Origin of the sequence: Comamonas terrae, assembly GCF_001544075.1 — a bacterium.
In the GTDB taxonomy this organism is placed as follows: domain Bacteria; phylum Pseudomonadota; class Gammaproteobacteria; order Burkholderiales; family Burkholderiaceae_C; genus Comamonas; species Comamonas terrae.
The window spans coordinates 166,819-220,237 of sequence record NZ_BCNT01000006.1 but is presented as its reverse complement, the minus strand read 5'-3'; the positions used below and the strand labels follow the sequence as shown (position 1 = coordinate 220,237).

The 53,419-nt window shown below is 67.0% G+C and carries 57 protein-coding genes and 1 riboswitch (2 of these 58 running past the window's edge); of the genes, 26 read left to right on the top strand and 31 right to left on the bottom strand.

Annotated features, from left to right (window positions below; all coding sequences use genetic code 11):
* Together feoB and Cte04_RS11305 are read left to right on the top strand one after the other, a co-directional pair.
* Positions 1-355: the 3' end of a ferrous iron transporter B gene (feoB, locus tag Cte04_RS11310; protein ID WP_066476861.1), read on the top strand. It extends 1,616 nt beyond the left edge of the window; the window shows 355 of its 1,971 coding nt (coding positions 1,617-1,971); its start codon lies beyond the left edge, outside the window; it ends in the stop codon at positions 353-355.
* A gap of 11 nt (positions 356-366) precedes the next feature.
* The gene (locus Cte04_RS11305) at positions 367-561 is read left to right on the top strand and encodes a hypothetical protein (protein ID WP_066476854.1); all 195 of its coding nucleotides are present in this window, start codon (positions 367-369) and stop codon (positions 559-561) included.
* 145 nt (positions 562-706) lie between these two features.
* On the opposite strand, the gene Cte04_RS11300 is transcribed toward Cte04_RS11305, so the two are convergent.
* The 4 genes from Cte04_RS11300 to Cte04_RS11285 all read right to left on the bottom strand — a co-directional run bounded on the left by Cte04_RS11300 (position 707) and on the right by Cte04_RS11285 (position 3,588).
* A complete protein-coding gene (locus Cte04_RS11300) occupies positions 707-1,066 on the bottom strand; it encodes a YkgJ family cysteine cluster protein (RefSeq protein ID WP_066476850.1) in 360 nt (119 codons plus the stop codon).
* A gap of 123 nt (positions 1,067-1,189) precedes the next feature.
* On the bottom strand, positions 1,190-1,408 hold the full coding sequence (locus Cte04_RS11295; RefSeq protein WP_066476846.1) for a hypothetical protein: 219 nt from the start codon (positions 1,406-1,408) through the stop codon (positions 1,190-1,192).
* Between the two features lie 39 nt (positions 1,409-1,447).
* Entirely contained in the window at positions 1,448-2,371 is a 924-nt protein-coding gene (argF, locus tag Cte04_RS11290) for an ornithine carbamoyltransferase (RefSeq protein ID WP_174522915.1), read from the bottom strand.
* A 20-nt stretch (positions 2,372-2,391) separates the two neighbouring features.
* Entirely contained in the window at positions 2,392-3,588 is a 1,197-nt protein-coding gene (locus tag Cte04_RS11285) for an aspartate aminotransferase family protein (protein WP_066476843.1), read from the bottom strand.
* A gap of 268 nt (positions 3,589-3,856) precedes the next feature.
* Here Cte04_RS11285 and Cte04_RS11280 point away from each other — a divergent pair, with 268 nt between their 5' ends.
* Entirely contained in the window at positions 3,857-4,171 is a 315-nt protein-coding gene (locus Cte04_RS11280) for a DUF3579 domain-containing protein (RefSeq protein ID WP_066476837.1), read from the top strand.
* Positions 4,172-4,496: 325 nt separating this feature from the next.
* Here Cte04_RS11280 and rpsT read toward each other — a convergent pair whose 3' ends face one another.
* A complete protein-coding gene (rpsT, locus tag Cte04_RS11275) occupies positions 4,497-4,790 on the bottom strand; it encodes a 30S ribosomal protein S20 (RefSeq protein WP_066476834.1) in 294 nt (97 codons plus the stop codon).
* Positions 4,791-5,035: 245 nt separating this feature from the next.
* Here rpsT and murJ point away from each other — a divergent pair, with 245 nt between their 5' ends.
* Together murJ and Cte04_RS11265 are read left to right on the top strand one after the other, a co-directional pair.
* Positions 5,036-6,601: a murein biosynthesis integral membrane protein MurJ gene (murJ, locus tag Cte04_RS11270; protein ID WP_066476830.1), complete on the top strand. Its 1,566-nt coding sequence runs from the start codon at positions 5,036-5,038 to the stop codon at positions 6,599-6,601.
* Positions 6,602-6,695: 94 nt separating this feature from the next.
* Positions 6,696-7,544 (top strand): SirB1 family protein, encoded by an 849-nt coding sequence (locus tag Cte04_RS11265; RefSeq protein ID WP_066476826.1) that lies wholly within the window; start codon positions 6,696-6,698, stop codon positions 7,542-7,544.
* Positions 7,545-7,556: 12 nt separating this feature from the next.
* Here the strand turns inward: Cte04_RS11265 and Cte04_RS11260 are convergent, their stop codons facing one another.
* Positions 7,557-8,636, bottom strand: coding sequence for an AI-2E family transporter (locus tag Cte04_RS11260; RefSeq protein WP_066476820.1), 1,080 nt, complete (start codon positions 8,634-8,636; stop codon positions 7,557-7,559).
* Between the two features lie 17 nt (positions 8,637-8,653).
* Positions 8,654-9,706, bottom strand: coding sequence for a phosphoribosylformylglycinamidine cyclo-ligase (purM, locus tag Cte04_RS11255; RefSeq protein WP_066476819.1), 1,053 nt, complete (start codon positions 9,704-9,706; stop codon positions 8,654-8,656).
* Between the two features lie 397 nt (positions 9,707-10,103).
* On the opposite strand from purM, the gene hda reads away from it, so the two are divergent.
* From hda to Cte04_RS11225, 6 genes are all read left to right on the top strand, one after another.
* Entirely contained in the window at positions 10,104-10,802 is a 699-nt protein-coding gene (gene hda, locus Cte04_RS11250) for a DnaA regulatory inactivator Hda (protein WP_281178773.1), read from the top strand.
* 144 nt (positions 10,803-10,946) lie between these two features.
* The gene (locus Cte04_RS11245) at positions 10,947-11,651 is read left to right on the top strand and encodes a histidinol-phosphatase (RefSeq protein ID WP_066476813.1); all 705 of its coding nucleotides are present in this window, start codon (positions 10,947-10,949) and stop codon (positions 11,649-11,651) included.
* Positions 11,648-13,273 (top strand): polynucleotide adenylyltransferase PcnB, encoded by a 1,626-nt coding sequence (gene pcnB, locus Cte04_RS11240; RefSeq protein ID WP_066476811.1) that lies wholly within the window; start codon positions 11,648-11,650, stop codon positions 13,271-13,273. Before Cte04_RS11245 ends, pcnB begins: the two co-directional genes overlap by 4 nt.
* A gap of 4 nt (positions 13,274-13,277) precedes the next feature.
* The gene (gene folK / locus Cte04_RS11235) at positions 13,278-13,784 is read left to right on the top strand and encodes a 2-amino-4-hydroxy-6-hydroxymethyldihydropteridine diphosphokinase (RefSeq protein WP_066476806.1); all 507 of its coding nucleotides are present in this window, start codon (positions 13,278-13,280) and stop codon (positions 13,782-13,784) included.
* A gap of 184 nt (positions 13,785-13,968) precedes the next feature.
* The gene (locus tag Cte04_RS11230) at positions 13,969-14,919 is read left to right on the top strand and encodes a glycosyltransferase family 2 protein (protein WP_245633352.1); all 951 of its coding nucleotides are present in this window, start codon (positions 13,969-13,971) and stop codon (positions 14,917-14,919) included.
* Positions 14,916-16,481 (top strand): glycosyltransferase family 39 protein, encoded by a 1,566-nt coding sequence (locus tag Cte04_RS11225; RefSeq protein ID WP_066476801.1) that lies wholly within the window; start codon positions 14,916-14,918, stop codon positions 16,479-16,481. Before Cte04_RS11230 ends, Cte04_RS11225 begins: the two co-directional genes overlap by 4 nt.
* Here Cte04_RS11225 and Cte04_RS11220 read toward each other — a convergent pair.
* The gene (locus tag Cte04_RS11220; RefSeq protein ID WP_066477135.1) at positions 16,438-16,854 is read right to left on the bottom strand and encodes a GtrA family protein; all 417 of its coding nucleotides are present in this window, start codon (positions 16,852-16,854) and stop codon (positions 16,438-16,440) included. The two genes, Cte04_RS11225 and Cte04_RS11220, sit on opposite strands and share 44 nt — an antisense overlap.
* On the opposite strand from Cte04_RS11220, the gene Cte04_RS11215 reads away from it, so the two are divergent.
* Positions 16,840-17,715 (top strand): ChbG/HpnK family deacetylase, encoded by an 876-nt coding sequence (locus Cte04_RS11215; RefSeq protein WP_066476796.1) that lies wholly within the window; start codon positions 16,840-16,842, stop codon positions 17,713-17,715. The two genes, Cte04_RS11220 and Cte04_RS11215, sit on opposite strands and share 15 nt — an antisense overlap.
* 27 nt (positions 17,716-17,742) lie before the next feature.
* Here the strand turns inward: Cte04_RS11215 and Cte04_RS11210 are convergent, their stop codons facing one another.
* Together Cte04_RS11210 and Cte04_RS11205 are read right to left on the bottom strand one after the other, a co-directional pair.
* Positions 17,743-18,711, bottom strand: coding sequence for a Bug family tripartite tricarboxylate transporter substrate binding protein (locus Cte04_RS11210; protein ID WP_066476791.1), 969 nt, complete (start codon positions 18,709-18,711; stop codon positions 17,743-17,745).
* Positions 18,712-18,869: 158 nt separating this feature from the next.
* Entirely contained in the window at positions 18,870-19,916 is a 1,047-nt protein-coding gene (locus tag Cte04_RS11205; protein ID WP_066476784.1) for a CDP-6-deoxy-delta-3,4-glucoseen reductase, read from the bottom strand.
* A 199-nt stretch (positions 19,917-20,115) separates the two neighbouring features.
* Here Cte04_RS11205 and Cte04_RS11200 point away from each other — a divergent pair, with 199 nt between their 5' ends.
* The gene (locus Cte04_RS11200; protein WP_066477133.1) at positions 20,116-21,054 is read left to right on the top strand and encodes an SDR family oxidoreductase; all 939 of its coding nucleotides are present in this window, start codon (positions 20,116-20,118) and stop codon (positions 21,052-21,054) included.
* Between the two features lie 140 nt (positions 21,055-21,194).
* Here Cte04_RS11200 and Cte04_RS11195 read toward each other — a convergent pair whose 3' ends face one another.
* Together Cte04_RS11195 and Cte04_RS11190 are read right to left on the bottom strand one after the other, a co-directional pair.
* Positions 21,195-21,866, bottom strand: coding sequence for a DUF4124 domain-containing protein (locus tag Cte04_RS11195; RefSeq protein WP_245633348.1), 672 nt, complete (start codon positions 21,864-21,866; stop codon positions 21,195-21,197).
* Positions 21,867-22,000: 134 nt separating this feature from the next.
* On the bottom strand, positions 22,001-22,564 hold the full coding sequence (locus tag Cte04_RS11190; RefSeq protein ID WP_066476774.1) for a hypothetical protein: 564 nt from the start codon (positions 22,562-22,564) through the stop codon (positions 22,001-22,003).
* A gap of 337 nt (positions 22,565-22,901) precedes the next feature.
* Positions 22,902-23,063: riboswitch (FMN riboswitch) on the top strand.
* A gap of 98 nt (positions 23,064-23,161) precedes the next feature.
* Here Cte04_RS11190 and Cte04_RS11185 point away from each other — a divergent pair.
* Together Cte04_RS11185 and Cte04_RS11180 are read left to right on the top strand one after the other, a co-directional pair.
* Entirely contained in the window at positions 23,162-23,704 is a 543-nt protein-coding gene (locus tag Cte04_RS11185) for a 6,7-dimethyl-8-ribityllumazine synthase (RefSeq protein ID WP_066476771.1), read from the top strand.
* A gap of 167 nt (positions 23,705-23,871) precedes the next feature.
* A complete protein-coding gene (locus tag Cte04_RS11180) occupies positions 23,872-25,008 on the top strand; it encodes a branched-chain amino acid ABC transporter substrate-binding protein (RefSeq protein ID WP_066476769.1) in 1,137 nt (378 codons plus the stop codon).
* 194 nt (positions 25,009-25,202) lie between these two features.
* Here Cte04_RS11180 and Cte04_RS11175 read toward each other — a convergent pair whose 3' ends face one another.
* Entirely contained in the window at positions 25,203-26,138 is a 936-nt protein-coding gene (locus tag Cte04_RS11175) for a LysR family transcriptional regulator (protein WP_066476767.1), read from the bottom strand.
* A 107-nt stretch (positions 26,139-26,245) separates the two neighbouring features.
* Between Cte04_RS11175 and Cte04_RS11170 the strand changes: the two genes are divergently transcribed.
* From Cte04_RS11170 to Cte04_RS11160, 3 genes are all read left to right on the top strand, one after another.
* On the top strand, positions 26,246-26,896 hold the full coding sequence (locus tag Cte04_RS11170) for an NAD(P)-dependent oxidoreductase (protein ID WP_066476763.1): 651 nt from the start codon (positions 26,246-26,248) through the stop codon (positions 26,894-26,896).
* 88 nt (positions 26,897-26,984) lie between these two features.
* Complete coding sequence (locus Cte04_RS11165; RefSeq protein ID WP_066476760.1) at positions 26,985-27,467, top strand: DUF2127 domain-containing protein; 483 nt, start codon at positions 26,985-26,987, stop codon at positions 27,465-27,467.
* Between the two features lie 135 nt (positions 27,468-27,602).
* Positions 27,603-28,829, top strand: coding sequence for a sugar transporter (locus Cte04_RS11160; protein WP_066476757.1), 1,227 nt, complete (start codon positions 27,603-27,605; stop codon positions 28,827-28,829).
* Positions 28,830-28,835: 6 nt separating this feature from the next.
* Here the strand turns inward: Cte04_RS11160 and Cte04_RS11155 are convergent, their stop codons facing one another.
* Together Cte04_RS11155 and Cte04_RS11150 are read right to left on the bottom strand one after the other, a co-directional pair.
* The gene (locus Cte04_RS11155) at positions 28,836-29,342 is read right to left on the bottom strand and encodes a nucleoside deaminase (RefSeq protein ID WP_066476749.1); all 507 of its coding nucleotides are present in this window, start codon (positions 29,340-29,342) and stop codon (positions 28,836-28,838) included.
* A gap of 44 nt (positions 29,343-29,386) precedes the next feature.
* Complete coding sequence (locus Cte04_RS11150) at positions 29,387-30,739, bottom strand: nucleobase:cation symporter-2 family protein (RefSeq protein WP_066476746.1); 1,353 nt, start codon at positions 30,737-30,739, stop codon at positions 29,387-29,389.
* A 116-nt stretch (positions 30,740-30,855) separates the two neighbouring features.
* On the opposite strand from Cte04_RS11150, the gene Cte04_RS11145 reads away from it, so the two are divergent.
* A complete protein-coding gene (locus Cte04_RS11145; RefSeq protein ID WP_066476744.1) occupies positions 30,856-31,770 on the top strand; it encodes a LysR family transcriptional regulator in 915 nt (304 codons plus the stop codon).
* 81 nt (positions 31,771-31,851) lie between these two features.
* Here the strand turns inward: Cte04_RS11145 and Cte04_RS11140 are convergent, their stop codons facing one another.
* From Cte04_RS11140 to Cte04_RS11130, 3 genes are all read right to left on the bottom strand, one after another.
* A complete protein-coding gene (locus tag Cte04_RS11140; protein ID WP_066476740.1) occupies positions 31,852-32,820 on the bottom strand; it encodes a tripartite tricarboxylate transporter substrate binding protein BugE in 969 nt (322 codons plus the stop codon).
* 89 nt (positions 32,821-32,909) lie between these two features.
* Positions 32,910-34,172 carry a CaiB/BaiF CoA transferase family protein gene (locus Cte04_RS11135; RefSeq protein ID WP_066476737.1) on the bottom strand — a complete coding sequence of 421 codons (1,263 nt, stop codon included), beginning with the start codon at positions 34,170-34,172 and terminating at the stop codon, positions 32,910-32,912.
* Between the two features lie 250 nt (positions 34,173-34,422).
* Complete coding sequence (locus tag Cte04_RS11130; protein ID WP_066476734.1) at positions 34,423-35,616, bottom strand: acyl-CoA dehydrogenase; 1,194 nt, start codon at positions 35,614-35,616, stop codon at positions 34,423-34,425.
* A gap of 188 nt (positions 35,617-35,804) precedes the next feature.
* Here Cte04_RS11130 and Cte04_RS11125 point away from each other — a divergent pair, with 188 nt between their 5' ends.
* Positions 35,805-36,773, top strand: coding sequence for a LysR substrate-binding domain-containing protein (locus tag Cte04_RS11125; RefSeq protein WP_066476732.1), 969 nt, complete (start codon positions 35,805-35,807; stop codon positions 36,771-36,773).
* Between the two features lie 182 nt (positions 36,774-36,955).
* Entirely contained in the window at positions 36,956-37,642 is a 687-nt protein-coding gene (tenA, locus tag Cte04_RS11120) for a thiaminase II (RefSeq protein ID WP_066476727.1), read from the top strand.
* A gap of 330 nt (positions 37,643-37,972) precedes the next feature.
* Here the strand turns inward: tenA and Cte04_RS11115 are convergent, their stop codons facing one another.
* Entirely contained in the window at positions 37,973-38,941 is a 969-nt protein-coding gene (locus Cte04_RS11115; protein WP_066476724.1) for a LysR family transcriptional regulator, read from the bottom strand.
* 88 nt (positions 38,942-39,029) lie between these two features.
* On the opposite strand from Cte04_RS11115, the gene Cte04_RS11110 reads away from it, so the two are divergent.
* Entirely contained in the window at positions 39,030-39,965 is a 936-nt protein-coding gene (locus tag Cte04_RS11110; RefSeq protein WP_066477131.1) for a DMT family transporter, read from the top strand.
* 80 nt (positions 39,966-40,045) lie between these two features.
* On the opposite strand, the gene Cte04_RS11105 is transcribed toward Cte04_RS11110, so the two are convergent.
* Together Cte04_RS11105 and Cte04_RS11100 are read right to left on the bottom strand one after the other, a co-directional pair.
* Positions 40,046-40,795, bottom strand: coding sequence for an LrgB family protein (locus Cte04_RS11105; RefSeq protein WP_066476721.1), 750 nt, complete (start codon positions 40,793-40,795; stop codon positions 40,046-40,048).
* The gene (locus tag Cte04_RS11100) at positions 40,792-41,190 is read right to left on the bottom strand and encodes a CidA/LrgA family protein (protein ID WP_066476718.1); all 399 of its coding nucleotides are present in this window, start codon (positions 41,188-41,190) and stop codon (positions 40,792-40,794) included. Before Cte04_RS11100 ends, Cte04_RS11105 begins: the two co-directional genes overlap by 4 nt.
* A 256-nt stretch (positions 41,191-41,446) precedes the next feature.
* Here Cte04_RS11100 and Cte04_RS11095 point away from each other — a divergent pair, with 256 nt between their 5' ends.
* The gene (locus Cte04_RS11095) at positions 41,447-41,665 is read left to right on the top strand and encodes a hypothetical protein (RefSeq protein WP_066476714.1); all 219 of its coding nucleotides are present in this window, start codon (positions 41,447-41,449) and stop codon (positions 41,663-41,665) included.
* Positions 41,666-42,360: 695 nt separating this feature from the next.
* On the opposite strand, the gene Cte04_RS11090 is transcribed toward Cte04_RS11095, so the two are convergent.
* From Cte04_RS11090 to Cte04_RS11045, 10 genes are all read right to left on the bottom strand, one after another.
* Positions 42,361-43,023, bottom strand: coding sequence for an FABP family protein (locus Cte04_RS11090; protein ID WP_066476700.1), 663 nt, complete (start codon positions 43,021-43,023; stop codon positions 42,361-42,363).
* A gap of 269 nt (positions 43,024-43,292) precedes the next feature.
* Positions 43,293-44,330, bottom strand: coding sequence for a porin (locus Cte04_RS11085; RefSeq protein ID WP_066476696.1), 1,038 nt, complete (start codon positions 44,328-44,330; stop codon positions 43,293-43,295).
* A gap of 213 nt (positions 44,331-44,543) precedes the next feature.
* Positions 44,544-45,209 carry an urease accessory protein UreG gene (ureG, locus tag Cte04_RS11080; protein ID WP_066476694.1) on the bottom strand — a complete coding sequence of 222 codons (666 nt, stop codon included), beginning with the start codon at positions 45,207-45,209 and terminating at the stop codon, positions 44,544-44,546.
* The gene (locus Cte04_RS11075) at positions 45,206-45,931 is read right to left on the bottom strand and encodes an urease accessory protein UreF (protein ID WP_066476691.1); all 726 of its coding nucleotides are present in this window, start codon (positions 45,929-45,931) and stop codon (positions 45,206-45,208) included. The genes ureG and Cte04_RS11075 overlap by 4 nt, the downstream gene beginning before the upstream one ends.
* Positions 45,915-46,436: an urease accessory protein UreE gene (gene ureE / locus Cte04_RS11070; RefSeq protein ID WP_066476688.1), complete on the bottom strand. Its 522-nt coding sequence runs from the start codon at positions 46,434-46,436 to the stop codon at positions 45,915-45,917. The genes Cte04_RS11075 and ureE overlap by 17 nt, the downstream gene beginning before the upstream one ends.
* Before the next feature lie 2 nt (positions 46,437-46,438).
* On the bottom strand, positions 46,439-46,912 hold the full coding sequence (locus Cte04_RS11065; RefSeq protein ID WP_066476685.1) for a GNAT family N-acetyltransferase: 474 nt from the start codon (positions 46,910-46,912) through the stop codon (positions 46,439-46,441).
* A gap of 15 nt (positions 46,913-46,927) precedes the next feature.
* Positions 46,928-48,646, bottom strand: coding sequence for an urease subunit alpha (gene ureC, locus Cte04_RS11060; RefSeq protein WP_066476682.1), 1,719 nt, complete (start codon positions 48,644-48,646; stop codon positions 46,928-46,930).
* Positions 48,646-48,951: an urease subunit beta gene (locus Cte04_RS11055; RefSeq protein ID WP_066476680.1), complete on the bottom strand. Its 306-nt coding sequence runs from the start codon at positions 48,949-48,951 to the stop codon at positions 48,646-48,648. The genes ureC and Cte04_RS11055 overlap by 1 nt, the downstream gene beginning before the upstream one ends.
* A gap of 13 nt (positions 48,952-48,964) precedes the next feature.
* Entirely contained in the window at positions 48,965-49,564 is a 600-nt protein-coding gene (locus Cte04_RS11050; RefSeq protein ID WP_066476678.1) for a HupE/UreJ family protein, read from the bottom strand.
* A gap of 43 nt (positions 49,565-49,607) precedes the next feature.
* Positions 49,608-49,910 (bottom strand): urease subunit gamma, encoded by a 303-nt coding sequence (locus Cte04_RS11045; RefSeq protein WP_066476673.1) that lies wholly within the window; start codon positions 49,908-49,910, stop codon positions 49,608-49,610.
* A 304-nt stretch (positions 49,911-50,214) separates the two neighbouring features.
* On the opposite strand from Cte04_RS11045, the gene Cte04_RS11040 reads away from it, so the two are divergent.
* The 3 genes from Cte04_RS11040 to urtA form a co-directional block, all read left to right on the top strand.
* Positions 50,215-52,233 carry a TonB-dependent receptor gene (locus Cte04_RS11040; RefSeq protein WP_066476670.1) on the top strand — a complete coding sequence of 673 codons (2,019 nt, stop codon included), beginning with the start codon at positions 50,215-50,217 and terminating at the stop codon, positions 52,231-52,233.
* A 19-nt stretch (positions 52,234-52,252) separates the two neighbouring features.
* Positions 52,253-52,972 (top strand): DUF4198 domain-containing protein, encoded by a 720-nt coding sequence (locus tag Cte04_RS11035; protein ID WP_066476667.1) that lies wholly within the window; start codon positions 52,253-52,255, stop codon positions 52,970-52,972.
* A gap of 192 nt (positions 52,973-53,164) precedes the next feature.
* Positions 53,165-53,419: the beginning of an urea ABC transporter substrate-binding protein gene (gene urtA, locus Cte04_RS11030; protein WP_066476664.1), read on the top strand. 1,008 nt of this gene lie beyond the right edge of the window; only the first 255 of its 1,263 coding nucleotides appear in the window; its start codon is at positions 53,165-53,167; its stop codon lies off the right edge, out of view.

The window sequence follows — 53,419 nt, the reverse complement described above, 5'->3', positions numbered from 1 at the left end:
GCTGGCGCCCATCGGCTTCAACTGGCAGATCGCCATCGCCCTGGTGCCCGGCATGGCCGCGCGCGAGGTGGCCGTGGGCGCCCTGGGCACGGTGTATGCGCTGTCCGCCTCGGGCGACGACGCCATGGCCCAGCAGCTGGGCCCGCTGATCGCGCACAGCTGGTCGCTGGCCACGGCGCTGTCGCTGCTGGTGTGGTTCGTGTTCGCACCCCAGTGCATTTCCACGCTGGCCATGGTCAAGCGCGAGACCAATGGCTGGCGCTATCCGCTGATCATGGCCGGCTACCTGTTCGCGCTGGCCTACCTGGCGGCCTTCGTCACCTATCGCGTGGCCCTGGCGCTGGGCTGGGGCTGAGGAGAATCACCATGTGGCAAAACATCATCGTCGCCCTGATCGTGGCCGTGGCTGCGGCTTCGCTGGTCTGGCGCTACCTGCCGGCCGGCTGGCGCCGCAAGGCCGGCCGATTGCATCCCTCGCTGGCGCCAGGCGAGGGCGGCGGCTCCTGCGGCGGCTGCAGCGCCTGCGGCGGCGACAGCTGCTCGGATACGCGCAAGCGCTGAAGAGAATCGAGGCGCTTCCAAATCCATAGCTTCCTGCGCTGGACGATTCTGCATTTCAAACCATCAATGTGTTGAAATGTAGAGCCGGACGGTGCAGGAAGCTTTTGTTTTTGTAGCGACTCGAGGAAGAAGCGGGCTGCCGGACTCAGGCCGCTTCCTGCCACTGCGCCACTTCCTCCTCCGACAGCTGGGGCAGCCCGAACTTGGCGCGCGTGTCATGGCAGCCGTAGGAGGCGAAGGGGAAGTCGCGGCAGGGGCGCGAGCGCTGCTCGTAGATGCCGCATCCCACGCAGCCTTCGCCCAGATGCGGCAGGTCGGTCAACGCCACGCAGCGCACGGGATGCTGCTGCGTGCCGTTCATGCGTGCGCGGTTGCCATTGACCTCATGGGCCATGGAGTCGGGCACGGTGCCGCCCATGGATTGCAGCTCGTAGATGGAAAACTCGACGCGGTAGTTCTGGCAGCAGACGCCGCAGCGCAGGCAGGGGTGTACGGATTCGGACATGGAAGTTTCTCGGATTCGGGGTCATCGACGACGGGCCGCCTTCCTCGGGAGAAGGCGGCCTGCTGGCAGGAGGTGATGAAGACGGCTTTGCGGCGGGCGGCAAAGCGGTCGCTGAACCGGGCGCTAGGTATGGCCCTGGAGAAACTTCAGATAGAAGGTGTGGATGCGCACATAAAGCGCGCGGACCCGGGCCGCGAAGCGCTTGCGTGGCCCGAAGGCGGACGGCACGCGCCAGTGGCGTGCGATATGGGGCTGGCGCAAGGCATGGGCCCCGAACGCAAACACCGCCTGCGGGCGCGCGGCCTGCAGGCGGTGTGTGGTCGTGGTGTGGCTCGGGTGCATGGTGCGGGTATGGATGCTTCCGAGCCTGTGCGTGGCCGATCAGCCGGGCTGGCGGCCCAGCAGCAGGTACTCCATGAGTGCCTTTTGCACATGCATCCTGTTTTCCGCCTCATCCCATACCACGGATTGTGGGCCGTCGATGACTTCGGCTTCCACTTCCTCGCCGCGGTGGGCGGGCAGGCAGTGCATGAACAGCGCGTCGCCCTGGGCGGCGGCCATCATCTCGGCATCCACGCACCAGTCGGCAAAGGCCTTGCGGCGCTCCTCGTTCTCGGCCTCGTAGCCCATGCTGGTCCACACGTCGGTGGTGACCAGGTCGGCGCCCTTGCAGGCTTCGAGCGGATCGGCGAAGACCTTGTAGCAGCCGGCGCGCGGCGTCTTGCCGCCGAAGGCCAGCTTCTCGTCCACTTCATAGCCGCTGGGCGTGGACAGGTGCACGGTGAAGCCCAGCAGGTCGGCAGCCTGCAGCCAGGTATTGGCCATGTTGTTGCCGTCGCCCACCCAGGCGACGACCTTGCCCGCGATCGAGCCGCGGTGCTCGATGAAGGTGAAGATGTCGGCCAGGATCTGGCAGGGGTGGAATTCGTTGGTCAGGCCGTTGATGACGGGCACGCGCGAATGGGCCGCGAAGCGCTCGATCTTTTCCTGGCCGAAGGTGCGGATCATCACCAGGTCGGTCATGCGGCTGATGACGCGCGCGCTGTCCTCGATGGGCTCGGCGCGGCCCAGCTGGCTGTCGCCCGTGGTCAGGTGCACCACCGAGCCGCCGAGCTGGTACATGCCGGCCTCGAAGCTCACGCGCGTGCGGGTGCTGGCCTTCTCGAAGATCATGGCCAGCGTGCGGTCAACCAGAGTGTGGTGCTTTTCGTAGCCCTTGAACTTCTTCTTGATCAGGGCTGCGCGCTCCAGCAGATAGGCGTACTCGTCGGCGGTGAAATCGGAAAACTGCAGGTAATGCTTGATGGAGGACATGGGCCCGCCTTTCATTCGGACAGGAATTGCTGGACCAGTGGCTTGAGTTTGGCAACGACTTCGTCGGCCTCGGCCTCGGTCATGACGAGCGGCGGCACCAGGCGCACCACGGTGTCGGCCGTCACGGAGAACAGCAGGCCGGCTTCGGCGCCGCGGGTGAGCAGCACGCCGCAGGGCTTGGCCAGCTCGATGCCGATGATCAGGCCCTCGCCGCGCACTTCCACGACGCCGGGGAGGGTGCCCAGTTCCTGCTGCAGCCTGGCCTTCAGGTGGGAGCCGACCTTGGTGGTGTGCGCCAGCAGGCCGTCTTCCTCCATGATGCGGATGGTTTCGATGCCGGCGCGCATGGACAGCGGGTTGCCGCCGAAGGTCGTGCCGTGGTTGCCGGGCTTGAACACCTCGGCCGCCTTGCCCTTGGCCAGCAGCGCGCCCACGGGCACGCCCGAGCCCAGGCCCTTGGCCAGGGACATGATGTCAGGCACGATGCCGGCCCACTGGTGGGCGAACCACTTGCCGGTGCGGCCCATGCCGGACTGCACCTCGTCGAGGATCATCAGCCAGCCCTTGGCGTCGCACAGCGCGCGCACCTGCTGCATGTATTCGGCGCGCATGGGGTGCAGGCCGCCTTCGCCCTGGATGGGCTCCATCATCACGCCCACGATGTTGGGATTGCCTTCGGTGGCCTGCTTCAGCGCCTCGATGTCGTTGGCCGGGATGCGCACAAAGCCCTCGAGCAACGGGCCGAAGCCTTCGCGCACCTTGGGGTTGGCCGTGGCGCTCATGGTGCCCAGCGAGCGGCCGTGGAAGGCGTGGTCATAGACCACGATCACGGGGTTGGCGATGCCCTTGTCCACGCCGTACTTGCGCGCCAGCTTGATGGCGGCCTCGTTGGCCTCCAGGCCGGTGCTGCAGAAGAAGGCCTTGTCCATCCGGGCGCGCTCGGTCAGCAGCCGGGCCAGTATTTCCTGGCCGGGCACATGGTAGTAGTTGGAGCAGTGGATGAGCTTGGCCACCTGTTCCTGGATGGCGGGCACGAACTTGGGATGGTTGTGGCCCAGCGTGTTGACCGCAATGCCGCCCAGCGCGTCGAGGTACTCCTTGCCGTTGATGTCCCACAGGCGGCAACCCTGGCCTCGCTCCAGAGCGATGGGAACGCGGCCGTAGGTGGTCATCACATGGGGTTCGGCAACCTCGATATGAGCGGTCATTGCAAAAATCTCCTCAGCAGGGCGGTCAGTGGTGCGGGTGGCACCGTAAAAATGCGAGGCCTGATTCTAGATGCCGCGGATAACCCCAACATTGCGCTTTGCGCATCGCAGCCATGCAATGAGCCTACGCCCGACTGGGATGCCGGCCGGACCCGGGCGCTGGCTCTTATACAAGAGCTAGAATGCTCCATGGGCATATCGGTGGAGACCCCACCCCAATTCACCCTCGTTTTCTGGTGGAGCCCCGGATCTTTTTGGCGCATATTTGATGGTTACCCCCTCCAGCAAAGAATTGTTCATTCTGGGCATGACCCATTCCGGCAAGACCTTCAGACCCAGCGACTGGGCCGAGCGACTGGCCGGCGTCATGAGCCAGTTCCGACCCGGAGGGGCTTGCCAGGGCAGCCACCTGAGTTATTCGCCCTGGTGCGTGCCTACGGTGATGAACGGCGTCAAGTGCGTGGTGGTCAACCGGGATCTGCGCGACTACGAGCCCATGGCCTGGGACTTCTGCCTGAACTTCGCCAAGGACAATGACCTGCAGGTCGCCGAAGCCTGCCTGCTGCCCGACGAAAAAGCCTGACCCCCAGGCTTTTTGCTTTTTTGAAGAGAACAAGAGCGCACAAGGGTGCGTTTTTTTGTGCCCCGATGGGTCGGGGTGCCGCCCGTGGACCCTGAACCGGTTCGCCCTCCAGGCCGGGAGGGGCCAGGCAAGAGCCGCCTTGGGCGAGGGTATCGTCCCCCGTTGTACATCATTCCCTTTGGTGCGGTGTGCAGCTCTTCAGGGATTTCCGTCCACAAAAAAACCGCCCGAAGGCGGCTTTGATGTTTGCTGGCAGCGCACCCGTTACAAACGGCAGATGGCTGTGATGGAAATCCCGGCCATCCGTGCTTGATGGTTGCCGGTATTAAGCGGCGAGAGCCAGGGCCTTGACCTTGGCGGACAGGCGGCTCTTGTCGCGAGCAGCCTTGTTCTTGTGGAAGATGCCCTTGTCGGCGATCGCGTCGATCACGGACTGAGCCTTGGCAAACAGCTCGGTAGCCTTTGCCTTGTCGCCGGCCACGACGGCCTTCTCGACGTTCTTGACAGCGGTGCGGTACTTGGAACGCAGCGAGGTGTTCGCAGCGTTCAGCTTGATGTTCTGGCGGGCGCGCTTGCGGCCCGATGCCAGGCGGGGGTTCTTCTTGGCTTTGGTTGCCATGGTATGTTTTCCTTTGTGTCTGAGGATGATGCCAGCAAACTGGAGATTATAGCACCCCCTGAGCCGCTGCGCGGCCTCCCCCTCTCTCGCTGCGCGGGAGGGGGACGACGCCTTTGCTGCGAGGCGGCTCTTGCTCGGCGTCCCTGGCCTGGGTCGCGCCCAGGTAGGGAGGCTGTGGTTGCTACAGAGTGCAAAGCCGGCGGATCGGCAAGCGGCCAGCCCGGCAAGCGCATACACTTCGCTGCGTGTCACTGTTCAAAGCCGCCTCCACCGTATCCCTGCTGACGCTGGCCTCCCGCATTTCGGGCCTGCTGCGCGATCTGCTCATGGCCTCCATCTTCGGGGCCAGCGCCCTGACCGACGCCTTCAATGTCGCGTTCCGGATTCCCAACCTGTTCCGGCGCCTGTTTGCCGAAGGCGCATTCAGCCAGGCTTTCGTGCCGGTGCTGGCGGCCAGCAAGACCCAGGATGGCGAGGAGGCCACGCGCCACCTCATCAGCCATGTGGCCACCATCCTGTTCTGGGCGCTGATCGTGGTTTGCGTGCTGGGCGTGATCGGTGCGCCGCTGCTGGTGTGGCTGCTGGCCAGCGGCCTGCGCCAGGCGCCCGAGGGCTACCAGGCCGCCGTGGTCATGACCCGCTGGATGTTCCCCTATATCGGCTTCATGTCGCTGGTGGCGCTGTCGGCCGGCATTCTCAATACCTGGAGGAGATTCGTGGTGCCAGCCGCCACGCCGGTGCTGCTGAACCTGAGCATGATTGCGGCGGCCGTCCTGGTGGCGCCCTGGTTCGGGCGCCAGGGCATCGAGCCCATCTATGCCATGGCCGGCGGCGTGATGCTGGGCGGCGTGCTGCAGCTGGCCGTGCAGGTGCCGGCATTGCTGCGCATGGGGCTGATGCCGCATATCGGCTTTTCGGCTGCGGCCATCCGCGAGGCCTGGAACGAAGCCGGGGTGCGCCGCATCCTGTCGCTCATGGCTCCGGCCCTGCTGGGCGTGGGCGTGGCCCAGGTGTCGCTGATGATCAACACGCAGATCGCCTCCTATCTGGCGACCGGCAGCGTGACCTGGCTGTTCTATGCCGACCGGCTGATGGAGTTCCCCACCTCGCTGCTGGGTGTGGCCCTGGGCGTGGTGCTCACGCCGCAGCTGGCATCGGCCCGGGCGGCCGGCGATGCCGAGCGCTACTCCAACATGCTGGACTGGGGATTGCGCCTGGTGTTCCTGATGGCCGTGCCCTGCGCCGTGGGGCTGCTGACCTTTGCCACGCCGCTGGTGGCCACGCTGTTCCACCGCGGCGCGCTGCATGACAGCGACGTGGGCCAGATCGCCCTGGCCCTGATCGGCTACGGTGTCGGCCTGGTCGGTCTCGTGGCCATCAAGGTGCTGGCACCCGGCTACTACGCGAGCCAGGATATCCGCACGCCGGTCAAGATCGCCATTGCCGTGCTGGCCATCACCCAGCTGCTCAACCTGGTGTTCGTGCCCTGGCTGGCCCATACCGGGCTGGCCTTGTCCATCGGGCTGGGCGCCCTGGTCAATGCGGGCTGGCTACTGCTGGGCCTGCTGCGCCGCGGCGTGTACCAGCCGCAGCCGGGCTGGGGCAAGCTCGCGCTGCAGGTGGTGGCGGCCAGCGCCTTGCTGGCCGTGCTGCTGCTGTGGGGCAGCCAGCACTTCGACTGGATCGGGCTGCGTGCCCACAGCCTGGAGCGGGCGGGCCTGCTGCTGGCGCTGATGGCCGCCGCGGCCGTGGTGTACTTTGGCGCGCTGCGCATCGGCGGCCTGAATCTGCGCCAGCTGCTGCGGCGCTGAGATTATGAAAAAGTGAGCATGTTGCACTGATAAACAGTGCATATTGGGGGTATTTCGCTTGCAGTTCAGTGCGCATGGGCTTACAAAGCGGCCTATGAGTTGGACCCTTGACGAGCACCCCACCGCGCTGCAGTATTTTGCCTCCCTGGTTCAAAGCGACAGCGATTTCGCGCTGATGGAGGCGGCCATCAGCATCGGCCAGGATGCCGAACCCGATCTGGACCTGCAGGCCGTGATGGCGGACATCGACCGCCTGCAGGTGCGCCTGGCCCAACGGCTGGCCGGTGAGACCGACCCGCTGCAGTGCCTGGGCGCACTCACCAAGTTCTTCTATGGCGAACTGGGCTTCGCCGGCAACCTCAACAACTACTACGATCCGGGCAACAGCTACATCCACCAGGTGCTGCGCACGCGCCGCGGCATTCCCATCAGCGTGGCCCTGTTGTGGCTGGAGCTGGCGCGCGGCCTGGAGCTGCCGGCCGACGGCATCAGCTTTCCGGGCCATTTCATGGTCAAGGTGCTGCTGCCCCAGGGGCAGGTGGTGATGGACCCGCTCACCGGCGAATCGCTTTCTGCCAACGGCCTGGCCGAGCGGCTCCAGCCTTTTCTGGACCAGGCCGGCGTCACGCCCGAGGAGGCTGCGCCACTGGGGCTGTACCTGCAGGCCGCGAAGCCGCGCGACATCATGGAACGCATGCTACGCAACCTGCAGGAAATCCATCTGGCCCAGCGCGACTGGCCCATGCTGGTGGCCGTGCTCAACCGCCTGCTGATCCTCAGGCCCGAGGTCCGCGAGAATTACCGCGACCGGGGCCTGGCCTATGCGGAATGGGGTGTCACGGAGCGAGCGCTAGCAGATCTTGAGCACTATCTGCAGGATTTGCAAGGATCTGAAGCTGCATATATCGAAAAGACCATAGCTCGCCTGCGCAAGGTGCTATGAAAACGGCTGCCCTCAGACCAGCTGAACGGCTTCCAGCTCTTTCTTGAGATAGGCGTAGAACAGCGGCGCGGCAACCAGGCCGGCCGGGCCGAACACCGATTCGGCCACGAACATGACGGTCAGCAGCTCCCAGACGCCCATATGGGTGCGCTGGCCCACGACCTTGGCGTTGATCACGTACTCGGCCTTGTGGATCAGGATCAGAAAGCCCAGGCAGGCCGCCGACGCCACGGGCGAGACCGACAGCCCCACCAGCGTGAGCACGGAATTGCACAGCAGGTTGCCGACGATGGGAATCAGGCCCGCGAAGAAGGTCAGCGTGATGAGCGCCGGCGTGTAGGGCAGCTCCAGATTCCAGATGGGCAGCACCAGCAGCAGGAAGACGGCCGTGAGCAGCGTGTTGAAGAGGGCAATCCAGAACTGCGCCGCGACGATCTGCCGGAAGGCCTCGCCGAAATGCGCGATGCGCTGGTTCAGCGCCGCAATCAGCGGCGGCCGGCGCCGGGCGATGGGGCGGACGGCTGCCAGTGCGCCCACGATCAGGCCCACATAGGCGTACAGCAGGCCGGTCAGCCAGGCGCGGCCTGCGTGGGCCAGCATGCCGGCCTTGGTGGCCAGGTAGTTGGCCAGCATGTGCTGGATCTCCTGGGCGCCGTCGGGCAGCTGGTCGGCAATGTCGGCGGGCAGCTTGTCGCGCAGCTCCAGAACCGTGCGGGCCAGGTAGTCCAGCAGCTCCTTGTATTGCTGCGGCGCCTCGGTGATGTAGGAGCGCGTATGGGTCAGGGCGCCGCTGAGCAGGGCCAGCGGCGCGAGGATGACGATGGTGGTGGCCACCACCTGCGCCCAGCGCGGCAGCGTGCCCCTGCTGCGTGCCTGGGGGCTGATGCGGGCCAGCAGCCGCGCCAGGGCTCGTGTGAGCAGAAAGCCCACGCACACGCACAGCAGCCCGGGCAGCAGGCCCTGCAGCATCACCAGCAGCAGCGCCGCCCCCATCAGCAGATAGCTGGCCAGAACGACCTTGGAGGACGGCTCCGGCAGCGGACTCGCCGCCGGGGCAGGATGGGGCAGGGGCGCGGGAAGGTGCTGCGGCATGCGCGGACGGGCCGGGTTTAACGGACTTCGACGCTCTGGCCGGCGCCGCGCTCGGCGATCTGGCCGATGGTGTAGACCGTCTCGCCCAGCTCGCGCAGCGTGGCGGCCGTGGCTTCGGCTTCTTCGGTGGCAACCACCACCACCATGCCGATGCCGTTGTTGAAGGTGCGGTTCATCTCGATGTCGTCGATGCCGGCGGTCTTCTGCAGCCAGGCGAACAGCTCGGTCTGGGGCCAGCTGCCGGCCTTCAGGTGGGCCGCCGTGCCTTCGGGCAGCACGCGGGGAATGTTCTCCAGCAGGCCGCCGCCGGTGATGTGGGCCAGCGCCTTGATCGGATGCTTGGCCAGGGCGGCCAGCACGTTCTTCACATACAGCCGCGTGGGCTCCATGATGGCGGCCTTGAAGGGCTTGCCGTCCAGCGTCTGGGGCACGGTGCCCTGGGCCTCGGCGCGCTCGATGCACTTGCGCACCAGCGAGAAGCCGTTGGAATGCACGCCGTGCGAGGCCAGGCCCAGCACCACGTCGCCGGGCTTGACGTTCTGGCCCGTCAGGATCTTGGACTTCTCGACCGCGCCCACGGCAAAGCCTGCCAGGTCATATTCGCCGTCGGGATACATGCCGGGCATTTCGGCGGTTTCGCCGCCGATCAGCGCGCAGCCGGACAGTTCGCAGCCCCTGGCAATGCCGCCCACCACGGCAGCGGCCGTATCCACATGCAGCTTGCCGCAGGCGAAGTAGTCCAGGAAGAACAGGGGTTCGGCGCCTTGCACCAGCACGTCGTTTACGCTCATGGCCACCAGGTCGATGCCCACGGTGTCGTGCATGTTCCACTCGAAGGCCAGCTTGAGCTTGGTGCCCACGCCGTCGGTACCGGAAACCAGCACGGGCTCCTGGTAGCGCTTGGGTACTTCGAACAGGGCGCCGAAACCGCCGATGCCTGCCATCACGCCTTCGCGCAGGGTTTTCTTGGCCAGAGGCTTGATGCGTTCGACCAGGGCGTCGCCGGCGTCGATGTCAACACCTGCGTCTTTGTAGGAAATGGGGGTAGAGGAGGAAGCGGAAGAGCTCATCGATGAATCCGGTGCGGGTGTGCCCGAGGGTGGGCGAGAACCCCGGGATTCTACGGCGAGCGCCCGCGGCCTGCGCGGGCGGCCATCTGGCTTGAAGGTTTTTTGCGGCGTTGCTGTCCCGTGGCTGCAGGCCCGTTTTTTTCCGTCAAAGGCTGTCGTTGCAGGCAAAACGGCGGCTTCCCTCCAGCACCGTGCGGCGCAGACTAAAATCAGGCGTTTGCTATCGTGCCGCCGCCGCGGCTGAGATTTCAGCACCAGCCTGCCTTCACCCGTTTCTCTCACCATTGATGCTGCTGACGACTCTTTTGCCAGACTCTGCTGCATGGGCCTTGGAGCGTGCTCACGACGCGGGCGCGCTCTTGGGGCCGGGAAAGGGGGCGCTGCGCGTATGTCGCAGATGAAGCAGCTGGCCCTGGATATCAGCATGGCGTCGAGTCCGACGCTGTCGCGTTTCTTCGTCGGTCCCAATGCCGCGGTGATAGACCACCTGCGCCACTGGGTGGGCGACGGCAGGCTGCAGCAGGCCCGCACGCCAGTGCCCACTTACCTGTGGGGGGAGTCGGGGTCGGGAAAGACCCATCTGCTCAAGGCCGTGCGCGAGGCGCTGCGCGAGCAGGGAGCGATGGTCGGATGGATGGATGCGAACACGCTGTTCCCGCCGCCGTTCGACGAGCGCTGGGCCGCCGTGCTCATGGACGATGTGGACATCTACACGCCCTTGCAGCAGGCGCGCGCCTTCAACTGGTTCGTCAACGCCACCAGCCCTGCGACCGGTTCGCCGCGCTGGGTGCTGGGCGCGGGCCAGTTGCCGGTGGCGGACCTGAAGCTGCGCGAAGACCTGCGGACCCGCCTGGGCTGGGGCCATGTGTATCAGCTGCAGCTGCTGGACGAGTCGGCGCGCCGTGCCGTGCTCAGGCAGGAGGCCGATGCCCGCGGCGTCTTCCTGAGCGATGAAGTGATGGATTACATGCTCAGGCGCTTTTCGCGCGACCTGGGCTCTTTGATGCAGCTGCTGGACATGCTGGACGGTTTTGCCTTGCGTAACAAGCGTGCCATCACCATCCCGCTGCTCAAGACCATGCTGGAGACCGAGTGAAGCCGTGCAGGCCTGGCCTGCGCGGGCGGCACCGGAGCCGGCTTTTGTTTGTAGGACTTACGCATAGGAGTGAACCGGAGGCTGGGATCCGCAGGCCATTGCCCTGCTTCAGCCTGTTGTGCGCAAGTCGTGTTTTGGAGCCACATGTCGACCCAATCCGTACCGCAGTCCAAGCTCAGGCTGGCACTGTTTGACCTGGACCATACCTTGCTGCCCCTGGACTCCGATTACGAGTGGGGGCAGTTCACCTCGCGCATCGGCTGGACGGACCCCGTGGAGTTCGGGCGCCGCAACGACGAATTCTTCGCCCACTACCAGGCCGGCACGCTGGATGTGCACGACTATGTGCGCTTTGCCACCGAAGCCTTCTGCCAGCGCGGCGCGAGCGAGGCCGATGCCGCCCACGAGCGCTTCATGCGCGAGGTGATCCTGCCGGCCATCACGCCCCAGGCCCGCGCGCTGCTCAAGGCCCACCAGGATGCCGGCGATACCATCGTCATCGTCACGGCCACCAATGAATTCGTGACACGCCCGATTGCCCGGGCGCTGGGCGTCGAGGAGCTGATTGCCGTGGAACTGGTGCGCAATGCCCAGGGCTGGTATACCGGCGAGATCAAGGGCCAGCCCAGCATGCGCGAAGGCAAGGTGGTGCGCGTGCTGCAATGGCTGGAGCACAGGGGCCTGGACTGGGCCGATGTCGAAGCCACTTTCTACAGTGACTCGTGGAACGATGTACCGCTGCTGGAGCGGGTCGATCATCCCGTGGCCACCAACCCCGATGCGCGCCTGCGCGCCCTGGCCCAGGAGCGCGGCTGGCGCATCGTGGATCTATTTACCGAAGCACCATGATCAAGACCATTATCGACAAGCTGCTGGGCAAGGCCCCGGCTGCACCCCGTTCGCGCAAGCCGCGCTTTGGCAAGCGCGAGGAGGTGCCGGTGCAGGTGCACGGCATCGATCCCCAGCTCGTGGACCGCCGCGCCGTGGACGTGGTGCAGACGCTCAAGAGCGCCGGCTACGAGGCCTACATCGTGGGTGGCGCCGTGCGCGACCTGCTGCTGGGCCTGCGTCCCAAGGACTTCGATGTGGCGACGAACGCCACGCCCGAGCAGGTCAAGAGCCTGTTCCGGCGCGCCTTCATCATCGGCAAGCGCTTCCGCATCGTGCACGTGGTCTATGGCCGCGGCCGCGAGAACGAAGTCATCGAGGTTTCCACCTTCCGCGCCTTTCTGGACAACAGCCAGGCCGAGGCCGTCAGCGGCAACGAGCGCACCAGCAAGGCGCAGCTGGCCAGCATGAAGCATGCGGTGGATGCCAGCGGCCGCGTGCTGCGCGACAACGTCTGGGGGCCGCAGGACCAGGACGCCACGCGCCGCGACTTCACCATCAACGCCATGTACTACGACCCCGAGACGCAGATCGTGGTCGACTACCACAACGGCATTGCCGACGCGCAAAAGCGCGTGCTGCGCATGATCGGGGATCCGGCCACGCGCTACCGCGAGGACCCGGTGCGCATCATCCGTGCCGTGCGCTTTGCCGCCAAGCTTTCGGGCAAGGGCTTCAAGCTCGAGCCCAAGTCGGCCAAGCCGCTGGTGGAATGCGAGCCGCTGCTGGCCGACGTTCCGCAAAGCCGCCTGTTCGACGAAATGCTCAAGCTGCTGCAGACCGGCCACGCGCTGGCATCGGTGGCGCAGCTGAAGGCGCTGGGCCTGTCGCGCGGCATCTATCCGTTGCTGGACGTGGTGATGGAGCGCGCCGGCCACCCGTTCGTACAGGCCGCGCTGACCGACACGGATCGCCGCGTGGGCGAAGGCAAGCCCGTGGCGCCCAGCTTCCTGCTGGCCTGCGTGCTGTGGCAGGATGTGAAGACCGGTTGGGAGAAAAAGCTGGCCCAGCGCATGCATCCCTTCCCGGCCCTGCAGGAAGCCATTGACGAGGTCTTCGATGCGCGCATCGGCGACGTGTCGGGCCGCGGCAAGCTCGCGGCCGACATGCGCGAGATCTGGGTCATGCAGCCGCGCTTCGACAAGCGCACGGGAGCCACGCCGTTTTCCATGGTGGCCCAGCCGCGCTTTCGTGCGGGCTTCGACTTCATGCGCCTGCGCGCCGACATCGGCGAGGTCGATGAAAGCCTGGCCAGCTGGTGGCAGGAGTTCCAGCAGGCCGACGACGGACGCCGCGAAGACCTGATTGCCCAGGCGCGCGACGAGCAGCGCGCGCGCCAGCGTGCCCAGCAGCAGTCCGAGCCCAAGGTGCACCGCGTGGCCAGGAGCCGTGCCGGCCGGGAAGGCGTGACGCCGCTGCAAAGCCCGCAGGAGGCCGAGGACGGCAGCCTGCTGGATCAGGCTGCCGCGGCCACCCATGACGGAACGATGTCCGATGGCGGCACTCCGAAGAAGCGGCGCCGCCGTCGTCGCAAGCCGGGCGGAGGCGGTGCGCAGGCTGATTCCTCCTCGTCCGTCTCCTGACGCCATGGCTGCCGATTTGCAGGAAGAAGCGCAGCTGGCCTGGATCGGGCTGGGTGCCAATCTCGGGGACGCGAGGAATGCGCTGTGCACCGCGGTGCGCAGCATCGCGGCCTTGCCGCAAACGCGTGTGCTGCAGCTTTCCTCGCTGTACCGCAGTGCGCCGGTGGATGCGGGCGGCCCCGACTATTTCAATGCCGTGGCCGTTGCCGCCACCCGGCTGGCGGCGCTGGAGCTGCTCGATGCGCTGCAGGCCATCGAGCTGGCGGCCGGCAGGGAGCGCCCTTACCGCAACGCGCCGCGCACGCTGGATCTGGATCTGCTGCGCTTTGGCGATCTGCAGATGCAGAGCGAGCGCCTGACGCTGCCGCACCCGCGGATGCTGGAGCGCGCCTTTGTGCTGCATCCCATGGCCGAGCTGCCGGGCGCCGGTGTGACGGCTGCGCAGCTGGCCTCGGTGGCGGACCAGCGCATCGAGGCGGTCGCGGCGCCCGGAGACTGGTACCGGCTCTGAGGCCTGCCGGGCTGCATGCAGCGGCCATCCATTAAGTTAACTTTCAGGTGGAAGCAGCAACATGGCGAAACATGTTGCTTTTTCATACTGAGGTTTGCCTGTGAGTGACCATTTGCTGATGCGGGAGGCATGGCTGCCGCCTCGCGAAATTGCGCTGGGCAGCTCCGGCCCAGTCGCCTCGGCCATGCGCAGCGCACACTCCATTTCCTGCGTGCTGCCCTGCTACAACGAGGCGGAGAACCTGGACCGCCTTCTGCCCCTGCTGTGCGCCAAGCTCGCTCACCTTGCTCCTTTGTGGGAAATTCTGGTGGTCGATGATGGCAGCACGGACGACACCGAAGCGCGGCTGCGGCACTGGACCCAGCGCCCCGGCGTGCGTGCGTTGCGGCTGTCGCGCAACTTCGGCAAGGAGGCGGCGCTGACGGCCGGACTGCAGGCCGCACGGGGCGAAATCACCATCATGATGGATGCCGACCTGCAGCATCCCCTGGCGCTGCTGGACACCTTTGTGCGGCACTGGAGTGCCGGCGCCGACGTGGTCTATGCGGTGCGTGCGCACCGCGATGCCGAAAGCCGCTTCAAGCGCGTAGGAACGCACTGGTTCTATAGCCTGCTCAACCACGGCGGTCGCTTCAAGGTGCCGGAAGATGCTGGCGACTTCCGCCTGATGGATCGCAAGGTGGTGCAGGCGCTGCTGGACCTGCCCGAGCGCAACCGTTTCATGAAGGGCCTGTATGCCTGGGTGGGGTTCGATGCGGTGGCCGTGCCCTACGTGCCCGACGCGCGCGCGCATGGCGTGAGCCATTTCAACAAGCTGCGCCTGATCCGGCTGGCGCTTGACGGCATCATGGCCTTCACGGTGTGGCCGCTGCGCGCGGTGATCGGCCTGGGCTTCCTGCTGGCGCTGGGCGCATTTGCCTACGGCGCCTACCTCACGCTGGTCTATCTGCTGTATGGCCACAATGTGAGCGGCTGGACCACGATCGTGGTCAGTCTCATGCTGTTTGCCGGCGTGCAGCTGGTTTCGCTGGGCGTGGTGGGCGAGTATGTCGGGCGCATTTATGAAGAGGTCAAGCGGCGGCCTCTGTTCCTGGTCAAGCGCGAACTCGGCCAGGGTATCAGGGAGGACGCATGAGCACGGCCGAAGCAAGCTTGTCGCGGCAGGACGGCTGGAAGGTGCTGGCCCTGGTGGTTCTGTGGCTGGGCGCCACCGCATGGCTGCGGCCCCTGATGCTGCCCGACGAAGGGCGCTATGCGTCCGTGGCTCTGGAGATGCTGCGCTCGGGCGACTGGCTCACGCCGACGCTCAACGGCCTGCCTTTCTTTCACAAGCCGCCGCTGTTCTACTGGATTTCCGGCGCGGCCATGGGTATGACGGGCTCAAGCGAGCTGGCGGCGCGCTCCGCATCGCTGGCGGGCGCCACGCTGGGCGCGATCGCGCTCTACCTGTTTGTGCGGCGCTGGTGCGGGATGGCATCCGCCCGCCGCGCCGTCATCGTGCTGGCGGTGCAGCCGCTGTTCTTTCTGGGAGCGCAGTTTGCCAACCTGGACATGCTGGTGGCCGGCTGCATCACGGCCACGGTGCTGGCCCTGGCCCATGCGGCGCTGAGCTTCGAAGCGGGCCAGCCGGATCGCCGCGCGCTGTGGCTGGCCTACGGGCTTTCGGCACTGGGCGTGCTGGCCAAAGGCCTGATCGGCTTTGTCCTGCCGGCAATGATCGTGGGCCTGTGGCTGATCTTGCGCCGGCGCTGGCGCAGCCTGCTGGCGCTGCTGTCGCTGCCCGGGGCCCTTCTCTTCATGTTGGTGGCGGCGCCCTGGTTCGTGCTCATGCAGCAGCGTTTCGACAGCTTTCTGCATTACTTCTTCGTGGTACAGCATTTCCAGCGCTTTGCCGCAGGCGGCTTCAACAACGTCCAGCCCTTCTGGTTCTATCCGGCCGTGCTGGCCGGCTGCAGCCTGCCCTGCATTCTGTGGTCGCGCCCCGCGTTCACGCGCGGCTATTGGCGGGCCGAAGGAACGCCCGGCGATGTACGCCTGCTGATGGCATTGATGGCGGGTTGCGTGACGCTCTTCTTCTCGCTGCCCCAGTCCAAGCTGATCGGCTACATCCTGCCTGCCGTGCCGGCGCTGGCCTGGCTGATGGCCGATGCCGGCCAGCGGGCGCAGGCATCGCGAAAAAGCCGTTCGTGGTGGAGGGTCAGCCTGGCCATCAGCGCGCTCATCGGCCTGGGCGTGGTGCTGGCGCTGACCGCGAATCCGCGCTACTCGGCGCGTCACATGGGGCAGGTACTGAAAGCCCGCCACCAGCCTGGCGAACCGGTCTACATGCTCGGGGAGTATGTGTACGACCTGCCGTTCTACGCAGGGCTCGACCGGCCGGTGCGCATCGTGGACGACTGGCAGAGCCCCGAGATTGCGCGGCGCGACAACTGGCGCCGGGAAATGGTCGATGCAGGCGCCTTCGATCCGGCGCTGGCCGGCCAGGTGCTGGTCACGCCGCAGCAGCTGCCTGCGGCGCTGTGCGGCAATGAAGCGGCCTGGGTGGTCGGCGATGCACAGGCGACGCAGATGCTGCCGCTGCTGGCCCAGGTCGCGCCGGTCTTTTCCGAGCATGGCCAGACGCTGTGGCGCGTGGACCCCCGGCAGGTGCTGCCTAGCTGCGCAGAAATGCCCAATGGCGGCTCAGCAGGTAGGTAGCGCCTGCGACCAGCACCAGCACGGCGGCCAGCAGCACGTCGTAGCGGGCGCCGGTCCAGTGCAGCAGGGCTGCATAGGCAGCCTCGTTGACGAGAAAGCCGCCGCCGGAGATGCAGAGAAAGCGCAGGGCCGCGGGCAGCATGGCCGTGCCATGGCCGCGGAAGCTGAGCAGGTGGTGGCCGGTGAAAGAAACGCCAACGGCCACCATCCAGCCTGCGGCGTTGGCCAGCAGCGGGGGCCACTTCGCCCAGGTCACGGCAGCAATGGCGACGCACCAGTGCACGGCGGCTGCGGCACAGCCGACCATGATGAACCAGCCGATATGGCCAAGCTGAGATGAGCGGGAGAGAGGCGGGAAATGCGAGCGAGACATGAGCGGTGGCAGCATAGCAGCGCGCGTGAAATCTGTGTGTGCGTGGACGATTTCGGCTTGCACCGGGGAATCAACGAAGCCGTGCTGGCGCTGGTGGGCATGGGCCGCGTGCAGGCGGTTTCGGCCCAGGTGGGCGGCCCGGCCTGGAGTGCCGGCGCCAGAGAGCTGAGCCTGCTTGACCCGCAGGGCGTGGATGTGGGGCTGCACCTGGATCTGACCGAATGCCCGTTGCAGGCGGGCATCCGCATGCCGCTCAAGGAGGCGATTGGGCGCGCCTATGCGGGCCGGCTGAATGTGGCGCAGCTGCGCAGCGAGATCCGTGCCCAGTTCGACGCGTTCGAGGATGCGTTGGGGCGCGCTCCAGCCTATGTGGACGGGCACCAGCATGTGCACCAGCTGCCCGTGGTGCGCTCGCTGCTGGTGCAAGAGCTGCTGCTTCGCTATCCGGAGCGAAACACCGGACGGATGCCCTGGCTGCGCAACACACGCGGCCCGTCGCGCAAGGCCCATGCCGATTGGGGAACCTGGGCGAAAGCCGAGGTGATTGCCGCGCTGGGGTCGCGCGCACTGGCCTTGCTGGCGCAGCGCCACGCCGTCGCGCAGAACCGCAGGCTTCTGGGGGTTTACGACTTCAGCGGCGATGCGCAGGCCTATGGCCGCAGGCTTTGGCGCTGGCTGGGGGCAGCGGAAAACGGCGACCTGCTGATGTGCCATGCCGGCCTGTCCACCGGGCAGGCCGACCCGCTGGCACGCGCACGCTTCATCGAGTTTTCGGTGCTGGGCTCTCTGGAGTTCGCGGAGCGGGTCGCGTTCAAGAACATCCGCCTGCGGCCCATGCACCAGATCCTGGAGTCCCGGTAAGGGCTCCAGGCAGGCGCCGGATACGGCTCAGTCGACCTTGGCGCCGGAGGCCTTGACGATGGCCTGGTATTTGCTGCGCTCGGCGGCCATGAACTTGTCGAATTCCGCCGGGCTCGAACCCACGGGCTCGGCCATCAGGGCTTCGAAGCGGGTCTTGGTCTCGGGTGTGCGCAGGGCGTCGTTGAAGGCTTTGCTCAGCTTGTCGAGCACGGGCTTGGGCGTGCCAGCGGGAGCCACCAGGCCCCACCAGGTATCGATCGCAAACCCGGGGAAGGTCTTGGACAGGGCCGGCACGCCGGGCAGCAGCGGCGTGGCATCGAGCGAGGTCACGGCCAGGGCCTTGAGCTTGCCCGACTTGATGTTGGGCGCCGCGGCCGCCAGGTTGTCGATATTGAAGTCCACCTCGCCCGACAGCAGGGCCAGCTGGGCCGGATTGGCGCCGCGGTAGGGTACGTGCAGGGCATAGATGCCGGCCTTCTGCTTGAGCATCTCGCCGGCCAGATGGCCCGCGCTGCCGTTGCCGCCGCTGCCGTAGTTAAGCTTGCCGGGATGCGACTTGGCGTAGGCGATCAGGTCGCCCACGCTGTGGATCTTGAGCTGCTCGGCACGGGCCGCGTTCATCACCAGCACATTGGGCACGCGCACCATCTGCGTGATGCCGGCAAAGTCCTTGCCTGCGTCATAAGGCATCTTGGCGTAGAGCCAGGGGTTGACGGCATGGGTGGCCGTGGCCGCCAGGCCGATGGTCAGACCGTCCGGCGCAGCCTTGGCAATGGCGTCCGCACCGATGTTGCCGCCGGCGCCGGCCTTGTTTTCGATGATGACCACGCCAAGAGAGTCACGCACACGCTCGGCCAGGGCGCGCGAGGTGATGTCCAGCGGACCACCGGGCGCATAGGGCACGATCAGGCGAATGGGCTCTTGCGCCAGGGCAAGCGGGGAGGCCAGGGCAGCAACGGCCGCCATGACCGAGAGAAGGCTGTTTCTACGGTTCATAGGGCCGCTATTGTGCAAAAAATTGCAAAACCACTAACAGGTGGAATGTTTCAATGCAGGATTTTTGCGCCAGAGCACCAGTTGATGCGTGTTGTTTCCGATTTGCTGGCATTTGGCGCTGTCCTGTTGCCCGCCTTGGGCAAGGCTGCGGTCGCTGCTTACTTGTCGGCCTCGGAAGTGAAGGCGTCTGCGAAGAATTCCTCTTCGGGCAGGCCGCGCTGCCCGGTGTAGCTGGTGCGGGCCGAATCGACCACGACGGGAGCGCCGCAGGCGTAGACCTGGTGCCCCGACAGATCGGCGAAATCATCGAGTACGGCCTGGTGCACAAAGCCGGTGCGGCCGCTCCAGCCGTCCTCGGGCAGGGCGTCGGACACCACGGGCACGTACTTGAAATGCGGCATGGCAGCCGTATGTTCCGCAATCCAGGCGGCATCATAGAGGTCGGCTGGACGGCGTCCGCCCCAGTACAGCGTGGTCGGGCGCGTGATGCCTTTGTGGCCCATGTGCTCGATCAATGCCTTGATGGGCGCAAAGCCCGTGCCAGAAGCCAGCAGGATGATGGGCTTGTCCGAATCCTCGCGCAGGAAGAAGCTGCCGAACGGGCCTTCCACACGCAGGATTTCCTTTTCCTTCATGGCGCCGAACACATGGTCGGTGAACTTGCCGCCGGGCATGTGGCGGATATGCAGTTCCAGGCCCGGAGCCGTCTCCTGCACATGCGGGGCCGTGGCCATGGAATAGGCGCGGCGCGCGCCGTCGCGCAGGATGAATTCCACATACTGGCCCGCGTGGTAGCGGAACTTCTCGGCTGCGGGCAGCTGCAGGCGCACCTGCATCACGTCGTGCGACTTCTTTTCCAGGCTGGCCACGCGCACCGGCATCTTCTTGATGGGAAAGGCGCTGGCATTGGTGACCTGGCGCGATTCGAGCACCACGTCGGTATGGGGCGTGGCGCAGCAGGTCAGCACATAGCCGGCTGCTTCCTCCTCGGGCGTCAGGGCCTTGTCCGAGTGCGCGCCGTGGGTGACGTCGCCGCTGAGCTTCTTGCACTTGCAGGAGCCGCAGGCGCCGTCCTTGCAGCCATAGGGCAGGCCCACGCCCGTGCGGATGGCGGCGGCCAGGATGGTTTCGCTGCCCTGTGTGGAAAAGGTGCGGCCGCTGGGCTGGACGGAAATCTGATGGGAGGCGTTGGCAATCTCGGTCATGACGTTCTGGCTGGGACTTGCGCAGACGGAATGCACCGGAGGTGCGCTCCAGGGGCAGGCGGGCCGCCCCCGGGCTGTCTGGCATGGGTCGTTTTTGGTTATCCTTGAATGCGTCCCGGGCGGCCATGGCCATCATGCCGCTGCACCCGCAGCAGCGTGGACGGGTGCCATGGTCTCCTCTACGCAGCAGGTTCCGATTTTGCCCTCAAACCAAAACCCATTGGGCGCGCTGCCGGCGCGCTTTCGTCGTGAGCGTGTGTTGATCGTCGGCTGTGGCGACGTGGGCCAGCGCGTGGCGCGCGTCCTGCCACGCAGCGGCGCGCATGGCGTGCGCGTGCTGGCGCTGACGCGCGATGCACAGCGTGCGCCGCATTTGCGCGTGCAGGGCATCGAGCCCCTGGTCGGCGATCTGGACCGGCCGGCCACGCTGCGCCGACTGGCCGGCATTGCCACACGCGTGCTGCACCTGGCGCCGCCGGCTTCCACCGATGTCAAGGAACCATGGTGGCGGGACCGGCGCACCGAGGCTCTGCTGGGTGCGCTGCGCCTGCGCAGCAGGCCGCTGGGCCTGGTCTATGGCTCCACCACGGGGGTCTACGGCGACTGCCGGGGCGCGTGGGTGCCCGAGAGCCGGCCCCTGGCGCCGGCCACTGCCCGTTCGCAGCGCCGTGCCAATGCCGAACGTGCAGTGCGCTTTGCCGGCCGCCTGGGCATGCGTGCCAGCATTGTGCGCATTCCCGGCATCTATGCGCCGGACCGCGAAGGCGGCACCCCGCGCGCGCGCCTGCTGCGCGGCACGCCGGCGCTGCGGGCCGAGGAAGATGTGTTCACCAGCCACATCCATGCCGATGATCTGGCCCGCGCCTGCGTGCTGGCGCTGTGGCGCGGCAAGAGCCAGCGCATCTACCACGCCTGCGACGACACCGAGCTGCGCATGGGCGATTACTTCGACATGGCGGCCGATCTCTATGGCCTGCCGCGCCCGCCACGCATCACCCGGGAAGAGGCGCAGCGGCAGCTGCCCGCCAGCCTGCTGAGCTTCATGGGCGAGTCGCGCCGCCTGCTCAACCACCGGCTCAAGCGCGAGCTCAGGCTGGTGCTGCGCTACCCCACCGTGGACCGGGGCCTGCGCGGCTGAAAAGCAGGCGGGTCGCAACTGGCGAGGCCCGGCCCGGAGACAGCGGGCAAGAGCCGCCTCGCGGCGGGGGCGCCTAGCCGAAGCTGTTGCCCCGCCGCACGTCGCCCCTCGGGGAAAAGCGGCGCAGCCGCCGGGAGGGCTCAAGGGACGGGATGCACGCCGCCCCGGTTGTCGTAGCAGCGGAATACATTGCAGTTGACGATCTGGGCCGGCGGCGCAGGCTGGGGCGGCACGGGCCGCGTCCAGCCCCACTGCTGCGGCCGGTGGATGGCATTGGGCTGCAGCGCGCGTGTCTGCTGCAGCTGGCTGTAGGCTTCGGGGCCCAGGCAAGCCATTTCCATCTGCTGCTGCGCGGCCTGGCTGCGCTCGCCCCAGGTCGCCGGATCCGGGGAGGTCTCGGCCAGGATGGCATCGAAGCGCTGGCGGGCCTGGCGGCAGGCGGGGGAATTGCCGCCGCTCCCGGCCCTGGCGGCAGCCAGCTGCTGCCGGCGTTCCTGCTCCTCGCGCTTTTCGCGCTCCTGGCGCTGGGCCTCATCGCGGGCCATTTCGGCCTTGCTGCGCTCTAGGGCGGCCGCCGCCTGGGCGCGTTCGCGGGCAATCTGTTCGGGGCTGGAGGCCGGCTGCACCTGCACGGATGCTTCGCCGGAAATGCAGCGGCCGTTGGTATAGGTGACTTCTCCGGTCTTGGCATCGGTGCAGCGCAGCACCTGGGCCGGGGCGGCAGTGGCCAGGAACAGCCAGCCTGCGGCGAGCAGGGCGGCCCGCAGGCCCATGCCGACAGCGAAGGCCGGGGAATATGAGGAATAGGACATGGCCCGCTCCTTTCAGATGGCTTTCCGGGCACGCATGCTGCGCCCCTCGGATCGGGCCAGATTATGGCCCGTACCTGACAAAAAGTATCGGCGAGGCACCCGAGCGGCTGTCGCCCTGGGGCGCAAAGGCTTTCCTATCGCCAGTCGCGCTGCTGGCGCCACTGCTGCAGGCGCTCGTTCTGCTGTTGCTGACGGTCCTGATCCTGCTGGCGCTGCTGTTGCCAGCGCTGGCGCTCCTGGTCCCGCTGCTGTTGCCCGCGGTCGCGTTCGCGGTCCTGCTGCATGCGTTCCTGGTCGCGCCGCATCTGCTCCTGATCGCGGCGGTTCTGTTGCTGCTGGCGTTCCCATTCCCGGCGCTGCTGTTCCTGCATGCGCTGCTGCTCGCGGATCTGGCGGTCCTGCTCGCGCTGCTGCTGGTGCTGCCAGGCTTCGCGCTCCCGCTGGCGTTGCCAGTAGGCGCGCTCGCGCTCGCGGGCGGCCCAGTCGTCGCGCTCGTAGATATAGGTGGGATAGGCCGGGTAGGCCGGCTGGCCGCCGATGATGGTGGTGTTCACCGAACCTTGCGGATAGGCGGGATAGCCGTAGCCGTCGTCATATCCGGCCGGCACGGCGCAGGCCGTGCACAGTGCGGCAATGCCCAGCACGGCCACGGCGCGTGCTGCCGTGGCGGGGAGCGGGGAGAGCAAGGCTGATTTCATGGTGTTTCCGGATGGATGACGGGCTGGCCGGGCCTGCGGGGTTTCGTCGTGAGGGCCACCGTGCGCCTGCAAGTGGGGGCAAGGGACGGTGCGTTCTGTGCTTTGTTCAACGCATGAGCGGCGGCCCGGGTTGACCTGGATTAGTCCGGAAAATTCAAAAAGCATAGCTTCAGGCGCCCTGCGGCATTCGCTCTGGGGCGTATTCCATGAGTTTTTCAGTTGCTTCCAAAGGCCTGATGCCTTGGTGACCCTGTTGCCAAAAGAAGTGCCTGGCGGTGGCTAGAATGGCTGCCAGTCCCTTTGCAGGCGCGGCCGGTCCGGCCGGGTCTGTGAAGGGCAGCGTTCTCAGGGCGGGGCGAAATTCCCCACCGGCGGTATCTGCAAGACCTGTCTTGCAGCAGCCCGCGAGCGCCCGGCGGCCTGGTCCAGGTTGCCGGGGTCAGCAGATCTGGTGAGATGCCAGAGCCGACGGTCATAGTCCGGATGAAAGAGACCGCGCAGCATTTGCCTATGCGTCTGCAGCCTGTGGAGCTGCCGCATGGCCGATGCCGTTCGCGCGCGCCCTGATTCATTGGCACCATTGTTTGAAAGCAAACCATGAATCAGACCCCCATCTCCATGAACTTCGCCACCCCCGGCGCGGCCCAGGGCACGCCCTGGAAGGCCGTGGCCAGCCGCAGCCGCATCGCCGTCATCAGCGCCAGCTGGCATACCGAAGTGGTGTACCAGGCGCGGGACTCGGCCCAGGCCGAGCTGCAGGCGCAGGGCGTGCCGGCCGCCAACATCCAGCATTTCAGCGTGCCGGGCGCGTTCGAGATTCCCCTGCTGGCCAAGAAGCTCGTGGACAGCGGCCGTTTCGATGCCGTGATCGCCTGCGCGCTGATCGTCAATGGCGGCATCTACCGCCATGAGTTCGTGACCTCGGCCGTGATCGACGGCCTGATGCGCGTGCAGCTCGATGCCGAGATTCCGGTGTTCTCCGCCGTGCTGACACCGCGCGACTTCCACGAGCATGGCGACCATCTGGAGTTCTTCCGCCAGCATTTCGTCAAGAAGGGCGTGGAAGTGGCCCATGCCTGCCTGAGCGCGCTGGACCAGCTGGCCCAGGTGGTGGCGCTGGGCCAGGCCAAGGCGGCCTGAGGCACGGGGCAGGCCGGGCCTCACCACAGTTGAGCCCGGCTGCCGATCCCGGAAAACGCTGATTGTTGTGTCGGCGTCTCATCGGGTGGCCCCTGGCATTTGTTCCATTGCCAAGCGCCGGGGGCGCGCATACCGTTGCGGTTTGTCTCAACCGAGAGGAGTGCGCAATGAAGATGTTTGGCAAGCTGTGCATCGCAGCTGCGGTGGCGGGCATGGGCACCGCCGCAATGGCCCAGGAGCAGGTCATCAAGATCGGTCACATCGGCCCGGTTTCGGGCCCCCAGGCCCACTTTGGCAAGGACGACGAGAATGGCGTGCGCATGGCCATCGAGGACCTCAACGCCAAGGGCATGGAAATCGGCGGCAAGAAGGTCAAGTTCGTGCTGGTGGCCGAGGACGACGTGGCCGACCCCAAGCAGGGCACGGCCGCTTCGCAAAAGCTGTGCGATGAAAAAGTGGCCGGCGCCGTGGCCTTCGTGAACTCTGGCGTGGCCATTCCTTCGTCCAAGGTGTTCCACGACTGCGGTATTCCCATGATCACGGGCGCGGCCACCAACCCCGACCTGACCAAGCCCGGCTGGGACACGACCTACCGCGTGATCGCCAACGACAATGCGCTGGGCGCGGCGCTGGCCACCTATGCGGCCAAGACGCTCAAGCTCAAGAACGTGGCCGTCATCGATGACCGCACGGCCTACGGTCAGGGTCTGGCCAATGTGTTCAAGAAGGATGCCGAAAAGCAGGGCGTGAAGATCGTCGCCAGCGAGTTCACCAATGACAAGGCCACGGACTTCATGGCCATCCTGACCTCCATCAAGGCCAAGAAGCCCGATGCCATCTTCTACGGCGGCATGTACGGCCAGGCGGGACCCATGCTGCGCCAGATGGGCCAGCTGGGCATGAACGACGTCAAGCTGTTCGGCGGCGACGGCATCTGCGTGACCGAGCTGGCCAAGGTGGCTGCCGGCGCCAAGCCGCTGGAGAACGTGGTCTGTGCGGACGGCGGCGCCTCGCTGGCCAAGATGCCCGGCGGCACGGAGTGGAAGAAGCGCTACGACGCCAAGTACCCCGGCCAGTTCCAGGTCTACAGCCCGTATTTCTATGACGGCACCATGCTGCTGGCCGATGCCATGAAGCGCGCCAACTCCTGGGACCCCAAGGTCTACATCCCCTTCCTGCAGAAGTCGGACTACGCGGGCGTGACCTCCAGGATCGCTTTCGAGAAGAACGGCGAGATGAAGAACCCCAGCTACACGCTGAGCCGCTACGTCAACGGCGTCAAGACGCCCATCGACCTGAACTGAGCGCAGCCTGGCGTGCAGGCTCCGCGCCTGTGCACCGGCCCGACCCGAAGCCCGCCATGCGGGCTTTTTTCATGCCGGAGATCTGCTATCGAAACAGGAGCTGCTGCCGCATTTCTGCAAAAGATTTCAATGCCTTTTCACTATGAAGCGGCAGTGGGGATGGCGCAGCCAGCTCTGGAAAAGAGAGCGCGGCGTCATGGCATCCCATCGGCCTGCACGCCTTCGAGCCGGGCAAAGTAGGCGCGCAGCACCTCGATGGCCTGGCGCACCTTGGCTGGCTGGGCATCGCGCTGGGGCGTGACGGCCCAGATGTCGAGCTGGCCCATGTCCCACTGCGGCAGCAGGCGCACCAGCCGGCCTTCTCGCAGGCTGGCGGCCACATCGTGGGCCGAGAGCACGGCCACGCCCAGGCCGGCTTCGCAGAACTGCTGCACGGTGGCGCGGTGGTTGCTCACCATCTGCGGCAGCGCCTGCAGGCTGAAGCTTTCGCCGCTGGGGCCGTGGCGCCAGTTCAGGTCCACCCGCGCATGGTCCTTGCGCGCCAGGTCCAGCCAAGGCGCCTGGGCCAGCTCCGAAGGATGCAGCGGCGGCTTGCCGCGCTCCGCTTGCCAGGCGGCCAGCCACTTAGGCGAAGCGCACAGCAGCGTGGCGCTGCGGCCCAGGTGGCGCGCCACCCAGCTGGAGTCGGCCAGCGTGCCGAAGCGCAGCGCCAGGTCCACGCGCGCCTGTATCAGGTCGATGGTTGCATCGTCCATCAAAAGGCGCAGGCGCAGCGCCGGATTGCGCGCCAGCCAGCTGCCCAGGGCCGGCGCCGCATGCGGCGCAAAGCCCGCGGGGGCGGACATGCGCAGCTCGCCGCCGGGCTCCTGCCGCTCGGCATCCAGCTCGGTTCGGGCGCGCGCCGCAGCCTCGCACATCTGGGCGCACTGCACGTAAAAGCGCTGGCCCGCGTCGGTCAGCGCGAGCTGGCGCGTGGAGCGGTGCAGCAGCGTCACGCCGGCCTCGCGCTCGAGCTGGCGGATGTGCTGGCTCACGGCCGAGGGCGTCATGTCCAGCCGCCGCGCCGCAGCGCTCATGCCGGCCTGTTCGACGACGGCCACGAAAACGGCCATGCGTTTGAGGTCTTCCATGCTGGTATTTTGAAGTACGGCTTCAAGGTCATAGTGGGCAAAAGGGGTTTTTGTGAAGAATGCGACGGCTTAATCTTTAGCCTTGTTGAAACACAAGGAGTTCTCGCATGAAAGTCGCATTGATTGGCGCCACCGGTTTTGTGGGCGCGGCCCTGCTCCAGGAACTGCTGCAGCGCGGCCACGAGGTGGTGGCGCTGGCGCGCGATCCGGGCAAGCTCCAGGCCCGGCCCCGCCTGCAGGTGGTGCAGGCCGACGTGATGGACGCCGCGCAGGTGCAGCAGGCCGTGGCCGGTGTGGATGCCGTGGTCAGCGCCTACAACGCGGGCTGGGGCAATCCCAACATCTATGCCGATTTCATGCGAGGTTCGCGCGCCATCGTGCAGGGCATCAAGGCCGCCGGCATCAGGCGCTATCTGGTGGTGGGCGGCGCGGGCAGCCTGTACGTGAGCGGCAGGCAGCTGGTGGACAGCCCCGACTTTCCGGCCGCCTTCAAGCAGGGCGCCCTGGCCGCGCGCGACATGTACGCCGAGCTGCAGAAGGAAAGCGCTCTGGACTGGACGCTGCTGAGCCCGCCGATCGCCTTCCATCCGGGCGGCGCGACCGGCCGCACCGGCCGCTACCGCACGGGCAAGGATGAGCCGCTGATGCAGCCCGACGGCGCGCCGGGCACGATCTCCGATGCCGATCTGGCCGTGGCCGTGGTCGATGCGCTGGAGCAGGGCGCCCACGTGCGCGAGCGCTTCACCGTGGCCTATTGAGCCGCACCCAAGCCGTGCGCCCGCGCCGATGGCCGCCGGCATGCGGCGGCCTGGCCTATAGTGAGGGCTTCCCAATCCGCTGCTGGACATGACCCCCTCTTCACTGCGCACCGCGGTCAGAAGCATGGCCCTGTTCGAGGTCGCCAAGGGCGTGGCGGCCTTGCTGGGGCTGCTGGGCCTGCTCGGGCTTTTGCACCACGACCTGCACAAGCTGGCGCTGGAGCTGATCGGCCATGTGGGCCTGTCGCCGGCGCAGCGCTATCCGGCGCTGCTGCTGGACATGGTGGACAGGCTCAACGTCACGCCCGTGCACACGCTGGTGCTGCTGGGCGGGCTGTACGCGGCCGTGCGCTTTGTCGAAGCCTGGGGGCTGTGGCGGGACAGGGCCTGGGGCGAGTGGTTCGGCGTGGCGGCCAGCGGCGTCTACATACCGCTGGAAGTGCAGCATATCCTGCGGCACACGAGCTGGCAGGCCATGCTGGTGCTGGCGTTCAACGTGGCGCTGGTGCTGGTGCTGCTGGCCCGGCTGATGCAGCGCCGCGCCCAGGCGCGGGAGCGTGCCTTGCCCTGAAGGCCGTCACGGCTTCGACCCCGCGCCGCGCAAGGAAAACCGGGGCCGCGGCGGTCTTTGCCATGTAGGGCATACACAATCAGGGTTTCTACCTGGGTTGCCCGCCGGCAGCCGCTGCCCACCGCTTTTCGATGCATGACTGATCCCACTGTTTCCCTGTCTGCCCCGGCCGCGCCGCAACGCACGGCCGCCCAGGCCTGGCTGAGCGTGATTGCGCTGGCGCTGGGCGCCTTTGTCTTCAACACCACCGAATTCGTGCCCGTGGGGCTGCTGGGCGGCATAGGCGCGAGCTTCGGCATGCCTGCGGAGCAGGTGGGCCTGATGCTGACCATCTATGCCTGGGTAGTGGCGCTGGCCTCGCTGCCCTGCATGCTGATGACCAAGCAGGTGGAGCGGCGCAGGCTGCTGATGGCCGTGTTTGCCGTGTTCGTGGCCAGCCATGTGCTGTCGGGCGTGGCCTGGAGCTTTGCCTCGCTGGTGGTCAGCCGCATCGGCATTGCGCTGTCGCATGCGATCTTCTGGTCCATCACGGCCTCGCTGGCCGTGCGCGTGGCGCCGCCGGGCAGGAAGGCCATGGCGCTGAGTCTGCTGGCCACGGGCACGTCGGTGGCCATGGTGCTGGGCATTCCGCTGGGCCGCGTGGTGGGCGAGGCCCTGGGCTGGCGCATGACCTTCCTGGCCATCGGCGCCGTGGCGGCCGTGGTGATGCTGGTGCTGGGCAAGCTGCTGCCGCTGCTGCCCAGCGAGAACGCGGGATCGCTGGAGAGCGTGCCCATGCTGTTCAGGCGCCCGGCCCTGGTATCCATCTATGTGCTGCTGGTGGTGGTGATCACCGGCCAGTTCACGGCCTACAGCTATATCGAACCCTTTGTGCAGGACGTGGCCGGGCTGGCGCCCGAGGTGACCACGACCGTGCTGCTGCTGTACGGCGGCATGGGCATCGTGGGCAGCGTGCTGTTCGGCTGGCTGGGCATGCGCTATCCGCGCGGCTTCCTGATGGCGGCGATTGCGGTGCTGGCGGCCTGCCTGCTGGCGCTGGTGGCCAGTAGCCATTACGCCTGGAGCCTGTACCTGCAAAGCGCGGTCTGGGGCGTGGCCATGATCTGCTTTGCGCTGTCCATGCAGTCCAAGGTGCTCAAACTGGCGCCCGACGCCACCGACGTGGCCATGTCCATGTTCTCGGGCATTTTCAACATCGGCATCGGCGGCGGCGCGCTGCTGGGCAGCCAGGTCAGCATGCACTGGGGCATGGGCCATATCGGCGTGGTGGGCGGCACGCTGGTGGCGCTGGGCGGCCTGGGCTGCGCGCTCATGATGGTCAAGCTGGCCGACAGTTTCCGCCAGGCGCCGGCCCGCCGCTGAGCGGCTTCAGTCCTGGGTCCAGAAGCCGCGGTGCGGCGCCGCGGCTTCTTCTTCCAGCAACGGGCCCACGACTTCGACTTGGCGCTGGCCGCGGGCAAACACCTCGCGGCAGGGCAGGGAGAAGGTGGGGTTTTCGGGATGGTCGCCGGTCAGGCCCAGCAGCGCATGTTCCGACAGCGCGTAGACCACGCGGCCTATGCCCGTCCAGTACACGGCGCCCGCGCACATGCAGCAGGGCTCGGCGCTGGTGTACAGCGTGCACTTGGCCAGCTCCTCGGGCGTGAGCCTGCGCGCGGCCAGTGCGGCGGCCGCCAGTTCCGCGTGCTGCGTGGGATCGCCTTCGGGGGGCATGGAATTGTTGCCGGCCTGGGCCACGATCTCGCCGCGCTCGTTGGCCACCAGGGCCGCGAACGGGTGGCGCCCGCGCTGCTTGGACTCCTCGGACAGCGCAATGGCGGCGCGCAGCAGCTCCAGGTCGCGTGGATGGGACAAAACGGTATCGGTGGCTTGCATCTGAATGGCTCCTGTGGATGAGGGGGGGTGTCGGTTCTTGAGGATCACTGCGCCGCGGCGGCGGTGGAGGCAGAAGCCTCCGTCTCGGGCTCTGGCGCCTGGGCGCCGCGGTTGAGGATGAGATTGAGCAGCACGGCCGTGATGGCGCCGAGGAAGATGCCGCTTTCCAGCACCAGCTTCAGCGGCCCGCTGGCGTGCGCGAACAGCGCGGGAAAGGACATGGGCAGCACGCCCACGCTGACGGAGACGGCCACGACCAGCGCATTGCGCGTGCCCTCGAAGCGCACGCGCGACAGCTCCTGGATGCCGGCCACCGTGGTCATGCCGAACATCACGATGGCGCAGCCGCCCAGCACGGGGCGCGGCACCGAGGCGATCAGCGCGCCGAGCTTGGGAAACAGTCCCATCAGGATCATGATGGCGCCCGCGCTGGCCACCACATAGCGGCTCTTGACGCCGGACAGCGAGATCAGCCCGGTATTCTGCGTGAAGGCGTTGTACGGAAAGCTGTTGAACACGCCGCCGATCATGGTGGACAGGCCGTCGGTGCGGAATGCGTTGCCCAGGGTCTGCTGGCTGGTGGGGCGGCCCACGATCTGGCCTATGGCCAGGCAGTTGCCTGTGGTCTCGGCCATGATGACCAGCATGGCCAGCGCCATGATCAGCGCGGGTGCCAGTCCGAACTGCGGCATGCCGAAGGCGAACGGCGGGCTGAGCTCGAACCAGGCCGCCTGGCCCACCTGGGCGAAGTCGGTGAGCCCGCAGGCCGCGGCGATGGCCGTGCCCGCCACCAGGCCCAGCAACACGGCCAGGTTGCCCAGAAAGCCGCGAAAGCGCGCATAGATGAACAGCGTGATGGCGATGGTGGCCAGGCCCAGCAGCAGGTTGGGTGCGCTGCCGAAGTCGGCGGCGTCGGGGTTGCCGCCGCCCAGCCAGATGGCGGCGGCCGGCATCAGCGAGATGCCGATGATGGTGATCAGGCTGCCGATGACCACGGGCGGAAAGAAGCGCAGCAGCCGGCTGGTCACCGGGGCCAGCAGCACGGTGATGGCGCCGCCCGCGATCACGGCGCCGAACACATGGGCCAGGCCGTATTCCTTGCCGATCATGATCATGGGCGCCAGCGCGATGAAGGAGCAGGCCTGCACCAGCGGCAGGCGCGCGCCGAACTTCCAGAAACCCAGGGTCTGGATCAGCGTGGCCACGCCCGAGGTCAGCAGGTTGGCATTGATGAGGATCACCACCTGCTCAGGCGTCAGCCCCAGGGCGCCGCCCAGGATCAGCGGCACGGCGACGGCGCCCGCGTAGAGCACCAGCACATGCTGCAGGCCGTAGCTGGCCATCTGCTGCAGTGGCAGGACCTGGTCGACCGGGTGGACGGTGGGCGATGGCTTCATGGATCTCGTCTCCTTGCTGGGCAATCCCTCTGAACGGGGAAGCTGCGGGCATGATTGATCGGAAATACATCAAGAAAAAGTTTGTATCCATCGCAAAATCCGATGGAAAATCAGCCATGCGCTATTCACTGGACCAGCTGGAAATCTTCTCGACCGTGGTGTCCGCGGGCTCGTTCTCGGCGGCGGCGCGCCAGCTGCGGCGGCCGCAATCGACGGTGAGCACCGCCATCGCCAACCTCGAGACCGACCTGGGCATGGAGCTGTTCGACCGCGGCACCAAGATCCCCACGCTGACGGATGCGGGCCGGCGCCTGCTGCGCGAGGTGTCGGAGGTGCTGGACCGCTGCCTGGACCTGGAGCACCACGCCCATAGCCTGAACCAGGGCGTGGAGCCCGCGCTGACGCTGGCCATCGAGATCCCCTACGACGCGATCACGCAGCCGCTGGCCGCATTCGCCCAGGCCTTTCCCTTCGTCGACGTGGAAATCCGCCACCCGCTGGACGGCGATGTGAGCGCCCTGGTGCGCCAGGGCCAGGCCCAGCTCGGCGTGGCCTTCTCGCAGCCCAACTACCCGCGCGAGCTGGGCTTCGTGCAACTGGGCAAGCTGGTCATGTCGCACGTGGCGGCCGGCGGGCATCCGCTGGCGTGCCTGGACCGCGTCAGCTTTGCCGAGCTGCACCGCCACCGGCGCCTGGCCTTCAGCGCCCATAGCGAGGGGCTGCCCAGCACCGAATACCTGCGCAGCCCGCGCCGCTGGCGCGCCGAGAGCTACCTGGCCCTGCTGGAGATGACGCGCGCCGGCCTGGGCTGGGCCACGCTGCCGCGCCGCCTGGTGCGAGGGGAGATCGAGCGCGGCGAACTGGTGGAGCTGCGGCTGGAAGCCTACCCGCACACCGACTGGCTGGTGGGCGTGGACCTGCTGTGGAACAAGTCGGCGCCGCTGGGGCCGGCGGCGCGCTGGCTGCGCGACGAACTCGCCCGCAGCAAGATCAGCGAGCGCGACAGCGCCGGGCATCCAACCACGTTCTAGCGGGCCCTGCAAAAACGGCAGCGCTTGCCCGCTGCCGTGTCGTCCATGGGGGCCGGACGAACGACCCCCGGCGCGCAGCGCTTACTGCTCCATCGTGAGGTGCTGCTTTTCCACCACGTTCTTGTAGACGGCCAGCTCTTCCTTCATTTCCTTGGCAAAGGCCTCGGGCGTGCTCGCCATGATGATGGAGCCGGTTTCCTCGATGCGCTTCTTCACGGCGGGGTCCTGCACGGCCTTGCGCGTGGCGGCGTTGATCTTGTCCACGATGTCCTTGGGCAGGTTCTTGGGGCCGACGATGCCGTAGTACGCCATGCGGTTGACCTGGGGCAGGCCCACTTCCTTGAACGTGGGCACGTCGGGCAGCACGGCCAGGCGCTGGGGTGCGGCCACCACGATGGGCACCAGGCGCTTTTCCTTGGCGAACGGCAGGGTGGAGGGGAAGTTGTCGAAGATCAGCGGCACCTGGCCGGCCACGGCATCGTTGAGGGCCGGGCCCGAGCCGCGGTAGGGCACGTGCGTCATGTCGGTGCCGGTCTGCAGCTTGAACATTTCCATCATCAGGTGCGTGATGGACCCCTGGCCGGGCGAGGCGTAGGAATACTTGCCGGGATTCTTCTTCACCTCGGCCAGGAACTCCTGGTAGTTCTTGCCCGGGAACTTGGGGTTGGCCGCGATGATGTTGGGCGTGGCCGCGATGTTCACGATGGGCGTGAAGTCGGTGGCCACGTTGTACGGAATCTTGGGGTTGATGGCCGGGTTGGTGGCCGTGGTGGACACGGTGGCAATGCCCAGGTTGTAGCCGTCGGGCGCAGCGCGCGCGGTTTCGGCCGCGCCGATGCTGCCGCCGCCGCCGCCCTTGTTCTCGACCACCACGGGCTGGCCCAGCTCGCGGCTCAATGGCTCGGCGATCACACGCGCGATCAGGTCGGTGGTGCCGCCGGCCGCAAAGGGCACGAGCAGGCGGATGGGCTTGTTGGGATACTGGCTCTGGGCCTGGGCTGCGCCGCACAGTGCGAGCGCGGCCACGACGGTGGCGGTGAACTTGAACATGGTGTCTCCTTGGTTTGAAGAGGGCACTGGCCTTTTTGTGCAGAGGCCTTGCGTGCCGGGAAAAGTGCGCTTTTTGTCGGTTCTGCTCTCTAGATAACGCCCTTGCGGCGCAGGTCGGCAACGGCTGCGGCATCCAGGCCCAGCTCGGCCAGCACGGCCTCGGTGTGCTGGCCGAGCGCGGGCGGGGCGCTGCGGTAGCTGACGGGAGTGGCCGACAGCCGCATGGGGTTGGCCACGGTGGCCACCTGGGCGATGCCGTCCCCGGCCTCGCGCGGCAGCTCCTTGCGGATGCCGCGATGCCGGACCTGCGGGTCGTCAAAGGCCTGGGCGACATCGTTGATCGGGCCACAGGGCACGGCCTTGTCCTCGAGCAAGGAAATCCATTGCGCCGTGGTGCGCAGGCGCATCACGGGCTGCATCAGCGCCAGCAGCGCCGCGCGGTTGTGCACGCGGGCCGTGTTGGTGGCAAAGCGCGCATCCTGCGCCCAGCCTTCCTGGCCGATGGCGGCGCAAAAGCGTGCGAACTGCCCGTCGTTGCCTATGGCCAGCAGCACATTGCCGTCGGCCGTGGCGAAGTCTTGGTAGGGCGCGAGGCTGGGGTGGATGTTGCCCGCGCGGCCCGGCGCCTGGCCGGTGGCCAGAAAGCCCGAGGCCTGGTTGGCCAGCACCGCCATGCCCACGTCCAGCAGGGCCATGTCGATGTACTGGCCCTGGCCGCTGCCGCCGTGCGCGTTGTCGCGGGCGTTGAGCGCGGCCAGGATGGCGTTGCTCGCATACAGGCCGGTGAACACGTCGACCACGGCCACGCCCACCTTGAGCGGGCCGCCGCCCGGCGCCTCGTCGGCATGGCCGGTAATGCTCATCAGCCCGCACATGGCCTGCACCATCAGGTCGTAGCCTGCGCGCTCGGCGTAGGGCCCGTCCTGGCCGAAGCCGGTGATGGAGCAGTAGATCAGGCGCGGATTCAGCGCCTTGAGGCTTTCATAGTCCAGCCCGTACTGGGCCAGGCCCCCGACCTTGAAGTTCTCCACCACCACATCGGCCTGCGCCGCCATGCGGCGCAGCAGGGCCTGTCCCTCGGGCTGGGCCATGTCCACGGTGATGGAGCGCTTGTTGCGGTTGCAGGCCGTGAAATAGCTGGCCTCGCGCGTGTCGTTGCCGGCCCCGTCCTTGAGGAACGGCGGGCCCCAGTGGCGCGTGTCGTCGCCGGCCACGGGACGCTCGACCTTGACCACATCGGCGCCCAGGTCGGCCAGCATCTGGGTGCACCAGGGGCCGGCCAGCACGCGCGACAGGTCCAGCACCTTGATGCCTGCGAGTGCGCCGGTGGGCGTGGATGCGGGTGCGTTCATGGGGAGGATCTGGATACTATGAAAAAGGCAGCTGCTGGCGCTTTATTGGTATAAGTTTCGATAAGAAATGAATTCGAAATCAATACCAATCAAGCGGTTTAAGCTAATAAATGAATAGCGGAGCAGTCATCAAACAGAGCGCCTGCATCGCCCCCTTTCTCCAGGGGCAGCAAGCAAGAGCCGCCTCGCGGCGAAGCTGCCGTCCCCCTCCCGAAGAGAGAGGGGAAGCGGCGCAGCCGCTCAGGGGGAGTTAATTGGCAAACGCAGGGATGCCGGTCTGGGCGCGGCCCAGGATCAGCGCATGCACATCGTGCGTGCCTTCATAGGTGTTCACCACCTCCAGGTTCACCAGATGGCGGGCCACGCCGAACTCGTCGCTGATGCCGTTGCCGCCCATCATGTCGCGCGCCAGGCGGGCGATGTCCAGGGCCTTGCCGCAGTTGTTGCGCTTGATCAGGGAGGTGATCTCGATCACGTTCTGGTGCTCGTCCTTCATGCGGCCCACGCGCAGCGCGGCCTGCAGGCCCAGCGTGATCTCGGTCTGCATGTCGGCCAGCTTCTTCTGGATCAGCTGGTTGGCGGCCAGAGGGCGGCCGAACTGCTTGCGGTCCAGGGTGTACTGGCGGGCCGTGTGCCAGCAGAACTCGGCCGCGCCCATGGCGCCCCAGGCAATGCCGAAGCGGGCGCTGTTGAGGCAGGTGAACGGGCCCTTGAGGCCGCGTACTTCGGGGAATGCGTTTTCCTCGGGCACGAACACATCGTCCATCACGATCTCGCCGGTGATCGAGGCGCGCAGGCCCACCTTGCCGTGGATGGCCGGAGCCGACAGGCCCTTCATGCCCTTGTCCAGGATGAAGCCGCGGATCTCGCCCACGGCGCCGTCCTCGGAAACCTCCTTGGCCCACACCACGAACACGTCGGCCACGGGGCTGTTGGTGATCCACATCTTGTTGCCCTTGAGCCGGTAGCCGCCGTCCACCTTGTAGGCGCGGGTGGCCATGGAGCCGGGGTCGGAGCCGTGGTCGGGCTCGGTCAGGCCGAAGCAGCCGATGAACTCGCCCGAAGCCAGCTTGGGCAGGTACTTCTGCTTCTGCGCTTCGGTGCCGAACTCGTTGATCGGCACCATGACCAGCGAGGACTGCACCGAGGCCATGGAGCGGAAGCCCGAGTCCACGCGCTCGATCTCGCGCGCCACCAGGCCGTAGCTCACGTAGTTCAGGCCCGCGCCGCCGTACTGGGTGGGAATCGTGGGGCCCAGCAGGCCCAGCTCGCCCATCTCGCGGAAGATGGACACGTCGGTCTTCTCGTGGCGGAACATCTCCAGCACGCGCGGCGCCAGCTTGTCCTGGCAGTAATCGCGCGCTGCGTCGCGGATCATGCGCTCGTCCTCGGTCAGCTGCTGGTCGAGTTGGAAGGGGTCGTCCCATTGAAAGCCACGGGCCATGTCTGTCTCCTGAAAGGGCAAAAAGTGGAGGAAAGGGGCAGCCGCAAACCCGGCTGCATGAAGCCATCTTAGGCAGGCACACCGGGAGCGGCAAACGATGATTGCTCATCCATGAATGAGAAAAACGCATGTATAAAGGCGTGAGTCAGGGTAACTACCTTGTCTGTGTGCCGATGAAGGTATGAGTTATGCGAAGAATCCTGCCCTCCACTCAGGCCCTGGCCTGCTTTGAATCCGCGGCCCGCCATGTGAGCTACACCAAGGCGGCCCAGGAGCTGTCGCTCACGCAAAGCGCCGTCTCGCGCCAGATCATTGCGCTGGAGGAGTTCCTGGGCGTGGCGCTGTTCAGGCGCACCCGCCATGGCGTGCTGCTGACCGAGGCCGGCGCGCAATATGCCCAGCAGGTCACGCGCTGGCTGCAGGGGCTGGAGCGCGACACCCTGGATCTCATGGCCCACCAGGGCGAGGGTGGTCCCATCAACCTCGCGGCCGTGCCCACGTTTGCCACGCGCTGGCTGCTGCCGCGCCTGCCGCTGCTGGCGCGCGAACACCCCGACATCACCGTGCACATCGACGTGCAGACACGGCCTTTCCTGTTCGCCGACACCGTGTTCGATGCCGCGCTCTACGCGGGCACGCCCGAGCAGGTGGCGCGCTGGCCCGGCGTGCAGGCCCTGTGGCTGATGGACGAGGAGGTCGTGCCCGTGTGCAGCCCGCAGCTGCTGGCCAAGGCCCGGCAGCGCGACCCGGGCCGGGCCTGGCTGCCCGTGGGGCCCGAGGCGATCGCCAGGCTGCCGCTGCTGCAGCAAAGCACGCGCCCCCAGGGCTGGCGCCAGTGGTTCGACGCCATGGGCGTGGACGCGCCGCGCGCGCTGGACGGCATGCGGCTGGAGCTGTTTTCCATGCTGGCCGTGGCCGCCAGCCAGGGCCTGGGCGTGGCGCTGATGCCGCCCATGCTGATCGAACAGGAACTGGCGCGCGGCGATCTCATCATTGCCTGCCCGCAGGCCCTGCGCGGCAACCGCGCCTATTACCTGGTGACGCCGGAGCTGGCCGCGGACGCCGTGCCCGCACCGGCGCTGCGCGCCTTCAGCCAGTGGCTGCAGGCCTGTGCCAGGCAGGCCAGGAGTTCAGGAGTGCAAGGACTTGTGCCCTGATGTGCGAAGCGGCCCCGCCGAATCGCAGCCAAAATGCCATGCAGCGCAGGTGCCAAGGGCGCTGCCTGCCATGAATTGAACACCGCTTGCGCGAATCGGGTTCAGGCACGGACCTTGTCTCGAGAAAACAGCCTTGGTGCCTTCCTGCTTGCGTAGGTCCTACTGAAGAGGAGACGGATTCCATGTCGTTCAGCCAAAGCCTGTGGCAAGCCAACGAGGCGCTGTTCCAAAGCACGCTGCAACTGCCTTTCAACCGGGAGCTGGCCGCGGGCACCCTGAGCCGCGAGCGCTTTCGCCACTACATGATCCAGGACGCGCACTACCTCGTGGCCTACGGGCGTGCACTGGCCGTGACGGCGGCCAAGTCCGACAACGCCGAGGGCGTGGTGCAGTTTGCCAATGCGGCCAACGAGGCCGTGGTGGTGGAGCGCAGCCTGCACGATGGCTTCATGCGCGACTTCGGCATCACCGCCGAGCAGTTCGCCGCCACGCCGCTCACGCCCGCCTGCCAGCACTACACCAGCTACCTGGTGGCCACGGCCTGGAGCGCTCCCTATCCGGTGGCCGTGGCGGCGCTGCTGCCGTGCTTCTGGATCTATGCCGAGGTGGGGCGCGACATCCATGCCCGCTCGGTGGCCGGCAATCCCTACCAGGCCTGGATCGATACCTATGCCAGCGAGGAATTCCATGCGCTCGTGCGCGCCGTCTGCGCCACCGTGGACCGCCTCGCCGACGAAGCCGCACCCGCCACGCGTACGGCCATGCATGCGGCCTACCGCGATGCAGCACGGCTGGAGTGGATGTTCTGGGACAGCGCCTACTGCCTGGCCCAATGGCCCACCGCTGCGGCCGAGCTGCCTAAAAAATAGGCGCGTCATGGAATGTCGTTTGGCGACAAGGGCTTGGGCTGCTTATCCAGCGACTGGGACGGGCTTGTCCACAAGCTTGTAGCGAATGATTGGGGAGAACCCGGGGTTGGGGCGGATTCCGGCGCTGCAATCCCGGTGCAACCCCAAGCCCGCGCTTTTGGGGCGCTGTGTTTTGCGCATCGCTGCAGGTTTGCCTAAAAATTCATCATCGTTTGAAAAATGCTGCTGTGACAAGCACTTAAGTCACTTATCCTGCCGGGGCGGCAAGTTTGTCCACAAGCTTGTTGCGCTCCGGTGGGGAGAACTTGGCTTGCTGGCGGGGGCATGCTTTCAGGCCACGCTTTGGCCGGCCTCCACCAGATGGTCGATGAGGGCCCTGACCTTGAGCGGCACATGGCGCGAAGGCATGTACAGCGCATAGGCAATGCGCGGCGCGTAGCCGCCCGTGAGCCGCCAGCCGGGCAGCACGCGCACCAGGCTGCCCTCGTCCAGCGCCGCCTGGGCCGCGAAATCCGCGACCAGGCCTATGCCCTGGTGCTGCAGCGCCAGGACGGTGATGCCCGTGCTGCTGGCCACGCTGAGCGGGGCCGGCAGCTCGGTGACGATGGGGGCGGCGGCAGCTTCCGTCGAGAGGTCTGCATTGGGCGGCAGCCATTGCAGCAGGTTCTGGAAATCTCCGTAGCCCAGCGATATGCATTGCACCCTGTGCTGCCGGGCCAGGGCCTCGAGCTGGTCGGGGTGCTCCAGCGGTGCACCCAGCGATTGCAGGTATTGCGGCGATGCCACGGCGATATAGCGCACGGGGCGCAGGGCCCGCGCCACCATGTGCTGGGGCAGGTGCTCGGGGCGTGCGATGCGTATGGCCAGGTCCAGCCCCTGCTCGGTCAGGTCGACCACATGGTCGCTGAGATGGATGGCCACCTGCACCTCGGGCCAGCGCTGGCGCAGGGCGGGCAACTGGGCGGCCAGCCACAGTTCGCCGAACACCGTGGGCGCCGTCATGCGCACCGTGCCGCGCGGCGTGTCGCCGTAATGGCCGGCCATGGCGTGCACGTCGCGGGCGGTATGCGCAAGCTGGACGCAGCCGGCATGGACCTCGGCGCCCAGTTCGGTCAGCGACAGGGTGCGGGTGGTGCGGTGCAGCAGGCGCACGCCCCAGTGCGCTTCCAGGCGCCCCACGCTGCGGCTGACCGCCGAGGTGGTCAGGCCCAGCTGGCGTGCGGCCGCAGCAAAGCTGCGCAGCTCCACGACCTTGGCAAACACCAGCATTTCATTGACAAGAAGGGTGTCGGTAGCCATGTTGACAGATTAATTGTTGAATGCAATGCAATAGTAAGTGGAATGCATGCGCATTGATGCGTTGATCGAGTTGATCGACCATTGGCGCATGAAAGTTCAAGCTCCCTCTCCGCTCCTGCTTCCGGCCTCGCCCGGTGCGCTCTCCCATTCTTCCAAGGCACCCCGGGCCCGCAACGGCGCGGACGGCGGCACCTGGCGCATGGTGCTGGCCATGGCGCTGTCGGGCACCATCGGCCTGCTGGTCGTGGAAAGCGGCCTGCCCGTTCTGTGGGTGGTCTGGCTGCGCTGCATCCTGGGCGGCCTGGGCCTGGCGGCATGGGTGCTCTGGTCACGTCAGTGGGTGCGGCCGCAGGCCAGGGAATGGATATGGCTGCTGGCTGGCGGACTGGCGCTGGTCCTCAACTGGCTCAGCCTTTTCCGCGCCTATCACTACAGCGGCATTGCCGTGTCCACCGTGGTCTACCACGTGCAGCCCTTCGTGCTGCTGCTGCTTGCGGCCGTGGTGCAGCGCGAGCCCCTGCCGCTGCGGCGCCTGCCCTGGCTGCTGCTGGCGCTGCTGGGCGTGGCGCTCAGCAGCGGGCTGATGGCGGTGAACCACGGCCAGCTGCAGTGGAAGGGCATTGCGCTGGCGCTGCTGGCGGCCAGCCTGTATGCCGTGGCCACGCTGGCCACGCGCAAGCTGGCGCGCATCGGCCCCGCGCAGATCGCCATGCTGCAGATGCTGGCGGGAGCGCTGGTGCTGGGGCCGGTGGTTGCGGGTTCGCAGGAGGTTGCCGTGTTCGGCGGCAAGGCGGTGGTCGCCGTGCTGGTGCTGGGCCTGGTGCATACGGCCTGGATGTACACGCTGATGTACACGGCCTTCCAGCGGCTCATGGCCCAGGCGATCGCCGGGCTGTCCTTCATCTACCCGGCCATGGCCCTGGTCGTGGACCTGGCATGGTTCGGAGTGCGGCCGCAGCCGGTGCAGTGGCTGGGCATGGCGCTGATTCTCGGCGCGGTCTGGGCCTACCGGCGCAGCGAGTGAGAAACAAGCTTAAATAAGGCTGCAACGCAGAGGGGGAAGGCGCTGGATGCTCCTGTTTTGATTGCGGCAAGCTGCCCTGCTCAAATCCAGGGCACGACGGCCAGCACCAGCGGCATCAGCACGGCGGTGGCCACGCCGTTGAGGCCCATGGCCAGGGCCGAGAAGGCGCCCATGGCCGGATGGATCTGCAGCGCGCGCGCCGTGCCGATGGCATGGGCCGTGAGGCCCAGCGCAAAGCCCTGCACCGCCGGATCCTTGAGGCGCAGCAGGCGGATCAGCAGCGGCGCCATCATGGTGCCCGAAATGCCTGCAATCGCCACGGCCACGGCCGCCAGCGAGGGCTTGCCGCCAAAGCGCTCGGCCATGGGCAGGGCAATGGGAATCGTGGCCGACTTGGGCGCCACGGCAACCATCGTGGCTTCGCTGCCGCCAAAGGCCCAGGCAATGACTATGGCCGACAGCAGCGCCACCAGGCAACCGACCAGCAGTGCCGCGCCGACGGGCAGCCACAGCTGGCGTATGCGCTCGCGCTGGGCATAGAGCGGAATGGCCAGGGCCACGGTGGCCGGGCCGATCAGCAGCGTCAGAAAGTTCACGCCGCTGCGGTAGGTGGGATAGGGCGTGCCCGTGGCCAGCAGAATGCCCACCACGACGACCACGCCCGTGAACACGGGAATGAGCAGCGGGCGGTTGCCGCTCTTGCGGTAGATGGCCATGGCCGCCAGGTAGACCGCAATGGTCAGCACCAGCCAGGGCAGATGGGTGCCGGCCAGCTCGGTCCAGACGGCAGCCAGGTGCGTGGCTGCGGATGGCGTGCTCGCCGTGCTCATGCCGCCTCCTCATGGGCCGGGGCGCTGGCCTTGCCCGTGCGCCTGGCTTCCTGTGTTCGCTGCAGCTGCAGAAAGAAGCGGAAGGTCCATGCCGTTGCCGCAAAGGTGAAGGCCGAACCCAGCACGCAGGCCAGCACAAACGGCAGCCATTCGCGCTGGAGATGGTCGAATTCCTGCATCACGCCGGCAATCACGGGAATGAACAGCAGCATCATGTTCTGCAGCAGTACGCCGGCGGTATCCTCCAGGGCCTTGGGCAGGCGCCTGTACAGCAGCAGGGCCAGCAGCAGCATCAAGGTTCCGATCAGGGCCCCCGGTAGCGGCAGGCCCGAAAAGCGGGCAATGAACTCGCCCAGCAACTGGAAGGCGAACAGGGTGGCAACGGCGTAGAGCATGGGAATGGGGAAAAGACTCCAGGCAATGCGGAAACAGGCTTGAGAAAGTTCCCTGAAGCTTGCGCAAACAGGACAGGGCAACCGGCTTACAACGAGGTAGGACGGCGGCGCGAAGTCGGCCATCATCGCCCATATCGCGCAAAAGCGCTGCGGCGGCTCTTGCAGCCGGACGTGGGCAGGACTATCTTGGCGGCAGATGTACGCCGGGCGGCGGGCATCGATCGCAGCTCGCACTGCAAGCTTAGGAGGAGTCAGCATGCAAATCGCAAATTACCGCGCACCTGTGTATGAACCCACGGTGGACGAATTGGAGACGCTCAAGAAGCTGGAAATGGGTGAGGAGGTCTCTCTCTGGTCCGCGGCGCGCGAGCATTTGTCCAGGCGCCTGCTGGAGCGCGGCCTGGTGGCGCAGGACGTTGACAAGCACTGGCACATCACGGAGCAAGGCCGTGAACTCATCCGCCGAAAGCTGTGAATCGAACAAGGGTTAACCCTTGATTCTGGGGCTGCCTGATTTAGAGGCAATCAACCCGGGCGCCAGTGAATGCAAGGGGTTGACGGGGCCATTCACCAAGTTGTCACAACATATGCACAGAGTTGTCCACTGTAATTGTGGAGAAGGGCACCGCAGAGCGCGGTGCCTTTTTCGTGGCCTGGGCAGGCCGGGCGGCATGCGTGGAAAAGACGCAGGCAGGGCAGGGCACAGCCACCTTGCGGGAAGCCGGTTCTGCTCTTTTTGAGAGGGAAGACGGTTAGCCGAGACGCGAAAATCCCTGGCAAGCCGGATGCCCGGGCGGTCGATGGATCAATGCCGGGGCGTAGCTGCCGGTGCTTGTGTCATATCGTAACAATAGATATGCGCAAGCACGATCGACCAAAGTTATGCACAGCTTGTGCGCAATGCAGAAAAAATAGCGCCCGCCGGGCTTTCCGCCTGGGTTGAAGCGCTCAAGTACTGCGGTGGACCTGCTCCGCAGAGCGCCGCAAGCAGCCGCTTGCGGCAGGGCAGGTACAAAAGAAATAGCCGAGAAGGAAAAACCGTCTTCTCGGCCATGGAGGGGAAGTGGCCGCCATTGGCGCCAAACCCGAGGGAGGTGGATTGTAGCGCAGTTTCGGGCCCTCGAAAGCGACGCGGCGGCCCGCCGGTGCGCTGCCCTGAATGCGGTCTTGCTACGCCGCCAGCGCCTTGGCTGCCCGGGCGGCGGCGGCCTGCGCCGTGGGGTTGGGCGTGGGCTCGCCGATCTTGTGCAGGCGGTTGCGGTCCGTATGGAGAAAAGGCTCGGTGCGGTCCGGAGTGATCAGCACGGTTTCCTGCTCATACGACCAGGTTCCGTCGTCATGCTTGGTCACGGTGATGGTGAAGCTTTCCGTGCGGAAGGCATGCTCGAGAAACGGGTTGGACGAGATGCCGTTGGTGAGGGAGCCCCGCACGGCCTTGAGCTGGAAGCTCGTCGCGTCAGGCGCGGCCTGTCCCATAGCCATGGCGGTCTGCCCGCGCGGAATGGACAGCGTGAGGATCAGATTGCCCGTGGCGGGTTCCCAGAGCCAGTAGCCGACCTGGTCGTGAAAGGTCTCGACATCGTCGGGCTTGACGATGCGCGTGTGGTAGCGCAGGCCGTAGAAAAGCTGCGGCCCGTTGGTCTGCGCATCGATGGGCTGCAGTTCCATGTGCTCGATGAAGGCCTGCTTTTCAGGTCCGTCGGCCTTGGGGTTGATATCCAGCCCGCGCGTACCCGTCCAGATGCCGGCCATGCCCGTGAGCGGCCCCAGATGGGCCAGGGTGTTCACATCCGGCTCGGGCTCCGTGTAGATGTCTTTGGGGTAGTTTTCCATGGTGGGTACCGTTCGCAGCTTTTGATGCAGGGCTTCAATGTAACTCCTTTGGCTGTGCGAGCCGATCGGCTGATCGGGCGGTGGCTGGAGGCCTTGGCACGCCGGGCGAAAGCGTTTCCGGGCATTGCCGGTGCGGGCTGCTGGAGCCCAGCACCGGCTGAAGCGCACGAAGGAGCGGCAGGGACACGGTTTCCGCCTGCGGTGTTTCAACGAAAGCGAGGACCAGGCCTCGCTTGGGTTATGTGCCGGATGGCGATCCGGCCAGGGCATCAGAAGCGGTGGCGGATGCCGGCGATCAGGCTGGTGCCTGTCTTGGGGCTGGCATCGCTCACGCGGTCGTACATCAGGGCGGTGTACACATCGGTGCGCTTGGACAGGAAGTGGTCGTAGCCCAGCGTTGCGGTGGTGCGGGTGGCCTCGGTGGCCGCTTCGTACTTGGTGCGGGCCACGGCCGCCTTGACGGTGCCGGGCGTGCCGGCCACGGGAACGTCCAGGCCCAGCGAGTAGGTCTTGCTCTTGCTGTCCAGATCCTTGACCTTGGCCTGGCCGTAGGTGGCGTACAGCTTCACGACGTTGAAGTTGTAGCTGCCGCCGACCATCCAGTCGCTCTTGGTGGGCATGACGGTGCCGTTGCCGGGGTTGGTGATCTGGTCACGCTCGTAGAAGGCCGTCAGGCTCAGCGGGCCGCTGGAGTACAGCGCGTTCACGCCCACGTTCTTCTTGCCCTTGTTGCCCGGGGTCGACTGCTCGCCGAACTGGTAGTACACGTTGGCGGTCAGGCCGCCGAAGTTGGGCGTGGTGTAGACCAGCATGTTGCTCCAGCCGGTGTCGGCGGGCGTGGTCAGGCGGGCGCCGCCCCAGGCTGCGGTGGGCGTGTTGGCATGCAGCACCAGGGGCGAGATGGTGAACGAATCGCCAAAGGGGTTGGTCAGGACGGTGGGCAGGAAGTTGGGCGCCTTGTCGCGGCCCAGGCCGATGCGGCCGAAGCTGCCGTTCAGGCCGATGTTGGCATCGCGCGAAAAGAAGGTGTCGCCGGGGAAGCGGCCGGGCTCGCCGGTGTCCATGCGCATGAAGGAGGTCAGGTTGAAGTCGACCTTCAGGCCGCTGCCCAGGTCTTCCGTGCCCTTGATGCCCCACCAGGAGGTGGTCATGCCGCCGGAGCCCACGACCGACTTGCGGTCCTGGCCGGCCATCTTGACGGAGCCGGCGTACATGTCGGCCAGGCCGGTGAGCTGGACGGTGCTTTGCGCTTGTGCGGCAGCGCAGCAGGCCAGGGCCGCGGCGAGTGCGATGAACGATTTTTTCATGGAGCCTCTCTTGATTGATTGCTATATAGGAATTGCGGTGTGAAATGCCGGAGCTGGGACTGGAAGGAATCCAGATCCAAGCAATACCCATGCCAACAGGCTCTTTTCTGTCCGGCCGGGGTTTCCGAACGGCTTGCCTCTTTGCGGATGCCCGGCGCCGGCTGCAGGCAGGCGGTCTTCGCTGGCCCAGTCGCAGCTGCGGCGGGGGATGGCCTATGCACGGAGGGTCAGCAGGCCCTTGTTCTCGATGAATGCCACGACATCGGAGAGTCCTTGCTGGGTCTTGAGATTCGTCATGGCGAAGGGCTTGACGCCCGCAGGTGTCGAGCGCATGCGCACGGTATCGGCGCGCATCACTTCCAGGTCCGCACCAACGTAGGGCGCCAGGTCGGTCTTGTTGATGACGAAGAGGTCGCTCTTGGTGATGCCGGGGCCGCCCTTGCGCGGGATCTTCTCGCCCGCGGCCACGTCGATCACGTAGATGGTCAGGTCGCTGAGCTCGGGGCTGAAGGTGGCCGCAAGGTTGTCGCCGCCCGACTCGATGAAGACGATGTCGGCATCGGGAAACTGCGCCAGCATGCGGTCGATGGCCTCGAGGTTGATCGAGGCGTCCTCGCGGATGGCCGTGTGCGGGCAGCCGCCGGTCTCCACGCCCATGATGCGCTCGGGCGGCAGCGCGCCGCTGATGGTCAGCAGGCGCTGGTCTTCCTTGGTGTAGATGTCGTTGGTGATCGCGACCAGGTCCCACTTGTCGCGCATGGCCTTGCACAGCATCTCGAGGATGGTGGTCTTTCCCGATCCCACGGGCCCGCCTATGCCCACGCGCAGCGGCGGCAGCTTCTTGGTGCGGTGGGGGATGTGGTGCAGTGCGGTGGTCATGATCGGAACAGGCGTGAGTATTGGTGTTCATGCCGGGCCGAGAGAATGGCCAGCATGGGCGAGAACGCCTGGCGTGCTTCGTCCGGCAGGACTTCGGCATGCGCCACGGCGGCGGGGATTTCGTCGGCCAGGCGGGCCAGGATGCGCTGGCCCGCGCTTTGGCCCAGCGGCACGGCCTTGATCGCGGCCTGCACCATGTTCTCGGCCCAGCCGAAGGCATAGGCCAGCAGGGCCTGCTGCGCCACGGCCCCGGTGAAGGCGGTGGCCAGCGCAAAGGCGATGGGGTAGCTCGGCCGCTGGCCCGACAGCGCCGCGAGTTCAAGAATCTGCGCGCTGCGGGCGGCATCGGCCGCATGCTGGTTGCGCAGCCAGTCGGCCAGAGAGCGGCCCATCTGCTCGGTCTGCAGGCGCAGCTCGCTGGTCTCGCGCGTGGCCAGCACCCAGCCGTTGAGCTGCTGCACGCGCTGTACGTCGCCGCGCTGCCAGGCGGGCATGGCCTGGGCGATGGCCGCCATGTCGCCGCGCGCCTGGGTCAGGTGCAATTGCTGCACCAGCCAGCCGGCGGCTTGCGCCTCGGTGGTGACATGGGCGGCATGGACGGCCGCCTCCAGCCCTTCGGAGTACGAAAAGCCGCCGATGGGCAGCGCCGGCGAGGCCAGCCACATCAGCTGCAGCAGCGTGGCCGAGGCCATGCCCGGCGCGGCTTCAGTGGCCGTGCTCATGGTGATGCCCATGGCCGTGGTGATGGTGGCTGTGTCCGTCGTTGGTCACATGCCCGCCGTAGGCACCGCCTTCGGGCTCGAAGGGCAGCTCGGCCTCGACCACCGTCATGTGCATGCTGCGCAGCATGTCGGCCAGCACATGGTCGGGCTCGATCTTCAGGTGGTCGGGCTGCAACTCGATGGGCACATGGCGGTTGCCCAGGTGGTAGGCGGCGCGCATCAGGTCGAAGGGGCTGCCGTGCTCGGCGCAGGCCGTGATGTGCAGCACCTTCTGCTTTGCTGCCAGCACGCGGACCAGCGAGCCGTCCTCGGCCACCAGCACGTCGCCGCCGCGCACGGCCTGGCCGCGCGGCAGGAAGACGGCCAGTTCGCGGCCCTGGCTGTCGGTGGCGGCGAAGCGGCTTTTCTGGCGCACATCCCAGTCGAGCTCCACGGTGGCGGCGCGCCTGAGCAGACTGGGGGCCAGCCCCTGGCCGCCGGAAAGGCATTTGGAGACTTGCAGCATGATCAAAGCGCCCTTGTCATGAAGCAGCTGTTCGGGTCCGGATGGTAGCTGCCGAAGGGTTCGCAGGGCACGAACCCGTTGCGCTGGTAGAAGCGCCGGGCCGGTGTAAAGAAGGCCTCGGTGCCGGTCTCCAGGCTGATGCGCGTGGCGCCGCTGGCGCGGGCCTGGGCCAGCACGTGCTCCAGCACCTGCTGGGCCGCCGCGGAACCGCGGTAGGCCGCGCCCACGCGCATGGTCTTGAGTTCGACATGGCCGGCATCGAGCTGCTTGAGCGCGCAGCTGGCCACCAGGGCCGGCCCGGCTTCGTGCTGCGCCCAGCCGGTCCAGAAGCGGATGTCGGGCCGGCGCAGCTGGCTGGCGTCCAGCGCATGCACGCTTTCGGGCAGCGAGATGCGGTGCATGTCGTCCAGGTGCTCCTGCAGGAAGGCCAGCACGCGCGGATCGGTCGCCGGGTCGAGGGTGAAATGCAGCTTCATCGTTCCATCATCGCTTCAAAACAGGAAATAGCGCTGCGCCATCGGCAGGCTGCTGGCGGGCTCGCAGGTCAGCAGCTCGCCATTGGCGCGCACCACATAGGTCTGGGCATCCACTTCCATGTGCGGCGCCAGGTCGTTGTGGACCATGTGGCACTTCTGCACGCCGCGTATGCCCTTGACGGCCGACAGCCGCTTGCGCAGGCCGAAGCGCTGGCCTATGCCCGCCGCCAGCCCGGCCTGGGAGACGAAGGTCAGCGAGGTCTTGGCGATCGCTCCGCCAAACGCCCCGAACATGGGCCGGTAGTGCACGGGCTGGGGCGTGGGGATGGAGGCGTTGGGATCGCCCATGGCGGCCATGGCGATCAGCCCGCCCTTGAGGATGCAGCTGGGCTTGACGCCGAAGAAGGCCGGCTTCCAGACCACGATGTCGGCCCACTTGCCCACTTCCAGGCTGCCCACCTCGTGGCTGATGCCGTGGGCGATCGCGGGGTTGATGGTGTATTTGGCGATGTAGCGCCTGATGCGGAAGTTGTCGTTACGCGCGCCGTCGCCGGGCAGGGCGCCGCGCTGCTGCTTCATCTTGTGCGCGGTCTGCCAGGTGCGCAGTATCACTTCGCCCACGCGGCCCATGGCCTGGCTGTCGGAGCTGAACATGCTGATGGCGCCGATGTCATGCAGGATGTCCTCGGCCGCGATGGTCTCCTTGCGGATGCGGCTTTCGGCGAAGGCCAGGTCTTCGGCGATGCCCGCGTCCAGGTGGTGGCAGACCATGAGCATGTCCACGTGCTCGTCCAGCGTGTTCACCGTGTAGGGGCGCGTGGGGTTGGTGGAGCTGGGCAGCACATTGGCTTCGCCCACCACTTTCAGAATGTCGGGCGCGTGGCCGCCGCCCGCGCCTTCGGTGTGGAAGGTGTGGATGGTGCGGCCCTTGAAGGCGGCCACCGTGTCCTCGACGAAGCCGCTTTCGTTGAGCGTGTCGGTGTGGATGGCGACCTGGGTGTCGGTGTCCTCGGCCACGGTGAGGCAGTTGTCGATGGCCGCCGGCGTGCTGCCCCAGTCCTCGTGCAGCTTGAGGCCGATGGCGCCGGCCGCGATCTGCTCGTGCAGTCCCTGGGGCTGGCTGGCATTGCCCTTGCCCAGAAAGCCCAGATTCATCGGAAAGGCGTCGGCCGCCTGCAGCATGCGCTCCAGGTTCCAGGGGCCGGGCGTGCAGGTGGTGGCGAAGGTGCCCGTGGCCGGGCCTGTGCCGCCGCCGATCATGGTGGTGACGCCGCTGGTCAGCGCCTCCTCGATCTGCTGCGGGGCGATGAAGTGGATGTGGGTGTCTATGCCGCCGGCCGTGACGATGCTGCCTTCGCAGCTGATGATCTCGGTGCCCGGGCCGATGACGATGTCCACGCCCGGCTGGGTGTCGGGGTTGCCGGCCTTGCCGATGGCGGCGATGCGCCCGTCCTTCAGGCCTATGTCGGCCTTGACGATGCCCCAGTGGTCGATGATGAGGGCGTTGGTCAGCACCGTGTCCATGGCGCCTTGCGCACGGCTGCGCTGGCTTTGCGCCATGCCGTCGCGGATGGTCTTGCCGCCGCCGAACTTCACCTCCTCGCCATAGCCGCCCGCGGCCAGCGAGTAGTCGCGCTCGACCTCGAGGATGAGGTCGGTGTCGGCCAGGCGCAGGCGGTCGCCCACCGTGGGGCCGTAGGTCTCGGCATAGGCGCGTTTGTCCATCGTGGCCATCAGAGTGCTCCCATCACCAGGCCGCGAAAGCCGTGGATCTGCCGGTCGCCGGCGATGTCGACCAGCTCCACCGTGCGCTGCTGGCCGGGCTCGAAGCGCACGGCCATGCCCGAGGCGATGTTCAGGCGCATGCCGCGCGCCGCGGCACGGTCAAAGGCCAGGCCGGCATTGGTCTCGGCGAAGTGGTAGTGCGAGCCCACCTGGATAGGCCGGTCGCTGGCGTTGTGCACCACCAGCGTGACGGTGCGCCGTCCAGGATTGAGGACATGCTCGCCGTCGTCGATGAGGAGTTCACCGGGGATCATGGCGTGCCTCCGCTCAGGCGATGCGGGCCAGCAGGACGGCGCCCAGCACGGCGGTACCCAGGCCGCCCAGGCGCGCCAGCCACCGGTGGCGCTGCACCACGGCGTGGCCCAGGGCCATGCCGGCGACATGCAGGGCCGCCGAGCCCAGCGCCATGCCGGCCAGCGCGCCCAGGGCCGTCAGGCCGGTATCGCCCGCCAGCTCGTAGCCGTGGGCCGCGCCGTGGAAGAAGGCGAACACGCCCGCCAGCGCGGCGGCCAGCACCCAGGGCATCTGCCTTTGCACGGCCACCAGCAGGCCCAGCACCAGCACCGAGGCAGCGATCATGGGCTCCACGCCCGGCACCCACAGCCCGGCAAAGCCTGCCAGCGCACCGGCCACGAGCAATGCCACAAAGGCCGCCGGCGCGCGCCAGGCCGGCGTGACGGTCAATGCGCTCCACACACCCACGGCCAGCATCGCGGCCAGGTGGTCGAGTCCGGTGAACGGATGGGCCAGGCCCTGCATGAAGCTGTCCAGCAGGCCGTGCGTGTGCGCCTGGCTGCCGCTGTGGGCCAGCGCGGCCATGGGCAGGGCAGGCAGGGCGGCGAGAGCGATGGCTGTTATCTTTTTCATAGCTGTTGACGCTTGATGGGTAAGGGTTGAAGAGTGAAAAGCCTTAAACGATCGGCTCGTGCACCGTGACCAGCTTGGTGCCGTCGGGGAAGGTGGCCTCGATCTGGATGTCCGGAATCATCTCGGCGATGCCCTCCATCACGTCGGCGCGCGTGAGCACGGTGCGGCCCTCGCTCATCAGCTGGGCCACGCTCTTGCCGTCGCGCGCGCCCTCCATCACGTAGGCGCTGATCAGGGCCACGGCCTCGGGATAGTTGAGCTTGAGGCCGCGCGCCTTGCGGCGCTCGGCCAGCAGCGCGGCCGTGAAGATCAGCAGCTTGTCTTTTTCACGCGGTGTGAGTTCCATGGTGTTTCACTCGATGCTGGAAGACGTGAGCCCTGTGGCTCGGAAAGCCTGGAAGCCAGCCGGGCGCGCGCGGTGTGAGTTGCATGGTACAGGACCGAAGCAATTGCCATGCCAGTGCGCCGGCTTGGTGCATGGCCGGAAAAATGCAGAGGACTGCGCACTTGTGGTGCATCCGTGCCTGGCGCGGTCTGTCTGGAGAGATCGATGCCTTCTTGTGGTGCATTCGATGGTGCATGGTGGTGCGGTATCGATGGCATGAAGCTTGCACGGCATGGGCTTTTAAAAGAAGAGGGAGTGTTTGCCCATGCCTTTGAATCCACGCCTTGCCTGCTGCGGGCTCCTGTGGGCGCTGTGCCGGGCGGCCATGGCCCAGGAGGTGCCCGCCGAGCTGCCCGCCATCACCGTCAAGGGCCAGGCGCTGGACGCCGCGCAGCAGCCGTTTTCGGTGACCACGCTGGGCGCCGACGAGGTGCGCGAGCAACCCGTGCAGGAGCTGGAGTCGCTGTGGAGCAAGGTGCCCGGCATGCATGTCACCAACTACCAGATCAACGGCGTGGCCAACAGCGTGGTGCTGCGCGGCTTTGCCGGCGGCGGCCATGGCGGCGACATCGCGGCCACGCTGGACGGCATCCCGCTGAACGAGGCCATGTCGCACGCCGACGGCTACTTCGACCTGAACGTGGTCGTGCCGCTGGAGCTGGAGCAGGCGGCCGTGCACCGGGGCCCCACGTCGGTGCTGCAGGGCAACTACAACCGCGCCGGGCTGATCGAGCTGCGCACGCGCCGCAGCGGCAGCTACCGCGACATCGACGTGACCGCAGGCTCGCACGGCCTGCTCGACACCCAGCTGGCCATCGGCCAGGCGCTGGAGTCGGGCGATCAGCTCAACCTCGCGGCCCAGCAGGTGCGCGGCGATGGCGCCCGGCCGGATGCCGGCTTTTCGCGCAGTACGCTCAGCGGCTCCTGGAAGCACCGCCTGGCGCCACGGCTGGACCTCGCCCTGTCCGGCCGCTGGCACGAGGCCCGCGGCGACTCGCCCGGCTACCTGACCGAGGCGCAGTGGCGGCGGGACCCGCAGGGCCAGGATGCGCGGGTGGTCGGCGACGGCTCGCGCAAGCGCTTCGGCACGCTGCGCCTGGATGCCGGCTACGACCTGGGCGGCGGCACCCGCCTGCTGGGCTTTGCCTATGGCACGCGGCAGGAGTTCACCCGCTGGTTTACCCGGCCGCGCGCCGGCCGCTGGATGCAGCGCGAGGAGGACTACGAGCGCAGCGTGCGCGGCGCGGGCATGAACCTGGCCGGCAAGGCCGCGCTGGCGGGCGGCGCGCTGGACTGGATGCTGGGCCTGGAGCAGGTGCGCGAATCCACCGACTATGGCTACTGGGATGGCCTGGATGCGCGGCGGCGCGTCGGGCCGGCGCTGGACGACCGCCGCACGCAGCTGGTCAACACGGCGGCCTACGGTCAGGCCGGCTGGCAGGCCAATGACTGGCTGCAGGCCACGGCCGCGCTGCGCCGGGATCGCTTCACGGGCAGTTGCCGCCCGCTGGGGCCGGAAGCCGGCGACGATCCCTGCGGCCGCATGGCAAGCCGCAGCCATGCCAGCCCCAAGCTGGGCGTGTCGGCGCAACTTGGCGCCAGCATGGCGCTGCGGGCCAGCTGGGCCGAGGGCTTTGCCCTGCCCAGCGACTTTGCCAAGTACGCGCTGGGGGCGCGCGAGCTGGAGTCCAACATCTTCCGCCAGACCGAGCTGGGCCTGCAGTGGAAGCCCTCGGCGCAGTGGCTGGTGGATGCCGCGGTCTACCGCATCACGTCGAGCCAGGAAATCCGCAATACGGCGCCGGGCGAGTACGAGAACTTCGGCGCCACGCTGCGCCAGGGTGCCGAGCTGCAGCTGCACTGGCTGCCGCGCAGCGACTGGCATATCGAATGGGCCTGGGGCCGCGCGCGTTCTCGGGTCACGCAGAACGCCGATGCTGGTCTGCTCGGCCGCCAGGTCAGCGGCGTGCCCGGCACCACCAGCACCGTGCATGCGCGCTGGAGCCCGCGCACCGACCTGACCGTGCACGCCGTGCTGCGCCACGTGGGCCGCAGCGCCCTGAATGCGGCCAACACCGAATGGGCCGGCGCCTACCACTGGGCGGACCTCGGCCTGCAATACCGCCTGCCCGCCGGCGTGGCCCGCAACGCCACTCTCAGCCTGTGGCTGCGCAATGCGGGCAATGCCCGCTATGCCAGCACCACGGTGCTGATCGGCGGCGAGCGCCTGGTGGCGCCCGGCGCGCCGCGCACGCTGCAGCTGGGTTTGCAGGTCTCGCTCTGAATCTGAAAAGAGGACTTTGATGTTGCCTATCCCAAGCCTTTCGATCCCGCTGCGCGCCATGGCCTGCGGCGCACTGCTGCTGGCCGGCACCGCTCAGGCCCATAACGTGTGGCTGGAGCCCGACGCGCAGGGCGGCTACGTGATGCAGTTCGGCGGCCACGAAGGCCAGGTCGAGCCTTTCGATCCCGCCAAGCTGCAGCGCGTGCATGCCTACGACCTGCGCGGCCGGCCGGTAGCCAGCGAGGTGCAGCGCCTGTCCGATGGCATCCGCATCAGGCCCGATGCGCGGGCCGCGCTGATTGCCGTGGAGCTGGACAACGGCTTCTTCAGCACCCCGGGCGGCGACGCGCAGATGCAACCCCTGCCCATGGACCGCAACCCCGGCGCCGTGCGCGGCGTGCATGCGCGCAAGTTCCACAAGACCGTGGTGCAGTGGGGCGCGGTGCTGCAAAAGCCCCTGGGCCAGATGTTCGAACTCGTGCCCCAACAGGGCCGCCAGCCCCAGGCGGGCCAGCCGCTGAAGGTGCTGGTGCTGCTGGACGGCCGGCCCCGGGCCGGCGTTCGGCTGAGCTGGGGCGAACACGGCTCGCCCGTGACCAGCGACGCACAGGGCATGGCCAGCGTGGTGCCGGCGCCGGGCACCAATACCCTGCAGGCCATCCTGCGCGTGCCGGTGCAGGGCGATGCGCGCACCACCGAGAACAGCTACGAATACCTGCTGCGCTTTGCCGCGCATTGAAATGGGGCATGGGCCCGCCGTCCGCACCTGGCTCCAGGCCTGTTCTGGTGCGCGGGCACTGCGGTGGTGCGGAGGGCGCGGCCAGGTCCCGCCAAAAAGGGTGCAGGCAGGGCAGGGACGCCATGGCACGGTAATTGCGTTTCAACGACTGCGGTCGATAGTGACCGAGCAAAACGTCGTTGGAGTTCTGAAATGAATCGTCGCGGATCCCTCACCACTTTGGCTGCATCCCTGGCTCTGGGCCTGGGGCTGGGCACCCAGGCCCGGGCGGCCGACACCATCAAGGTCGGCGTGCTGCACAGCCTCTCGGGCACCATGGCCATCTCCGAGACCGTGCTCAAGGACACGGTGCTGATGGCCATCGACGACATCAACGCCAAGGGCGGCGTGCTGGGCAAGAAGCTCGAGCCCGTGGTGGTGGACCCCGCATCGAACTGGCCGCTGTTC

Excerpts from the sequence above, each read along its gene's own strand:
- Cte04_RS11305 (WP_066476854.1), top strand. The coding sequence starts at position 367 with ATGTGGCAAAACATCATCGTCGCCCTGATCGTGGCCGTGGCTGCGGCT.
- Cte04_RS11300 (WP_066476850.1), bottom strand. The coding sequence starts at position 1,066 with ATGTCCGAATCCGTACACCCCTGCCTGCGCTGCGGCGTCTGCTGCCAG.
- Cte04_RS11295 (WP_066476846.1), bottom strand. The coding sequence starts at position 1,408 with ATGCACCCGAGCCACACCACGACCACACACCGCCTGCAGGCCGCGCGC.
- Cte04_RS11285 (WP_066476843.1), bottom strand. The coding sequence starts at position 3,588 with ATGACCGCTCATATCGAGGTTGCCGAACCCCATGTGATGACCACCTAC.
- Cte04_RS11280 (WP_066476837.1), top strand. The coding sequence starts at position 3,857 with ATGGTTACCCCCTCCAGCAAAGAATTGTTCATTCTGGGCATGACCCAT.
- rpsT (WP_066476834.1), bottom strand. The coding sequence starts at position 4,790 with ATGGCAACCAAAGCCAAGAAGAACCCCCGCCTGGCATCGGGCCGCAAG.
- Cte04_RS11265 (WP_066476826.1), top strand. The coding sequence starts at position 6,696 with ATGAGTTGGACCCTTGACGAGCACCCCACCGCGCTGCAGTATTTTGCC.
- Cte04_RS11260 (WP_066476820.1), bottom strand. The coding sequence starts at position 8,636 with ATGCCGCAGCACCTTCCCGCGCCCCTGCCCCATCCTGCCCCGGCGGCG.
- purM (WP_066476819.1), bottom strand. The coding sequence starts at position 9,706 with ATGAGCTCTTCCGCTTCCTCCTCTACCCCCATTTCCTACAAAGACGCA.
- hda (WP_281178773.1), top strand. The coding sequence starts at position 10,104 with ATGAAGCAGCTGGCCCTGGATATCAGCATGGCGTCGAGTCCGACGCTG.
- Cte04_RS11245 (WP_066476813.1), top strand. The coding sequence starts at position 10,947 with ATGTCGACCCAATCCGTACCGCAGTCCAAGCTCAGGCTGGCACTGTTT.
- pcnB (WP_066476811.1), top strand. The coding sequence starts at position 11,648 with ATGATCAAGACCATTATCGACAAGCTGCTGGGCAAGGCCCCGGCTGCA.
- folK (WP_066476806.1), top strand. The coding sequence starts at position 13,278 with ATGGCTGCCGATTTGCAGGAAGAAGCGCAGCTGGCCTGGATCGGGCTG.
- Cte04_RS11230 (WP_245633352.1), top strand. The coding sequence starts at position 13,969 with ATGCGCAGCGCACACTCCATTTCCTGCGTGCTGCCCTGCTACAACGAG.
- Cte04_RS11225 (WP_066476801.1), top strand. The coding sequence starts at position 14,916 with ATGAGCACGGCCGAAGCAAGCTTGTCGCGGCAGGACGGCTGGAAGGTG.
- Cte04_RS11215 (WP_066476796.1), top strand. The coding sequence starts at position 16,840 with ATGCGAGCGAGACATGAGCGGTGGCAGCATAGCAGCGCGCGTGAAATC.
- Cte04_RS11220 (WP_066477135.1), bottom strand. The coding sequence starts at position 16,854 with ATGTCTCGCTCGCATTTCCCGCCTCTCTCCCGCTCATCTCAGCTTGGC.
- Cte04_RS11210 (WP_066476791.1), bottom strand. The coding sequence starts at position 18,711 with ATGAACCGTAGAAACAGCCTTCTCTCGGTCATGGCGGCCGTTGCTGCC.
- Cte04_RS11205 (WP_066476784.1), bottom strand. The coding sequence starts at position 19,916 with ATGACCGAGATTGCCAACGCCTCCCATCAGATTTCCGTCCAGCCCAGC.
- Cte04_RS11195 (WP_245633348.1), bottom strand. The coding sequence starts at position 21,866 with ATGTCCTATTCCTCATATTCCCCGGCCTTCGCTGTCGGCATGGGCCTG.
- Cte04_RS11190 (WP_066476774.1), bottom strand. The coding sequence starts at position 22,564 with ATGAAATCAGCCTTGCTCTCCCCGCTCCCCGCCACGGCAGCACGCGCC.
- Cte04_RS11185 (WP_066476771.1), top strand. The coding sequence starts at position 23,162 with ATGAATCAGACCCCCATCTCCATGAACTTCGCCACCCCCGGCGCGGCC.
- Cte04_RS11180 (WP_066476769.1), top strand. The coding sequence starts at position 23,872 with ATGAAGATGTTTGGCAAGCTGTGCATCGCAGCTGCGGTGGCGGGCATG.
- Cte04_RS11175 (WP_066476767.1), bottom strand. The coding sequence starts at position 26,138 with ATGGAAGACCTCAAACGCATGGCCGTTTTCGTGGCCGTCGTCGAACAG.
- Cte04_RS11170 (WP_066476763.1), top strand. The coding sequence starts at position 26,246 with ATGAAAGTCGCATTGATTGGCGCCACCGGTTTTGTGGGCGCGGCCCTG.
- Cte04_RS11165 (WP_066476760.1), top strand. The coding sequence starts at position 26,985 with ATGACCCCCTCTTCACTGCGCACCGCGGTCAGAAGCATGGCCCTGTTC.
- Cte04_RS11160 (WP_066476757.1), top strand. The coding sequence starts at position 27,603 with ATGACTGATCCCACTGTTTCCCTGTCTGCCCCGGCCGCGCCGCAACGC.
- Cte04_RS11155 (WP_066476749.1), bottom strand. The coding sequence starts at position 29,342 with ATGCAAGCCACCGATACCGTTTTGTCCCATCCACGCGACCTGGAGCTG.
- Cte04_RS11150 (WP_066476746.1), bottom strand. The coding sequence starts at position 30,739 with ATGAAGCCATCGCCCACCGTCCACCCGGTCGACCAGGTCCTGCCACTG.
- Cte04_RS11145 (WP_066476744.1), top strand. The coding sequence starts at position 30,856 with ATGCGCTATTCACTGGACCAGCTGGAAATCTTCTCGACCGTGGTGTCC.
- Cte04_RS11140 (WP_066476740.1), bottom strand. The coding sequence starts at position 32,820 with ATGTTCAAGTTCACCGCCACCGTCGTGGCCGCGCTCGCACTGTGCGGC.
- Cte04_RS11135 (WP_066476737.1), bottom strand. The coding sequence starts at position 34,172 with ATGAACGCACCCGCATCCACGCCCACCGGCGCACTCGCAGGCATCAAG.
- Cte04_RS11130 (WP_066476734.1), bottom strand. The coding sequence starts at position 35,616 with ATGGCCCGTGGCTTTCAATGGGACGACCCCTTCCAACTCGACCAGCAG.
- Cte04_RS11125 (WP_066476732.1), top strand. The coding sequence starts at position 35,805 with ATGCGAAGAATCCTGCCCTCCACTCAGGCCCTGGCCTGCTTTGAATCC.
- tenA (WP_066476727.1), top strand. The coding sequence starts at position 36,956 with ATGTCGTTCAGCCAAAGCCTGTGGCAAGCCAACGAGGCGCTGTTCCAA.
- Cte04_RS11115 (WP_066476724.1), bottom strand. The coding sequence starts at position 38,941 with ATGGCTACCGACACCCTTCTTGTCAATGAAATGCTGGTGTTTGCCAAG.
- Cte04_RS11110 (WP_066477131.1), top strand. The coding sequence starts at position 39,030 with ATGAAAGTTCAAGCTCCCTCTCCGCTCCTGCTTCCGGCCTCGCCCGGT.
- Cte04_RS11105 (WP_066476721.1), bottom strand. The coding sequence starts at position 40,795 with ATGAGCACGGCGAGCACGCCATCCGCAGCCACGCACCTGGCTGCCGTC.
- Cte04_RS11100 (WP_066476718.1), bottom strand. The coding sequence starts at position 41,190 with ATGCTCTACGCCGTTGCCACCCTGTTCGCCTTCCAGTTGCTGGGCGAG.
- Cte04_RS11095 (WP_066476714.1), top strand. The coding sequence starts at position 41,447 with ATGCAAATCGCAAATTACCGCGCACCTGTGTATGAACCCACGGTGGAC.
- Cte04_RS11090 (WP_066476700.1), bottom strand. The coding sequence starts at position 43,023 with ATGGAAAACTACCCCAAAGACATCTACACGGAGCCCGAGCCGGATGTG.
- Cte04_RS11085 (WP_066476696.1), bottom strand. The coding sequence starts at position 44,330 with ATGAAAAAATCGTTCATCGCACTCGCCGCGGCCCTGGCCTGCTGCGCT.
- ureG (WP_066476694.1), bottom strand. The coding sequence starts at position 45,209 with ATGACCACCGCACTGCACCACATCCCCCACCGCACCAAGAAGCTGCCG.
- Cte04_RS11075 (WP_066476691.1), bottom strand. The coding sequence starts at position 45,931 with ATGAGCACGGCCACTGAAGCCGCGCCGGGCATGGCCTCGGCCACGCTG.
- ureE (WP_066476688.1), bottom strand. The coding sequence starts at position 46,436 with ATGCTGCAAGTCTCCAAATGCCTTTCCGGCGGCCAGGGGCTGGCCCCC.
- Cte04_RS11065 (WP_066476685.1), bottom strand. The coding sequence starts at position 46,912 with ATGAAGCTGCATTTCACCCTCGACCCGGCGACCGATCCGCGCGTGCTG.
- ureC (WP_066476682.1), bottom strand. The coding sequence starts at position 48,646 with ATGGCCACGATGGACAAACGCGCCTATGCCGAGACCTACGGCCCCACG.
- Cte04_RS11055 (WP_066476680.1), bottom strand. The coding sequence starts at position 48,951 with ATGATCCCCGGTGAACTCCTCATCGACGACGGCGAGCATGTCCTCAAT.
- Cte04_RS11050 (WP_066476678.1), bottom strand. The coding sequence starts at position 49,564 with ATGAAAAAGATAACAGCCATCGCTCTCGCCGCCCTGCCTGCCCTGCCC.
- Cte04_RS11045 (WP_066476673.1), bottom strand. The coding sequence starts at position 49,910 with ATGGAACTCACACCGCGTGAAAAAGACAAGCTGCTGATCTTCACGGCC.
- Cte04_RS11040 (WP_066476670.1), top strand. The coding sequence starts at position 50,215 with ATGCCTTTGAATCCACGCCTTGCCTGCTGCGGGCTCCTGTGGGCGCTG.
- Cte04_RS11035 (WP_066476667.1), top strand. The coding sequence starts at position 52,253 with ATGTTGCCTATCCCAAGCCTTTCGATCCCGCTGCGCGCCATGGCCTGC.